Here is a 57,671-nt window from a genome sequence, read left to right as displayed (position 1 = left end):
CAGTTAACGTAAGGGGAATGCTCACGGTTTTTTTGGATATCCTTAAAAGCGAAGAAATCACGGCCTGTATGGTTGAATACACCATCAAAGATCACGCGGATGCCTTTTTCATGGCAGGCTTTTACAAAATTGGTGAGATCTTTATTGGTTCCAAGACGGGAATCCAGTTTTTTGTAATCGGTTGTCTCATAGCCATGTCCGACACTTTCAAAAAGCGGCCCTATATATAAGGCAGTACATCCGATCTCTTTGATGTGGTCGATCCACGGCAGCAGTGTGTTCAGTCGATGTACAGGAGTTCCGTAATCATTTTCTTTTGGAGCGCCTGTAAGTCCAAGTGGATAAATATGGTAGAAGATTGCTTCGTTGTACCAGCTCATAATATTACACCTCTGTTCTAAAAATTTGCAATTTCCTGATAATTAGAGAAATTACACAAATATCTTCTCTATAATACCAGATTCCTATAATATAATCCAGAATAAATCAGCCAGTTTTTCAGCGAAAAATCCGGCATATTGCTAATTGCCGGATCTTATCGGATGGACATATGTTTATTCGTCAAATTCTGCAGTAACTATAAAGCCGCGTGGCGTATGCTCAATGCTTTTGATGATGCCCTCTTTGGATCTGATGCGGTCTGCATTTCTGTAGCAGCCGGACATGGCTACTGCAGGCTCAATGATATAGCTGTAGTTCGTGGCAGAGAGAAATTCGGAGATCTTTACTTTATCTCCCACCTGTATCAGCCCCTGTCTTTCCATTTTAAATTTTTCTTCTCGCATAAACATGCCTTCTTTCTGTATAAATACGCAATGTGAATATATCTGTAAATACAATTAATTACATGTTTAAGATCTTTAAGAACCGGATGGGATCCGTACCAGAAGCTTCTGTCCGTCTTTTTCTACTGCTGTAAGAACGGGAATATGTTTTTTTCGCAGAGCATGAACGATGGGATACAGGGAAAACATGGCATTATCTGCAAAAACTGCTTCCGGTTTGTAGCGGAGGATTTCTTTAATTCTGTCTTTTATAAAGCTTTTCCATTCTGTCTTTTCCATGGAGAGTTCTCCGTAGATTCCGTTCAGAGTCAGCTCCGGTAATTGGGGAACCGGCAAATGTATGATCCTGGCAGAAGAAAGATCCGGAAGCTTTTGAAGTAGCATGTCTGTTTCTTTATTTCCGCCAAGGCTTACGATCACAGCTTCTTCATGGAAGGCGGCAAGACTGCTCCTGCAGGCAAGAACAGAATCCTCAAGGGTTCCGCAGGTCATGAGAAATCCTCCTTTATGACAAAAGGCTGCACTTTTAAGACCGGTTACCAAAGATAACTCCTCGCCTTCCAGGCCAAGCCAGGAAGAAGGAAAACTGCATTTGTAATTCATGGAATATTCTTTTTTCTGTGGCTGGATACAGTAACCGCCCCGGTTGGACGGAAAGATCACAAAAGCAATGTTGGTTTCCGAAAGGCGTTTTTGGCAGGGAATAAATTCCGGAAGTATAAGGATATTGGTATTTTCTGCCGGGGTATCACCCGAAGCGAGGGAAGCAGCATGTTCTGTAAGAACTTCTTCCACCCGTCTGTCTGCACGTTCATTTCCAAGGTAACGCTCGAATTTATTTTCCAGGATCATGCCTGCCACACTGACTGCCTGGAAAAAGGCTTCGTCATTACTGCTTTTGGAATCCCATCCCGGATTAAAATTGCCGATCAGTGTGGCAAGTTCATTTTTTTCACCGGTATTATCATTGATATCCAGAGGCTGGACAAAGGATTCATCGAATTTTAGTGCCAGTTCCTCACCTAGGATTTCCGGTCCAAGCTTCTCCCAGAGAAGGCCGAAGGCCGCATATGGGACGCCATTATCGCGGATACGGCTGTTTTTCTGATGATGATCATACTGTCCTCTGCCAATATCAAAAACAAGACCTTCATAGTTTTCAGGAACCTGGTTTCCACGTGTGATGGTAATCTCGGGATTCAGATATAAAAGCAGAGCGGCAGAAAAAACATCGTCTGCGTGAAATTTCCCGCTGTGGGTGAATGCGGATGCATTTTTTTGTTTGATTTTTTCCAGTAAATGATTCATATGAAACGCTCCTGTGTGTTTATTCTGCTCTTCAGTATACCACAGAAATGAAGAATAAACAAAGTTTCCTACAGTTAAAAAGGAATCCGTCCTGAAGACAGATCCCTTTAAAAATTTACGTTCTTTTATGTTTTATGTACAAAATAGGACGTTCATATTCAATTTTATTATAATGCGCAGATAATTTTATCCTGATATGCTTCCGGAACTTCTTCTTTATCCAGAGACATACTGATAATAAAGGAAACTTTGAAGGTTTCACCGATGGCACTTAACTGATCCAGTGTTCCGGTTGCGTCCTTTCCTTCAAGCTTGGCTGTTGTAAGGAAGCTGTCCAGATATACCTGCTCCAGATCATGATCCTGAGAGAGGATACCACAGATAAATCCTACAAATTCGTCCGCATTTTTAACCGGAAATCCGGAAACATCGATAAGGCGGACCTTGTTGTTCAGCTCATACATGTGCTTGGTGCTCTTGTCTAAGTAAACAATACTGCCGTTGGCGTCCTTAACAGCTCCGTTTACTTTGTCTAACAGTACTTTTGTTTTTCCTTTGCCTTTCTTTCCTACAATCAGTTCAACCATCCTGTTTTCCTCCTTAGACACATATAATAATTTTGAATAAAATTGCTATTGATATGCTTCAAATTATAGTGCATTGTGAATAAAATTGCAAGGGCTTTTTGAAAAAAACTGGTAATTTTAATCAAGCTTTACTGATCTCTTTCATTTTCCATTTGTGCTTTTGCTTTCCTTCCGATCCGGGCAGTGCTGTTCATGATACTGGCCCGGGTAACCTTGTCGTTTCCGTACTTCAGACGGATGGAATCCAGTGCTGCATCCAGTTTCTGCTGGCGTTCCTTCTTGTGAGTATCCTCAAAAAAGGACAGCTGTTCAAAGGAATCATCCGTAAGACCGGTCAGTGATACTCCCAGGAGCCGGAGTGGCTGTCTCATCCAGGACTCCTGAAAGAGGTTTTGGGCATTTCTGTAAATCTCTTCTGTGATATCGGTGGCATTTGGCAGTTTAGTCTGATGAGATTTGTTTCGAAAATCCAGGGTACGGAAGGTTACAGAAATGCAGGTGCATTTTTTCTTTTTGCGGCGCATGCGGGCGGCCAGAATATCGCATTGTTCCAGCAGGATTGGAAGTGCCTGCTCCAGTGAGACCAGATCATCGTTAAATGTAGTTTCCAGACTGAATCCTTTTGCTTCATCAGGTTTTGCTTTCACAGGGGAGTCATCAAGGCCACGGGCATACTGATATAACTGCTGTCCTGCTTTTTCACCGAGAAGTGCCTGTATCTTTGCTTTTTTTTCATGAGCCAGATCTCCGATGGTTCTGATCCCTGCGTCCTGCAGTTTTTTTTCAGAGGATCTGCCAAGAAAAAGAAGCTCTCTCACTGGAAGAGGCCACATTTTTACAGGGATTTCTTCCGGAAATAAAGTATGCACCTTATCTGGCTTTTCGAAATCAGAGGCCATTTTTGCAAGAAGTTTATTGGTGGAGATGCCGATATTTACGGTAAAGCCGAGTTCTGTACGGATCTTATCCTTCAGCTCATGGGCAGTTGCCACCGGATCCGGGTAAATATAGGAGGTTCCGGTCATATCCAGAAAAACCTCATCAATGGAAAAGGATTCCATTACCGGTGCATAGGACCCACAGATTTTTTTGAAGGCTCTGGAACATTTATCGTATAATTCAAAGTCAGATGGAACGGCCACAAGATTCGGACATTTGCGAAAAGCCATAGCCATAGGCTCTCCTGTCTGGATTCCGTATTTTTTTGCAGGAATGGACTTGGCGACAACGATGCCGGTACGTTTACTGGGGTCTCCGCCAATACAGGAAGGGATGTCTCTCAGATCCGGAAGTCCCATCTTTACTCTTTTTGCTGCTTCCCAGGAAAGAAAAGCACTGTTTACATCAACATGAAAAATCAATCGTTCCATATAGGGTTCTTCTTTCAATTGTATAAAGTGTGTCTGTTATATCTATTTACAGATTTTTGCAGACAGCTGATCAAAAAGGTTCCGATATTCCTCTTCTACCTGTGAAAAAGGGTATTGCCGGTATTGGATCGGAACATGGACAACCGGTTTTGGAGTGTCCGGTGTTTCATTCAGAAGATATTTCAGGTCATACCAGAGCAGGTCATTGTCGATCTCCTTCAGCTTCTGCTCTTCTATGTCAGAAAGTCCGGATCCCAGATATTTCTGATAGATAATGTTTAAAAGAGCTTCCTCCTGTTTCCGATACGCAGGAAGACTTTTCTTAAATGGTCTTGGAACATCGGACATATAACATTCGCTGGCATCGTGAAGAAGGGACGCCAGTATAAGACGGCCGGAATAGCCACGTGCTTCGGCTTCTTTGGCACAGAGGATGCAATGCTGCCCTACAGAGAAAAAAGTCCTTACATGACCATTTCCGCGGCATAGAAGAGAAAGTGCGTGTGCAATGTCCTCAATGCAGATCAGCTCTTCGTCCGGATGTGTCGGATCAAAATGTTTTCCAGTGTATGTGGTAATGCAGTCGCCCATAAAATGTTACGCCTTTCTTTAAGCTTATGAATAAATATGATTATTTATTATAAACACCCAGAGAAAGTGTGTCTATATGATCGCGAAATAAATTTCGGGAACTGTTACAGAAAAACAAAAGAAATACATGGCTGTTTTACAAATATGAGTGATTCTGTGCTATAATACAAAAAAACGACAGGGAGATCATCAGCGATGAAACATATGGAAGAAATGAAGATTGCCGGATTAGCCATGGCATTATGTATCGTGATGCTGGGAATCTATATCGTCGTCCCAAAGGATGGAACGGTTTCTCATCTTACTGCTATTCCGGATAATAATGCGGCGGAGCCTGTTACAGATTCTACATCAGAGGGAACCGCTGATGCGGATTTTCCAATCTATACAGAGGACAGCTACAGCAGTGAGCCCGAGAGTTCGTATTCTTATGACGATACTGGGGACGGAGATTCCTATACGGAAGAGCCGACTTATGATCCAGGTGATAATTCTTACGACGGCAATACGGATAGTGAAGCCAATGGAGCAGATACTTCAGATACATCTTCAGATGGAACCGGTGAAGACGCAGGCAATTATGAAGATCCGGACAGTGGCTCCGGTGAAGTGGTCGATGACAATGATTACAGTGGTACTTCGGATACGGATCTTGATAGCAGTGAGACCGAAGATACCGGCAGTGATGGCACCGATGATACAGTAGAAATTAACTGAATGTAAAAAAAAGAATAAAAAAGCAGATCTGCGAAATAAAATTTCAAACAGATCTGCTTTTTTGTATGGAATCCTGTCAGTTGATGTTCTGGAGCAAGGATGTCATTTCCTGATAAAGAACATCCTTTGAGGACGCACCCATGACGATGGAAATAAATGGCTTCCCATAAGCATTCTGGCTTAAAAGTGCCAGACAGTTACCGGCTTTATCGGTTGTTCCTGTTTTTCCTCCAAGAATAGTGACATCCTTAGGAGTTGCTGCCTCTCCGGTAAGATAATGATCTGTAGCGGGTAAGGTAGCACTTGCATCGGAGCCATCGGAATGCTTATAGCTAACTGTATAAGATGCCATTTGTGTGATGTCTGTAAACTCCGGATAATTCAAGGCTTCTTTCAGCATCAGATAAATGTCATAAGGCGTTGTATAATGATTTTCGTCCTGAAGACCATGGGGATTGGTAAAGTGAGTTCCTGTACAGCCAAGTTCTGCAGCAAAGCTGTTCATCATCTCTACAAATTTATCTGTTGATCCACCTATATGTTCCGCAATGGCAGATGCTGCATCATTGGCAGAATAAACAAGAAGACAATGAAGAAGCTGATCCATGGTAACCTGATCTCCCGCCTGGAAACCAGCTACCTGAGAACCGGATTCCAGGGTAACATTCTCCTGTGAGATCGTTACTGTATCGTCCATGTTTCCATATTTCAGTGCAAGCATAGCTGTCATGATCTTTGTGATGCTGGCAGGATAAACCTTGTTGTAGGCACCTTTTGCATAGAGTACCTTTTTATCACTGAGATTCAGAAGCACACCGGACTGGCTGTCATCCAGACTGACAGAATCCAGAGCAACATCTTTTGTAACAACACAGAGATCATGGGCGAAACCTGCCGCGCGCTGCTCTTCTTTGGAAGTCAGAGTATTATCAAACTCGGAGAATGCATTGAAAGAATTTGCAGGAGTGGAAAAATCTCCGCCCTTCAGCATGTAAACACCAAAACCGCCAGCTGTGCATAGTACGATCAGCAGAAGAAGGAGAAAAATGGTGTTGCGGATCCTTTTACGACGCATCCGTTTCATCCGGGTATTCTGAGCTTTACGTCTGGCAGAAACAGTTCTGTCAGACGGCATGGAAGTTGTTTTTGTCCCCTTGGAAGCTGTATGTGCAGCCCGGGAAGCCTGACCTCTGGAAGGATTGCCAGAACGTATATGATTTTTTACAGGTTCTTTACGTGTCATAAGTATTCCTCTTTCCGAAAGTAGGTATCCGATTTCTGACCTTTTTTCTGTAATTCTTTATTATATGCACTGCTCTGCAGTCCTACATTGAGAACAAGTCCCATACCCATAAACAGACTGATCAGAGAAGTAAGACCATAGCTTACAAAAGGAAGCGGAGTACCTGTGTTTGGTGCAAGGCCGGTAGCAACACAGATGTTGATGAAGCTCTGTATGGAAACAATGCTTCCAACACCGCAGCATATGATCTTACCGGCAAGATCCTTGGCCCGCAGGCTCATACGGATACATTCAAAGGTGATCAGAAACAGCAGCAGTACGATCAGAGTACAGCCGATAAATCCGTACTGCTCTCCAGCCACCGCAAAAATAAAGTCGGTCTGATTCTCAGAAACAAAGTTTCCATCATTTACGGATGTAACACTGGTGTCATTACTGAAAGCACGTCCCACAAGCTCTCCGGAGGCGATGGCTGTTTTTGAGTTGTTCTGCTGTTCAATATCATCTGCGTATTCTTCGTTCTCCGGATACAGGAATGACATGATACGGTTTCTCTGGTAATCCTGTATCAGTTTCTGATCCGGCTGCACGATAATGGACAGAAAGATGATGGCTAGAGGAATCGCGATCAAGGCTACACCTCCGATGATCTTATAACTAAGTCCTGCGATGTAGATCAGAATACAGAACAGGACTGTTACGGTGATGGTGTTTTTCATATCCGGCTGTACATAGATCAGCATCAGTGGGATGACCAGAAGGACAGCTGATTGTATCAGAGTCTTTAAGGTATTCAGATCTTCCTCATGATCCATAAAAAATTTGGCAAAAAACAGGATAATGATGATCTTTGAAAGCTCGGTAGGCTGGAAACGGATAAAACCTAAATCCACCCATCTGGCAGCACCATTGGCGCTGGATCCGAAGAACCGGACAGCCAGAAGCATAACGATATTAAATCCATACATGATCCATTGAAAATTCAGCAGCCAGGAATAATCCATCAGTGAAAGGATCAGCATAAAGACTACACCGATGATCACACCCAGAAGCTGACGTGTGCGAAGGTAGTCGGCAGCTGTTCCTACAAGCTGAATTCCAATAAAGCTGATCGCCAGGAGAAAGATCACCAGTCGAAAATTGTAAAACCGCAGCTTATACTGTTTAATCATAAATTATGCATCTCTTTTCTTAAGTACGGGTATGACTGCATGCAGAACAGGTGGTTCCTGTGTGATCTGTATGGTCACCCCTGGTTCATCAATTACAACGTATTTTTTTACGGCATGTATCAGATCGTTCCGTAAAAGCTTCATCATCTGTGGAGAACAGTCTATGCGTTCCGATACAAGAAGAAGCTTCATCCTGTCGCGTGCATAGCCTGCAGAGTGGTTTTTCCCGGAGAAAAATCCCATAATCATTCCTCCTGTGATGAAAAATGTCAGACAGCAAAGCGTCTGTTATTTTCGAAAAATGCTGCCAAGACGGTGAAATACACCATTTTTTCGACGCACAGTAACATAAGGGACCTCTTCGCCCATAAGCCTCCGGCAGATATTGCGATACTCTTCTTCTGCCTGGGAATTTTTTCCGGATAAAGGTTCTCCCTGATTTGTGGAAATCACGATCTGTTCATCATCCAGGATCGCACCGATCAGATCTACAGCCAGGATTTCCAACACATCTTCTACGGACATCATATCACCTCTGGCGATCATTTCCGGTCGAAGCCGGTTGATGATCAGCCGGATATCCCGGAGCCCTCCGGACTCCAGCAACCCGATGATACGGTCTGCATCCCGGATCGCGGAAACTTCCGGTGTGGTCACGACCAGTGCACGGTCCGCTCCGGCTACTGCATTTTTGAATCCCTGTTCAATTCCTGCCGGACAATCCAGAAGGACATAATCGAATTCTTCCCGGAGATCATCGGTAAGCTTGATCATCTGTTCCGGAGATACGGCAGTTTTGTCCTTGGTCTGGGCAGACGGAAGAAGATACAGTTCTGAATGCCGACGATCCCGGATCAGTGCCTGTTTCAGGCGGCAGCTCCCATTGATCACATCAACCAGATTATAAACAATACGGTTCTCCAGTCCCATGACAACATCCAGATTTCGGAGTCCGATATCGGTATCTACAACTGCAACCCTTTTTCCCATGGCAGCCAGTCCGGTCCCGATATTTGCCACGGTGGTGGTTTTTCCAACACCGCCTTTTCCAGATGTAATGACAATGACTTCACTCATGTTTTCTGATTCCTCCTATAAAATGTTCCACACTTCTGGTATCCTCATAAAGTTTGTTTAGTCATTCGATACATTACTGGTATCGCTTGCTGCATAGCCAGTGAGAATGGTGCTTTCATCTGCAAGTCCGAAAATGTATTTAAAGATATCATTAGCTGCAAGGCAGGCATTACCGGATGCATATCCGTTTGCGATTCGTACAGATATTGCGTACTTGGGATCAGAAACAGGCGCATATCCGATAAAAAGTGCATTGTTCGGATGAAAATAGTCAATCTCGGCAGTACCGGTTTTTCCTGCTACTTCAACTCCAAGTCCGTTAAACTGATCATGAGTCTGCACTACACGATACATACCGTCATGGATGGCATCCCAGATATTGCTGGAAAGATCCAACTGTCCAGCTGTTTCGGAAGGATATTCCTTTATAAGTTTTCCTTTGGAATCCGTCACACGGTCCAGAAGGGAAAGCTTGTAGATCGTACCGGAAGTGGCGATCGTTGACGCATAGCGTGCAAGCTGGCTGGTCGTAAACGTATTAGTACCCTGTCCAATATAGGAAGGAACCGCGTTTTTGTCAGAAACCTGCGGAGAAGCCTCGGAAATTTCAATGCCGGTTTTCTGATCCAATCCCATGAGGGAAGCATATTTCTGAAGCATTCCAAGACTTCTGGCTTCAGAAAAATTACCTTCGGAATCTTTACCAAGTTCGAAACCGATCGTAGTGAAAAATACGTTACAGGACTGCTCAATGGCCTCACGGATATCAAGAGAACCGTGGCCCTGTTTATTCCAGCAGTTGATCGGAGGTGTTACAAGGTCAAAGCTTCCTGTACATTCAATATATGTGCCATCATCTATTACGCCCTCGGACATGCCGGCAACAGTAGATAAGATCTTTAAGGTAGATCCTGGAGCCGTCTTCTGCTGTGTTGCCTTGTTGAAGAACGGGCTGGAAAGATCTGTGGAAAGCTTTGCATAATAATCGGTGTCCATATTGTTGGTCAGACGATTATTATCATATCCCGGATAGGAAACACATGCGAGAACATTTCCGGTTGTAGTATCTGTGATCACCGCAGATGCAGAGCACGGAGCCAACGCAAGCTGGGCCGGTGTGATCTCAAGATTTGCGATCTTGCGATACATGAAGGTGTAGGCATCAAGACCACCGGAGGCCATTGTCTGATACAGCTCGTCTTCTTTTGAAAGAACGCCCTGTTCATAGAGAACAAGACACAGATCTTCTCCACTGATGGTGTCTTCCTGAAGCATATATTTATACAGAAGCTTTGAAAAGCCTGTATCTGTCTTCAGGTAATCAATGATATAGGCGGTAAGAGCCTGATAGATCTCTTCAGAATCCAGATATTCTCCGGAGGTTGAGATCTGGGAAATATCGATCCAGTTCTGACTGGCAGCATAGTTCAGATAATCTTTCAGACTGATACTCTGGTCATTTTTCCAGGCTTTGTATGTTTCATCTGAGGTATCAATGGAATCACTTTTCAGTACCTTCAGGGTATTGGTAAGAAGATCATCACAGATATAGGTAAGATATTCCTGCATCTGCGTATCTTCATCCTTATAGGCGGGAGGATTGTCACCTGTCAGCCTGTTACTTATTGTATCAAAAACCTGTTGCTGTTTTTGCTGAAATTTGGCGTATAAATTTTTTTCTGTATCGGAAGCATCTGCATCGCTGAATTTATTGATATCGATCACACTGTTTGCGATCAGTGCATTGTATACATCATAGATTGGGATGGTGATCTTACTTGCATCTTTCTCTGCTTCATAATCAAAGCTTTTATTTGGTGTCAGTTTAGAGAGGACAATACCGGCAACACGCTGTTCCAGGATCTGGTAAATACTCTTCTGCCAGTCGGAATCAATGGTCAGATAAACATCGTTTCCGGCCACAGGATCAACAGTTTTGGAATTGTCGATATCAAGGACTTTACCAAGATTATCAACTGTGACCGTTTCTTCTCCATCTTTTCCCTGAAGTTCAAGCTCCATATACTGTTCGATCCCGGCTTTTCCAACAACCGCATCATTGGAATAATCAGGATTATCCTTACGAAGGGTTTCCAGTTCTTCAGAAGAGGCCTGGCCTGTGTAACCGAGGATCGGCGCCATACTCTCATCGTCCACATATTTTCTGGTGGAATCTTCTACAATGTCAATACCCTGGAGAGCGGCCTGATTTTCTTTTATGGCTGCCACAGATTTTTCACTGACATTTGTTGCAATGGTCACCGGCATATATTTCTTGAAACTGTTGGTGTTCAGCTGATAGCGCATGATCGCAATTTCGAGGATTTCCTGTTTGGTAAGCTCTTCCGGAAGAGAATGTGCGGCAAGTTCTTCCGGGGTGTAGGCATCTTTTCCGTAAAGAACGATAGAAAATCCGTTGCTTCCGGTAAGATGATCCATGATCTGGGCTGCGGTTGCGTTTTTCTGTTCATCACTGAGATCATCAATCTGTGCTTCTCCGTAAATATCCGCACGGAAACGGTTAAGAGTAAATCCTTCATCTACATCAAAAGCATAGTCGCCATGATCATTGACGGTAATATGAAAATTATCAGATAAGCTGTCCCCGTTTTTGGAAAGAATCTGTAATACCTGGTAGGCGATACCGTTCAGAGTCAGATTCTTTTCTCTGGTGCTGTTGTATGTACCGCTATCTTCGAATGTGACAGAATATGCAAGTACATTGGAGGCGACAACTGTGCCGTTACGGTCATAAATATTACCACGGGTGCTTTTGATCACGCGTGTTTTGGTGGTACGTGTCTGAAATTTACTGATGTAATCCTCTCCCTGTATGATCTGCAGACTGAAAAGCTGCCGGACCAGGACAGATGACAGAAAAATAAATACGATCACAAGAACTGTAGTACGTTTCAGACGGATTTTTTTGATGATTTTTTTTATTTTAATTCCCAAATAGACTCACTTTCTTTCCTTACAGTATCCATTAAGTGGTAGTTGATCCAGTAAAATACCCGGTATACGATGATGGTGAGAAAAACCGTATATACAATCTCGGGGATAATGATCCTGTATATGTAGGTCCAGAATCCAAGACGGCCTCTGAGCAGAAACTGGAGGCCATACACAGCCAGATTATAAAGAAGATCTGTTCCTGCTACAAGAAAAAGCGGAACTTTCAGATCATCATCATAAAAACTGCGGAATGCATAGCCGCTGATAAAACCTATATACATATAGATCAGTGCATAAAATCCAAACAATGATCCATAAAAGAGATCGACGAAAAGCCCGGAAAAAAATCCAGTCCACAGACCGACTTTTCTTCCACGCATAAGTCCCATGGATACACACAGGATCAAAAGCAGATTTGGAGTGATGGATCCAATGGAAATACGGTCCATTACTGTGCACTGAAGGAGAAAACAGACAATGATAGTGATAAATAATATGATCTTATTTTTCATTGGACGCATCCTCCGATTTGTCTATCGCGTCCTGTTTATTGGTGGTGATCACAAATACATCTTTCAGATGACCGAAATCAACCGGTGTAACGATCGTACCTGTTTTTGTCAGGTTATTGGGATCCTGCTGGATCTCACTGACATAACCAATAAACAGTCCTTCCACATATTTTTCACTGATGTTCGAGGTGACAATACGTTCTCCGACTGTTACCTTGTTATCCTGATCGTAAAGCTGCTCAAAGCTTAATTTGCCTTCATCGATCAATTTCAGATCTCCAGTGACAACGCAGTTGTCGGAAGTACTGACTGCCATGGCACTGACATTGCTGCTGTCATCGATGATGGAACGGACAGTAGCCCAGGAAGGTCCCACTTCTGTAACGATACCCACAAGACCCTTTCCGGCGATTACGTTGTTATCAACCCGGATCCCGTTATTACTGCCTTTGTTGATCATAAAGGTATCATACCAGTTTCCGGGATCTTTGGAGATTATCCTTGCGGCAACCTTGGGATAGTCGGTATATTCCTGATCAAGATCGTAAAGTTCCTTCAGGCGTGTGAGCTCTGTCTGGTCCTGGATCAGGATGTTATTCTGTTCCGTAAGACTGTTGATCTGACTTTTCAGCTCTTCGTTTTCCTGAAGCACGTCCTGTTTATCACGAAGATTGTTTTTTACATTTCCAAATATATCGCTGACACCGGCGATCCCCTTTTCAAAGGGAACGATAAGAAAACCGGCTGCCTCCTGAAGTGGTGCGGAAGAGGTTCCGGAGGCTGCTGTAGCTACAATGCAGCTTCCACAGAAAAGTGTCATGATTACCAGAAGATGTTTACTTTTTAAATTAAAATGAAAACGCACTTTTTTTCGGATGTTTTTCATTATATATGCCCCTTTACAGTTTTTTCTGCTTTACCGGCTGGGCCCATTTGCGCAGGTTTCTGTCGCGGATGATCTTTTCCAGGCCGTATGCTGCAGAAGTTTCATACAGATCAGAAAGATTAAAAGCAAATCCTGTATAGCTAGCCAGATAGTTATCTATATAAGGAAGCCGTGTACTGCCGCCGGTCAGATAAATGCCCTCTTTTGCGATATGATAAGCGATCTGTGGCGGGGTACGTTCCAGAAAAGATTTCATCTCTGCTGCGATCTGGTTCACACAGTTGGCGATCCCTTCATTAACAACGTAGGCAGAAATAACTTCTTCTCGTGGAAGTCCGGAAATACTGTCGATCCCGACTACTTTTCGGGCTTCTTTTTTCTGATCGTTCAGTCTTCCCATAACTACTTTCAGACGTTTTGCAGTTCGTGTTCCAATCTGAAGATTATAATGTTTTCGGATCTCGCTGCAGATAGATTCGTTCATCTGTCTGCCTCCGATGGGGATCTTACGGCTGATGATGATCTTGCCGTCGGTTATGATGGAAAACTCTGTACTCTGTGCACCGATGTTTACGATCATGCTGCCCTGATTCTTTTCAGGGTCGATTCCCATGGCAATGGCATCTGCAATAGGGGACTCCACCATAAAAACACGGTTTTTCCGCAGCCAGTGACCATTGACCAGATGATAGTATGCCCTCTTTTCGATAGCAGTCATATCAAGTGGTACGGAGAAATACATGTCTGCTCCGAGACCGGATGTATGATCGATTTTTTTTATCATGCTGTAAAGGACGATCTCCTGCAATTCCAGATTTGCCAGCATACCGAAAGCCATAGGAGAATTTACGGAAATATCTGCAGGTGATTTTTCAAACATTTCATAAGCTTCGTTCCCTATGGCAAGGATCCGACGTCCTCTGTAGGCTACCATGTTCTTTTCTATGTAACTTTTGTTTCTGAAAAATGAATAGACTTTTACAGAGCTGCTTCCAAGGTCTACTCCGTAATTATTTCTAAAAAGCATAAATCTGTCCCTTCACTTAAGTATATTCATCAAAAATCCCTTTTTCGCGGAAACTGACATACCTGTGATCACCGATGATGACATGATCCAGAAGATGGATGCCGAGGAGTTCACCGCAATGATAGATCCGTTCCGTAACATCCAGATCAGCCTGACTGGGGGAGGGATCACCACCCGGATGATTGTGGACCAGGATCAGGTTCACCGCACGATATTTTACAGCTTCTACAAAGACTTCTCTTGGTGTGATCAGTGTGGCATTGACAGTACCGCGGCTTAAAAGCTGTTCCCCCGACAAATGGTTATGTCCGTCCAGCATCATGCAGTAAAGCAATTCCTGCTCTTCATGCCGGAGCCGCTCCATATAATATTTCGCAATGGTTACCGGATGGTGAAAAGACAATTCCGGTTTTGCAGCTGCGGTTGCCATACGCTTGGAAAGTTCCCCGATACATTTCAGCTGTATGGCTTTTACCTTACCGATCCCATGGATCTTTATCAGTTCCTGCATGGAAATATGAAACAGTCCAAGCAGACCACTGTATCCGGTCTGTTTCGATAAATTCAGGATTTTATCTGCCAGAGTCAGGGAACTGGATCCCTGTACGCCACAGCGCAGGATCACGGCAAGAAGCTCTCGATCGCTTAAGGACTGTTCTCCCTCCCGCAGACATTTTTCATACGGACGCTGATAATCTGGCATTTCCATTATAGTATCTTTCATATGATTTCCCTTTTCGCTCTCGAAGAAGGGGATGCAAAATTGCAGAAGTTATTTTAGCATAAAAAAGCAGGGATGTACACTCTATCCCGGAAATTTCCACTTTTTTCACATTTTGTTTACAGGCAGGGCATAAACAGAAGCGACTGCTTCTGCCACCTTGATCCCGTCCATCGCTGCGGATGTAATGCCTCCGGCGTAACCGGCGCCCTCTCCGCAGGGGTAGATCCCTTCTATATTGGAAGTGAGCTTTTTCGGTTCCCGAACGATCCGTACAGGAGAAGAGGTACGGCTTTCTACTCCTTCCAGCAATGCATCTGGTCGGTCAAAACCGGAAAGCTTTTTTCCAAAAGCATGGATTCCTGCTTCAATGGAATCGCCGATCTCTTTCGGGAAAATACTGCGGACATCGGTAAGTGTATAAGCTCCTTTGATACAGGGGATCACATCTCCAAGCCTAGTACTTTTCTGATGGGTACAGTAATCTTTGAAAAGCTGTACCGGAATTTTTCCTTTTCCGGCTTCCCAGGCAGCGCGCTCCAGTTTTCGCTGCAGAGCGATTCCGCCGAGAACTCCCTCTTCAGGAAAATCAGAAGGGTTTACCGTAACGATGATAGCACTGTTGGCATTATGGCTGTCACGTGCCTGATAGCTCATACCATTCACTGCAAGCATACCTTCTTCAGAAGATGCATTTACAACATATCCGCCGGGACACATACAGAAAGAATAAACGCCACGTCCGTTTTCCAGTGTATGGGTAACCTTGTAGCTGGATGCACCCAGACGGTCGTTTTCCGGTTCCCCGTAAAGATCCTGGTTGATCATGGTCTGCGGATGTTCCACACGTACCCCCACTGCAAAAGATTTCGGCTCCATGTTAATATTGTGCTTTTCCAGCATGGCAAACGTATCTCTGGCACTGTGGCCGGGAGCAAGAATGCAGATTTCTGCCGGTATTTCCTCTTTTGCATTGACAATGACTGCATTAAGCTTCCGGTCACGGATCATCAGATCAGTTACTGTGGAACGAAAACGGAATTCCCCGCCCATTTCTTCAATCTGATGACGCATAAACTGAACGATACCTACAAGCTGATCTGTGCCAAGATGAGGCTTTTGCTGGTAAAGGATCTCAGAGGGAGCTCCTGCCTCCACAAATCGGGAAAGAACTTCCTTTCCTCTTCCAAAAGTATCTTTTACCAGAGTATTCAGCTTTCCATCGGAAAAAGTCCCTGCACCGCCCTCTCCGAACTGTACATTGGAATCCGGATCCAGGATGCCGTTTTTCCAGAAATTTTCCACGGTTTCTTGGCGTTTGTCTGCTTCTTCTCCCCGTTCCAGTACCAGTGGACAGTACCCGGCTTTGGCCAGGTACCAGGCACAGAATAATCCTGCAGGTCCGCTTCCGATCACTACAGGACGATGGGACAGAGTTTCAGAACCAGAGGAGGGGAAATGATATTTCTTCCCTGAGGTTAACATAATATTTTTATCGTGAACCTTTTTGAGAACACGGGATTCGTTATCCAGTTTAATATCTACAGTGTAGACAAATTTTTTATCCTCTTTGTGCCGGGCATCCAGAGATTGTTTTCGGATCTCATAGGTGAACGGCTGATTTCCAAGACGAAGCATTTTTGCTATTTTTCGGTGAAGCTGCTCTTCTGTATGAGTGATGGGAAGCTTCAGCTGTGTGATCCGGATCATTTTTCTTCCTCCTTTGCTGCCCAGATACCGGCGGCAGCTCCGCTTGACCATGCCCACTGCAGGTTATAACCTCCGCAGGTACCGTCAATGTCAAGGAGCTCTCCGGCAAAATAAAGACCTTTATGAAGTCTGGACTCCATGGTTTTGCTGTGAACTTCAGACGTATCCACTCCACCGGAACAAACCTGTGCCTGTTCGAAGGAAAGGCCGTTTTTTACCGTGAGACGAAAATCGGTGATCCCGCGGATAAGATCCTTCTGTGCACATAAAACACGGATCAGTTTTTCAGGAAAAAGTCCGATGAGAAGTTCTTTTTCTGTTTTGTAAGGACAGGCTGTTTTTCTCTGTTCCAGGTATTCTTCCAGCTCTTTCCGGTTCAGTTCCGGAAAAAAATTTATGGAAAGCTCCACATTTTTGTTTTCATGGACGGCACGGATAGCATAGCGGGAAATCTGGAATACCGGGATCCCGGATACACCGTAATCGGTAAGCTGCAGTTCTCCCTGCTGGGAAACTGTCGGTGTGCCGTCTATATAAAGTGTTATCTTACCTTCTGTCCGTACACCACTCCAGCCGGAAAAAGAATTTCCCTTACATTTCAGAGCTGTCAAAGCTGGAAGGGGTTCGATCAGATGATGTCCGAGACTTTTTGCAATTTCATATCCGCTTTCGCAGGAACCTGCAACGGAAGACGCACGGGAACCATTTGCAAGGATCACGGCATCACCACTGTAGGTCCATCCGTCCGTATGGATCTTCCACTGTCCGTCTGCAAAAGACACGCCGGTAACGGTCTGATTGGTTTTCAGCTTTACCTTCAGGCTGCGTGCCTTCATGACAAGAACATCTACCACACTCTGTGCCTGGTTGCTTCGGGGATAGATCCATCCGCTGCGGTCTGTGGTACAGATTCCCAGTTCCTGAAAGAATTTCAGAGTTTTTTCCACAGGAAACTGTGCCAGGGCATCTTTGGCAAATTCAGGATGAGATCCCCGGTAAGCGTTTTCATCCTGATTCAGGTTCGTCATATTACAACGGCCGTTTCCCGTAGCACAGATTTTTTTGCCGGGACGGTCATTTTGTTCCAGAACCGTAACTGCAGCTCCGTATACAGCAGCCTGAATAGCTGCCATAAGACCGGAAGCCCCGGCTCCTATGACAAAGATCTGTTTTTTTAAGTCCGGTCCTTCGGATTTTTTCATAATCTCACAAGTTCCTTATCAACCATATACTGAAGAGATTTCAGGATTCCCAGCTTTGCATGCTCCCAGGTGAGACCACCCTGGAAATAAACTGCATAAGGCGGTTTCATAGGACCATCGGCAGAAAGCTCGATGGAAGAACCCTGGATGAAAGCCCCTGCTGCCATGATCACCTGGCTGTCATATCCCGGCATATCCCACGGCTCCGGTGTTACAAAGCTGTCTACCGGTGCAGCAGCCTGGATACCCTGGCAGAATGCTACAAGACCCTCCGGTGTTCCGAGAGTGACCGCCTGGATGATATCCTGACGTGGTTCTGTGCTGTTCGGTACCACCGGGAAACCAAGTTTTTCGTAAATGTTTGCTGCAAAAACGGCGCCTTTTAAAGCTCCTTTGGTAACCATCGGTGCAAGGAAAAATCCCTGGTACAGAGAACGGTTTACACCAAGGGTTGCCCCCACTTCCATGCCCAGTCCCGGGCAGGTCATACGGTAGGAAGCGTTTTCCACACAGTCTTTTCTTCCGGCGATATATCCGCCGATAGGGGCAAGACCGCCGCCTGGATTTTTGATCAGGGAACCCACCATGATATCTGCACCTACATCACTTGGCTCTATGGTATCTACGAACTCACCGTAGCAGTTATCTACCATGCAGATCACATCCGGTTTGATCTTCTTTACAAAAGCGATCAGCTCACCGATCTGTTTTACAGAGAAGGAAGGACGAGTCTGATAGCCTTTGGAACGCTGGATGGTTACCAGCTTTGTTTTTTCATTGACTGCTTTTCTGATGTTTTCATAATCAAAGGTACCATCCTCGAGAAGATCCACCTGACGATATTTTACGCCATATTCCGCAAGGGAACCATTGGACGGGCGGATACCGATCACTTCTTCCAGGGTATCGTAAGGCTTTCCTACAGGGGAAAGAAGCTCGTCACCGGGGCGCAGGTTTCCGAAGAGAGCAATGGCAAGTGCATGAGTTCCACAGGTGATCTGCGGGCGTACCAGGCAGGCTTCTGTGTGGAAGGTATCGGCATAAACCTGCTCCAGAGTTTCGCGGCCAAGGTCGTTGTAGCCATAACCGGAGGAAGCTCCGAAACAGGCCTCACTGACACGGTTCTTCTGCATGGCGCGGATAACCTTCATCTGGTTGTATTCTGCAGTCTTATCAAATTTCTCAAAACGTTCTTTCAGGGAATCTTCCACAGATTTACCGAAATCGTAAACTTCAGAAGAGATTCCAAGCTGTGCATATAATTCTTTCATGATCATTTTTCCTTTTTTATTTTATTTGGCAGGGAGGATTCCCTTTTCCCTGCATACAGAAAGCATGTAGGAAAGGATCCTGCTGTCATCGTAATCAAAGTTATCTTTATCTACCCAGGTTACTTCGCCTTCTCTGCGGAACCAGGTAAGCTGACGTTTGGCAAAGTGTCTGGTGTCACGTTTCAGGACCCTTACGGCTTCCTCATAAGAATAGTTTCCGTCCATCCAGTCCAGGATTTCCTTATAGCCAAGCCCCTGCATGGAAACCATTCCCCTGTGGCAGCCCATCTCCCGAAGCTTTTTAACTTCTTCTGTCAGACCGTTTTTCAGCATTTCGTCCACTCTTGTGTCAATGCGTTCATAGAGAAGTGGGCGTGGTGCGTTCAGGACGAAATAAGCCAGTGCATAGGGACTGGTATGCTCCTTCTGTTCTTCATTATGTTCGGAGATCCTGGTACCGTTCTGTTTATAAAATTCCAGGGCACGTATCACCCGCTTGACATTGTTCTCATGGATATCTTCGGCTGACTTGGGATCGACCTTGGCAAGCATGTCATGGAGAAATGCAGGCCCCTTCTGCTCTGCCAGCTCTTCCAGCTCCCTGCGGTAATGTTCATCCTGGTCGGAGCTGGTAAAATCAATATCTCTGGTCACAGACTGAATATAAAATCCTGTGCCGCCTACCAGGATCGGAATCCGGCCTTTGTCATAAATTTTGTCCATGGCATCTTTTGCCATCTGCTGAAAAAGGACAATGTTGAAATCTTCTGTTGGCTCCAGTACATCCACCAGATGATGTGGGACGCCATCCATTTCTTCCGGCGTGATCTTGGCGGAACCGATATCCATATGGCGGTAAACCTGCATGGAATCCGCGGAAATGATCTCTCCGTTTACTGCTTTTGCAAGGGCAATGGAAAGCTTTGTTTTTCCCACGGCAGTAGGCCCGGTAAGCACGATAAGAGGTTTTTTCATATATTTCCTCCGTTTATGTTAAGTATCTTATACGATACGCTTGAATTTTTTTTCGATTTCTGTCTTACTCATGGCAATGATCGTTGGTCTTCCATGAGGACAGTTATAAGGATTTTCCAGTGTCAATAATTCATCGATCAGCTTATCAGCTTCCTGAGGTGACATGGAATGATTGCCTTTTACAGCAGCCTTACAGGCCATGGTCGCAAGCCTTGAGGCAAAAATTTCAAAGGCATCCTTGGAACCGTCTGCAGTGAGATGGTCCAGCATTTCCAGAAACAGCTCTTCTTCTGTCATTCCCAGAAGGCTGGAGGGAACCGCACTGATACTGTACTCCCTTCCGCCAAAGGGTTCGATCTCAAAGCCGAAATCCCGGAAATACTTTTTGTTTGCCTTCAGCAGATTCTCCTCCTCAAGGCTGAGTGAAACGATCAGTGGGGGACTTACATACTGGGACTGGATGTTCTGGGACTGAAACTGCTTTACGAATCGCTCATAATATACTTTTTCATGGGCAGCATGCTGGTCAATGATATAAAAATTATCCTCAAACTGTACCAGCCAGTAGGTATCAAACAGCTGTCCGATCAGTCTGTGGCGGCTTCTGGATTCAGGAGCAAGAAGCCGTTCTTCGAACAGTTCCAGCTGTTTTGGCGGTTCCTGTTCCTGCGATTTGATCGGCTCGTTGTCTACCTCAGGAGGTGCCGATTCAGCAGGCTTTTCAGAAATCACTTCATAATCTGCTGTTTCTGCAGCGGAATTTTCATTTCTTCCGTCTTTTAATGTTCCGGAAAACATTTCCTCTTCTTCTTTTGTGAAAGGCTGCGCTTCATATACGGGATTTTCCCGCAGAGAATCCACACGTTTGTATTTATCTGCAGAAGAAGCTGAAGAATTGTGAGCTGTTTCAGCTGAACCATAGGAGGCGGTACCATTTGTTGGCTTATTATAAGGTATCGATGGAACCGGCGCTGTACTACGTACTTCAGAAGCTGTCGGTGCAGCATGGGAAGCTATATTTGCCGTCCGATTCGGGTGACCGTACATCTCCTGCCGCCGTTTTACTTCAAAAGGCTCCGGAATACTTCCTGGCTTTATCTGTTCTGTGCGGGGTGTCGGTTCGTCTTTTCCAACAGATACCTGAGGGATCAGTTCTCTGTGGGTCAATACCTTGCGGACAGTTTCATAAATGGCCGCATAAACTTCGGTTTCTCTGGCAAAACGCACTTCTCTCTTTGCGGGATGCACATTAACATCCAGGTCATTGCCGTCCATTTCGATCCGAAGTGAGACAAACGGAAATTTATGCTGCATGACAAGTCCTTTATATCCGTCCTCAATGGCCTTGGTAATGATCTTGTTTTTTACATATCGGCCATTGATATAATAATTCTCAAAAGTACGGTTTCCTCTGGAAATCTCCGGTTTCCCCACAAAGCCCTCGATCTTCATGAAATCATTTTCGTAGGAAACATCCAGAAGCGCCTTGGCAATCTCCCGGCCGTAGACACTGTAGATCACATCTTTTACGCTGTAGTTTCCGGAACTGGAAAGCTTTACCTGACGGTTCTGGATATATTTAAAGGAGATTTCCGGATGGGAAAGCGCCAGCTGCTCCATCAGAGTATTGATGTAACCGGCTTCTGTCATATCGGATTTTAGGAATTTGCTCCTTGCAGGTGTATTGTAAAAGAGGTTTCGGATCAGAAATGTTGTTCCCTCCGGTGCCCCCATTTCCTCCAGAGACTGTTCTTTTCCACCTTCGATCACATAACGGGTACCACTGATCCCGGAAGGAGTCTTTGTGATCAGCTCCACCTGGGAGACGGCGGCAATACTGGAAAGTGCTTCACCACGGAAGCCAAGAGAGGCAATGTGGGTCAGGTCTTCTACTTTTTCAATTTTACTTGTGGCATGGCGGAGAAAAGCAAGCGGAACCTGCTCTGCATCCATTCCGGAGCCATTGTCCGTGATACGGATCAGCTTTTTTCCGCCGTCTGTGATCTCTACAGTAATAGCGGTAGCACCTGCGTCAATGGCATTTTCCACAAGCTCTTTTACAACAGAGGAGGGGCGCTCTACGACCTCTCCTGCTGCAATCTTATCAATGGTATTCTGGTCTAAAACTGCAATTTTTTTCAAGGGGATCACCACCGGTTCTTAATTTTGTTCTGCAGGTTATAGAGAATATTCAAAGCTTCCATTGGTGTCAGATTCCCGATCTCCAGGTTTTTGATCTCTTCAATGATATCATTGTCCTGTACCGTGTCAAACAGTGACATCTGTGCCATATCTAACTGATCATAGGTGATCTTCTGCTTTTTCTTTGGAGCAGTCAGATCTTTTACAGCTGCAGTGATATCTGCATCACTGAGCTCCTCTACCAGCTCCTTGGCACGCTGGATCACGGAATCCGGAACACCGGCAAGCTTGGCTACCTGGATACCATAGCTTTTATCTGCTCCGCCTTTTACGATCTTACGCAGGAATACGATATCGTCGCCTTTTTCCTTGACAGCGATACAGTAGTTGTTGACACCGGAAAGCTTGCCTTCCAGTTCGGTAAGCTCATGATAATGGGTCGCAAATAAGGTCTTGGCGCCGCAGAGTTTGGTGTTGCTGATGTGTTCGATCACTGCCCAGGCAATGGAAAGGCCGTCAAAGGTACTGGTTCCACGTCCGATCTCATCCAGGATCAGAAGACTTCGGGAAGTGGCATTACGAAGAATGTTGGCAACCTCTGTCATCTCCACCATAAAGGTACTCTGTCCGCTTGCAAGGTCATCGGATGCTCCCACACGGGTGAAGATCCGGTCAACCACACCGATATTCGCACTGTCCGCAGGAACAAAGCTTCCGATCTGTGCCATTAGTACGATCAATGCTGTCTGGCGCATGTATGTGGATTTTCCGGCCATATTCGGTCCTGTGATAATGGAGATACGTTTTTTGTGGTTGTCAAGATACGTATCATTTGGAATAAACATATCGTTTTCGATCATCTGTTCCACAACCGGGTGGCGGCCATTTCGGATATCAATGAGGCCGGTCTCATTGATCTTGGGCCGGACAAAGTTATTCCTCTGTGCAACCAGTGCAAGGGAAGCAAAAACATCCAGAGCAGCTACTGCCTTTGCAGTACGCTGGATACGGACAACCTCAGCTCCAACCTGATCACGGATATCTGAAAACAGTTCAAATTCCAATGCATAAAGCTTATCTTCCGCTCCAAGGATCAGATCCTCCAGATCCTTCAGCTCCTGGGTGATGTAACGCTCTGCGTTGGTAAGGGTCTGTTTGCGGATATAGTCCTCCGGCACGAGATCCTTGAAGGTGTTGGTAACTTCCAGGGAATAGCCGAATACACGGTTATATTTGATCTTCAGGCTCTTAATACCGGTGCGTTCCCGCTCTCTTGCTTCCAACTCAGATAACCACTTCTTTCCATCTGTCCGGGAGCGGCGGAATTTATCCACATCTTCATTATAACCTTCCCGAATGATACCACCGTCCTTCTGGGCAAGGGGCGGATCATCAGCAATGGAATTACGGATCAGAGTGGTAATGTCTGACAGTGGATCCATGTCTTCATTGATCTGCGTAAGCAGCGGAGAGTTAAATTCTGCAAGGATCTGCTTTATATAAGGCAGCATTTCCAGGGAAGAGGCAAAGGAAACCAGATCTCTTGGGTTGGCAGATTTGTAGCTGATACGGCTTATCAGACGTTCCAGATCGTAGATCGGATTTAAGTATTCCCGGATCTCATCACGATCCATAGGTTTTGCGTTCAGTTCTTCCAGGGCACCAAGTCTTTTTTCGATTTCCTCTGCATCGATCAGAGGCTGCTCCACATAAGAACGAAGGGTTCTTGCACCCATGGCAGTTTTGGTTTTATCCAGAACCCAGAGAAGAGAACCTCTTTTCTGCTTTTCGCGCATGGTTTCCACAAGCTCCAGGTTACGACGGCTGGAGCTGTCGATGAGCATATATTTTTCAGCAGAGTAAGGGCGGATGCTTGCCATATGGGAAAGTGCTGTTTTCTGTGTTTCCTTCAGATACAGGAACAGTGCACCGGAAGCAATGATCCCGCTGTCATAATCTCCGATCCCGAGACCTTCCAGATTTCCGACGTGAAAATGCTCTTTCAGGGTTTTCTGGCACAGCTGGTCGTCAAAGTACCAGGGATCCAGAGCAAATACACAGATCCCAAGACGCCCCTTCAGATCCGCTACATCCACACCGCTTAAAAGAAAGGCGTCGTTGCAGATGATCTCGGCAGGTGTGAATTTATTGATCTCATCCAGAAGCTTCTGTGGTTTATCCAGTTCTGTGAGAAAACAGTCACCGGTTGTGATATCTGCAATTGCACAGCCAAAATTCTCTCCAATGGAGACAATGGACATCAGATAATTGTTTTTGGACTCGTCAAGTGACATGGTATCCAGAGTAGTTCCCGGTGTGACAATGCGGACAACCTCTCGTTTAACAAGACCCTTGGCTTTTTTCGGATCTTCTACCTGTTCGCAGATGGCAACCTTATAGCCCTTTTCGATCAGCCGGTTGATATAAGTTTCCGCAGCATGAAAAGGAACGCCACACATGGGCGCTCTCTCTTCCAGTCCGCAGTCTTTTCCTGTAAGTGTAATTTCCAGTTCCCTGGATGCAGTCAGTGCATCCTCAAAGAACATTTCATAAAAATCGCCCAGACGGTAAAAAAGGATACAGTCGCTGTACTCTTCTTTGGTCTTTACGTATTCTTTCATCATCGGTGATAATTTCCCTGTGTTAACTGGAAACCCTGTATTTACGCGGCTTGTAGATGCTTTATGTTCCTCTTTGACCCACTTTTGACCCATTTTTTTTTCTTCTTCAGTGTTTCTTGTTTTTTCCAAATATTTAAACCTCTTCCTAAAATCTCATTTCATCAGCAAAATCAGCTTTCTTTTCCATACTTTTCATCATACCGTTTGTATTCATCTTTTACATACCCCTGTTCAAGATGCGTATAATACTCTGTCATTTTCTGAGTAGAATGACCGCTGATTTTACCTACCGTAGCCGGTTTCATTCCAGATTGTACACATCTTGTTACAAAAGTATGACGAAAGCTATGTGGAGTTACATCTAACATTTCTGCTTCTCGACCTTCTTTTTCAGCCTCTAATGCTTCTTGCTTATTTACAATATTTTTGATTCGCTCACATTCATCTTCAGCATTGCCAGGAAGATAACTCATTCCTGTTGATGTTGTAAATATCAGTCCAGGATATTTTTTTAGAAGATCATTTCCAGTTCCCCATTTCTTGCCTAACACTTTTTTGTCCTGATTCTGTTTTTCTTTCCAGCTCAAAAAGGCTTCAATTGCAATATCTGGCAGCGGAATTATTCTGACACTTTTCTTTTTTTTCGGTGATGTAATCTGTGTAACATAATACGGCTCAGCAAGTTTCTTTCCCTGCTTGTCATAATACAATTTGACTCTGTTTAGCGTTTTGTATACACGAAGATATTTTTCATCGAAATTGACATCTCTCCATTGTAAGGCAAGCACTTCGCCTATACGCATTCCCGTATGCATCAAAATCAAGAAAAGTTCCTCATAACGGTCTCCTTTAATGGTTTCCAAAAAGCGATGGCTTTCGTCTGTACTAAGACAATTCTCTTTTACATCCAAAGCTTCTTCTGTAGGTTCTGCCAACACTTCTCCCGGTGCCTCAACGGAAAGCTTAACTTCTGCTGTAGGATCCGATGGAATCATTTTACTGGCTGCTGCCCTCTCAAACATTTGATGCACGACACTTAATGATTGCTTGATTGATGTAGGAGCGTATCCTTCATCCTCCAATTTTTTAATCATGTCAAGAATATGTTCCGGTTTGATATCTACCAGTTTCATGTAACCGATGTATTCTTCCGTTCTTCTAAAACCATCTTCATAATTTCTTATCGTGGTTGCTTTAAGATTCCGAACCTTATAAAGTTCCATCCATTTCTCATACCATTTTGAAACGGACATACTCGAATCAAAGCCTGGAACACCTGGGAGAACCTCCGCTAAATACATGCTTCTTTGCTTTCTCACTTGCTGAAGATTTGTTCCATAGATAGAAAAAGGCGGTTTGCCAGAACCCTTAATTGTGATTCTGGCTTCATACCGCCCATCTTTTCTTTGTCGGATTCCCTTACCTATTTCTTTTCCTTTTAGATTTTTTCCCATAACATTACCATCCTTTTTCTAATAACAATAGATGATCATGCATGGCACTGGACTTAATTTTAACACAACCCCAAAAACCTTTCAAGACTGCCGATCTATCCATTTCTGAAATTTTTTCTTATCAATCAGGGTTCTTCGCCCAATTCGTACCATGAAGGTATTATTGTTCATAAGTGTTCGCATTGTTTTCTCAGAAAGCCCTGTCAGTTCACAGGCTTCCTTAACTGATATAAGAATCTTATCGTTATCTGCTGCCGGTTGTTTCTTTTTATGTATCATATATAATTACAGCCAATATCTGCAGGCAGATGATATTGGCTGTTCCTCCTCTCCTATGGATTCTACAAACGGACTTCCTGCGAGTCCCTGTGATTTTGTTTTATTTATTGTGCTGCTTTTTTACATAATATTCTACCGCTTCCTGTAAGCTGCATCCGCTCCGACGACTTTTGCTTACTACACTATTTTTACTTATCTTTAATTTTTCGCAGCATTCCTTAAGCGATGGATAAAGGGTTCCATGATAATCAAATTCAGGATTATCCAGCATCTTTTTTCTTTTTCTTGTCATAAAATGCTCAAATGATTCTTCTATGGAACAATTTTTATCTCTGGCTCTCTGCCTTACACACGCATCCTCAATGCCATATTTTTTGCAGCATGCTCGGAGGCTGGGGTATTCCATCCCCTTAAATGTAAACTTCTGTATCCTTTCTTCTATTATCTCTTTGTTTGCAATAAAATGTTCCAACGATTCATCTGTGCTGCACCCTAATCTATACTTTCTTGAAGATACGCTGTTTGCATTCACACCATAAACCTCACAGCATTCTTCCAACGTTTCATAGCTTTTATTTCGGAATACAAATTCATTTTTCTTTGTCACTATTTTTTTCTTTATGAAATGATCCAGGGCCTCTTCTATACTACATCCAGTCGAGGAAGCCCGGTTACGGACACTGGCGGCACGAACATCATACTTTCTGCAGCATTCAGCAACACTTTGATATTCTTTTCCCTTATATACAAATATCTTTTTTAGTTCATCCGCATTGCTTTTTTCTATAAAATGTTTTACAGCCTCTTCCCAGGTGCAATGAATCCGCCATGCTCTGGCCCGTACACTGGTTTCATTAATTCCGTATATCTCACAACACTGTCCAAGGGAAACATATTTTTCCCCTTCATAAAAGAATGGTTCTTTTGCGCGGTGCCTTTTTTTTGATATTACCTTGTTTCCAGAATTCTCATCATTTTCGGTGGATTCCTGTGGCACGCAACCTTCCATATGAGAAACATTTTTTTCCAACGTCTCTGGCAAGGAGCTTTTGGTTCTATAGGCAGCACTTCTTACAATTTTGGGGTTCAGGCCATACGCGAGACAACATTCCGTGAAACTATTGTATTCTTTTCCCCGGAATGCAAAGATTCTTTGTTTTTTAGATTTAATGTAATGTGTAATCGCACGTGTAGAAGAAACTCCATTCTTTTCCATATACAAACGTACGGATATAGGATTTATTCCCAATTCTTCACAGCATTGAGGAAGTGATGGATACTTCACTCCATGATATGTGATTTCATGTGCCTTTTTCCATTCTATTGCCCGTTCAATTGCTTCCTGTGGTGTGCACTTTCGATTCCAAATATCTGTTTTAACGGAAGCTTCGTTTATATCATAAAATTCACAACAAGTCTTAATGCTGGCCCATTTTCGATTTCGGAATATGATCTCTTTACTTTTTTTCAATTCAATAAAATGTGTAATCGCTTCTTCAGTTCTACATTTATATTGATTCTGATACGCCATTACACTACGGTAACATATTCCATAAAAGTTACAGCATTTATGCTTACTTTCAAAAGTTCTGCCATTGTACACAAATTTGAATTTCTCCATGTAATTTGATCTGATTTTACGTGGCATAAAAACTTCTTTCCTCCTTTTATCGTGATTGGATCTGATACATGTTAAAACATTTTGCTAAACAAAAAAAGACACTCCAAGAGTCCATTTTACTCTTTTTGTGTCTTTATCGGTTGATCCGCAGACGCGGTATAAAGTATAAAATTCTGACCCCGTATCAGAATAAAATTTTGTGCAATCTGTTTTGCAAAATGTTTAATTTTATCGTATCATTCCAGATTCTTAATGTCAATTTCATGAACGTCTTTAGATAGTTTCAACAGAGTAGTATTTTACTCGCATCTCTGGAAACATATACATTAGCTGTTGCATAATGTAAATGCCCCTCCGGTCTTTTCACCGGAAAACAGGACATTTACAATAAGCTTTTTATATTCAGCTCAGACAAAAATTACATACATCAGAATTGGAAATGAAATAAACATAAGCCCAAAATCAACAAAGATCAATACCAGCCAAAGCAACTTTAATTTTTCCTCCAAAGCTCATCCTCCGTTTCGAGTATATTTAAGAAATTACATAAAATCCCTTATACTTAAATAAAAGAGAATTTCAGAGCGGTTTCCGTAAATATCCCAGAATTTTCACAGGAATTTCATTTTTACTGTTAAAGTTACTTTTGTGATATATCAATCTGCTATTATGCGGCCTGTTCTTCCAGTTCCTGATTCCCTGCCTCCATTAAATCTTCCTCCAGAATTTCAGCAAGCAATTTGTTGCAATACCCAACACCGTTTACACGAACGCCTTTGCTGCGGAGCTCGTCAATCTCTTTTTTCCTAAGACTCTGACTTTTTACAGCCAGTTTATAATCTTCTTTTGCCAGTTTCTTTTTTAATTGTTTCTGCCATTTTACAAGAAAATCCCTTGCAAGCTCGATATCTTCATTCTGCTGGTTATAAAAAGTGCGTGTCTGCCTTATGGTTCCATCCGGTTCCACTTCAAGCGTATAGTATGCCTCCGTTGGTTGTTCTGCCGTTCTCAAAAACAGGATATAGGATTCCTGCTGGCTCATTCGTTCATAATAGGTTTCTGTATTATTTACGCAGTGATGCATCAGTTTTGCTTCATACAAAATATCATCCACTTTTTCCGGCACAACGATCCGATACTCTTTGTCCGCATATTCATATTTTTTCAAATCCCTGCATATACGATTCAGACCTGGATATTTCTTTTCCAGCTCTCCGGCTCTTAAAATCAAATCTTTTGCTTCTATCTCTTTTATCATTTCATTATGTCTCTGCATGAGCTTTCGTGCACGGTAGATAACAGAATCCTGCACATTCACTCCGACCCGAATTGCCATATTGAGATAATCCTTCCATGTTTTGATCAGGTTTTTCACGGATTCCCCACTTTCTGCTGCCTGCTTTTCCAGATAATTTTTAATCTGTAAAGGAGCCATACGATCCATAATGAACATAAGAGCCGCTGGTTTAAGTTTTTCCAGGCACATCCATGAAATCACATCGTCACAGATCAACTTGTTTTGGGTTTTTTCAAGCAACAGCCATTGAAGAAAAATCTCTCCCCCATTGTTTGTACGTAACCTTTTCAAGCGGAACCTGTCAATTCCCAGTGCTTTTCCAAGGTTTCCGGAATCTTTACAATAAATCTGTGCTTTATTATCCATAATGTCTTCTACGAGATGATAAAGTCCTGCTTTAATGAGCCGTTCCAGATAAGGTCTTTCTTTAACCATTTCAAAAAAACTTACCGGATCTAAATACTTTTTGGCTTTTGCATATTCGTAGAATCCTGTCCTACGGAATGTCCTGTTTTTAATGCCATACAGTGATTTTCCATAAATATTTCCCATATTATATTTTTCATATGTCATATAGCCACCGTAACCTGGATACAGTGGAACCTGTAATTTACCCTGGATCCATCGGCTTTCTTTTGTCCAATGATGACGGCCAAAATAATATTCTTTTGTATTTAATTTTTCATCATACAGGATTCTCCGGCGCTCAAAGAAAGAATATACTGGTTTTTTATATGAGCTGCTTACTATGAGCATCTGAAGCTGGAATTCTCTCAAAACAAACACATTATCTCCACAGGTCTGAAGCAGGTATGCAGTCTCTTTTGGGGTTTCTATATTTTTGGCCCGGCCTAATGCTTTATATTGAATCTGATGTCTGCATTTTGGGCAATGCCCCACTGCATTATGGTGAGGATGGCTGATTGGAACTTCGCTTTCACACCAGCTACAATATCCTGTCTGATCTTTCCTGCGGCTGTAATGATAAAAGATAAAATTCTGGGTAACTCCAACTTTTTTCTGCCATCTCAGCCAGTCTTTCGGAATTTTTGGAAGTCTATCCATACACTGATCCCAGCTTGTCAGAATTTTTTCATATTTCATTCCCAGCCTCCGGTGTCTCTGCTCACGTTGATATACATACAGTGCATAAAAAGCATCGTCATATTCACTTTCAAGATACTTTTGGATCAACGCTGTATCCGCCTCTTTCATATAAGAATTTTCCTGATATAACCATTTTGAGAAAATGGTCTTATCCAGCATACTATCTGACCATTTCTTTGTCCGGTAATCATACCCTTTAAAAACATCGTTCTTTTTATCAATATATAATGTATATACAGGTTTCCGACAGTCCATGGAAAGATATTCTGCCAGATAAAATGCTACCTTTAAAATATTGTTTTCTACTTCTGCACGTAAATATAGCCCCCTCTGATAAATCAGCTGCTCCGTATAGTATCCTTCATCTCTTACTGGCACATCTTCTTTTGCAAGTTTTATCAGTTCATCCGTAGCTTCCAGCAATTTCATGTTACGCAATTCTTTTTTATTCATATCCGTCCTCTCCTTCATTTTCTGCTGCATATAATGTCATTTTCTCTTTTCTGCTCAAATGCAGCAGGGGAACTCCCTGCCGCATCCACTTTATCCTTTTATTTACGCCGCTATTTCAGTAGGGCTTTCTTCGTTTTCTGCCGATTCCACTGGTAGGTCCATTAAGTCTTTCTCTAAAAGATCAGCCAGAAGTTCCCCAGCAAATGCTCCGCCATGGACAACTACATGCTTATCACGTATCTCCTGATAGTTCTGCTGCCTGAGCTTCCTGCTTTCTTCTGTGCTCTTACGATCTTTTTTGGTTAATCGCTTCTGAATTTCCTTCTGCCACAATGTTAAAAAAGAAGTCACCTTATCAATGTCCTTATTTTGACGGTTAAATTCCGCACGTTTTTGCCGGATGGTTCCATCTGGTTCAACTTCCAGTGTATAAAACGGTACTTTCGGATTCTCTTTTTCCCGCAAAAACAGGATATAGCTTTCCTTTGAAACGATCCGGTCAAAATAAGTATCCGTCTTATTTACACAGTGATGAAGAGTATCACCTTCATATAGGATGTCATCGATATTCTTTGGCGCAATGACCTGATATTCACCGTCACTGAACTCATATTTTTCTTTCAAATCAATGAGATGTTTCTGAAATCCGACATACTTTTCTTCCAGCTCCCTGCGTCGGATTCCGCGTTTCATTTCTTCTATCTTCAAAACCGCCTCTTTATGGCGCAGTTGAAGATCTCTGGTACGGTAAATAATGGAATCATGTATATCCATTCCCAGTCTTTTTGCCATAGAAAGATAATCGTTCCACACCTGCAGCACATGGCTGATATCATCCCCGGATTTTTCTGATTGTTTCACAAGATAATGTCGAATCTGGCAGATGCTCATCTGATCCAGAACAAACTTCAGGTCGTTTGGTTCAAATCCTTCTTTTACCATCCAGCATATTTCTTCATCCCCGATTGTTTTTCCTGTACTCTTTTCAAGTTGCAGCCATTTAAGTTCTTTTACCCCGCCATTCATATCTCGGAGTCTTCGAAACTCTTTCTTATCTACGGACAGGAATTCTGTTGGTTTTCTGCCTTTTCTTTTTATTGCATCTGCTGCCCTGTGGTCCAGTACATCATCAACTAACTGGAAAAGCCCCGCTTTTACAATCTGTTCCAGTACCGGATACGTTTTCCACAGGTAAAGATATTTTCCAGGATCTATCTTTTTCTGACCAAGGGCGTACTCACGCAGACCTGTTTCTTTTAATTCATGCCTGGACAGATCCGACAGGGTATATGGATAAACCATTCCTTTATATTGACTGTCACAGCAAGTATAATACCAAGAACTTCTACACGAAATCCAACGCATTTCCCGTTGTTTGAACAGATCATAAACGAAATTGGAAATTTCCTTTCCATTTGCAGAGAAGATTCTTCTCTGCTCTTCATGGCAGGTAGTTTCGCAATCTGTATAGCCGCCCTTTTTATACCACGTTCTGGCATGAAAGATCCGGAGCACAAAACCAGAAGTCTTGCGTCTCCTCTGGATAAGATAGACTCTGTACCACTTTGTACAAAATCTTCCAGACTTTCCCACGGAACGAAAAGTAATCGGTTGTCCACACACGTTACAATGTCCTTTCTGGTTATATTTGGGTGAACGGATTGGAACATGCTTTTTGCAATATGTACAGTATCCTTCTGTAGCACCATTTTTCTGATACTTGTAGAAGATATAGTGTTCCGTAATTCCATATTTTGAAACCCATCCGATCCAGTTCTTAGGCAGTCCAGATATAGTTTTCATCACTTGGTCCCATGAATCTGTAAGTTTTTTATCATGACGTATCCTTTGTTCTTTACGGATATTCGCCTGAAACTCTTCCAGTGCCCGGATTGCAGGTTGCATTGTCTTTAAATATTTTTGGATGACCTTTGTATCACAGTCATTTACATAGATGTTGCCAAGATTAATCCTTACATCCCATAAGATACTTTCAAGAAGTGCCTTTCTCCATTTTTTTAATTTTTCATCATAGGTTATAAACCGTCTCTCTTTTCTGCTGATAAACAGACGGTACCTTGGAAAGTTTATATTCTCCTCAATATCCGTTACGGCAAACAGATACACTTTTAAAATTCCTTTTTCTACTGCTGCCCGACAATACATCCGATATTTTCCGGGTTCACCCCTTTTTTTCTCCAATGGACTCAAAGATATTTCAGTTTTCTTTGCATCGGCGATATGTCTGTTCATCACTTTTAATGGTTTTAATTCCATCAACCTCTTTTTTCTCATAACTCCACCAGCTTTCCAGTCACATCAATCCATGCTTTCTCCGGATATTTCTGACCATCGATACAGATGACCCCAATTTCCAGTATCTGGCTGTTACCAGGCTGCTCCTTTAAAAGTAACAGTAAATCGCCCTTTTGTCCTTTGGCTTTGGGGTCTTTTCCACGTACAATGCAAAATCCGTTGCAGCTGGTCCCGTTTTCTTTTGCAACATGGGAGTTCCATTTCCGGTTTGGATATTTCGCCATGTAGGCAGCTCCATGTAATAACAGGCTTCTCAATTCAATTTTCTTTAACAGGCGCATCTTTGTGCAGGAGATTTTTGAATCTTCTCCATCTTCATCCAAATCCCCTGATGCATCTACTATGTAATACACGGAATTTTTCCAATTCGGATAATAGCAGAGACAATCCAGTGGGTTTTCTGCACAATGAAATCCATTTTGTCTACAGTTTGCTTTTTCCGTTTCATTTATGCCATACTCCTGAAACTGAAAGCCCCGACATTTCAAATCCTTTTGAAATCCTTTATATGCGATCATATCCTTCTCCTTTAACTCTCTTTCGGCTGCATCATGTCAAACAAGGACATCTGCCCGGAATCTTTTGATTTTTTCTTGCTGATATACTTTTCTTCCTGCTTCGCTGCTTCTTTGGGATGCACCTCGGAATCTTTCTTTGTCCCCGGGTTTTTCGGTATTGTTTTCGTTCTCTTATTTACCGAATCCCATTCCTTTTGAATCTTTTTCTTTTCTTCCTGCTCTTTTTCTGCTATTTCTTTTTCATCATCTTTCGCATAATATTCAAGTACCCAAGGAAAAACCTGGTCGCCGGAGAGTGCCAGGCCTGTATTGGCTCGAATGCCGTTCTCTCCCTTTTTTTTCGTTCCCTCCAGTGCAATGTTGTAGGCTTTTTGCGTCACGTAATCCAAACATCTCTGAAGCATCTTATGTTTTTTTAACACCTGTGCATCTAAAGCAGAATCCGTTTTGGCAAGATTTACGAGATACTGTCCTATGATGTCTGCAAAGCCTGCATCCTTTAAGGCAAACATTTCTGCACGCAGTTTTTCAGACGCATTCGCAAACTTTCTTTCCTCAATCGGTATATCAACCAGCCGGTAGCGGCTGCCCTGAATAAATTCCTCTGTCTGTTTTTTGGAAACTGCATGTGCTTTGGCAAGTTCCCGCACACCATCCATATTCCCGCTCTGGCGGTAATACAATGCTGCTGTATTTAATTCTTCTGCAGTTTTTATGATCTCATTTAACATAATCGGTCCCTTCTTTCCTGATAAAAACATGAGGCAGAAGAAAAAATCTCCTGCCTCTGCCTGCTTTTTATGCCGCATTCATTTTCTGTTCAGCCGCTTCCATTTCTTTTTCTACTTCCAATGCAATCCTGCGTCTCTCAGCATCATCAGAATCCAAAAGGCTGATCATTTCCAGTACAATACGGCGAACCCATTCATTTTCCTCCCATCCTGCACTGATCTGACGGGCTTTTTCCGTCAGTTCCTTCCAGTCAGCATCATCCAGATCCCTGCCACGATATTCTTTATAGAAAGAATAGATTTCTTTCATGGCTTTCGGTGTCTGAATCTTTGCCGCTTCATCCAAATTGGAGAGGAGCCCCATCAGCATGGGATGGTTTTTATATTTTTCAATCAAAGGACGGATACCGGTCTGTATTTTACCCGTATAAAGTCCTAAAAAATCATTAAATATTCCTGCAATCAATTTCTGATCTGTCATTCGTTTCCTTCCTTTCTGTTAATTTTCTTACTCTGCGCCTGACCGTAGATGGAAAACACTGAAATGCTTCCGATACTGCATCCTGGCTGTATCCCTGATCAAGAAGAGCCTTCATAGCCGCTGCCTGTTCCGTTTCCTTGAGCTTTCTTATGGACGGTTTTCGAACTTTCTTTTTCAGGATTTTCCGGCAAAGCGGATGATCTGGTCCGTATTCGTACATTGTGCTGGCTTCCGCTGCATTCAAATTGCACAAGATTGCAATCAGCAGACAGTAATATCCCTTATATTCGTCGTCTTTCATGCCGCACCACCTTTATTGCCTGGTTTTCAAATGTACCTCTTTACCCTAATCTGCTTTAAATTCTTTTTGATCAAGACCATTTTCGAGCAGATATCTTTCCGTACCTTCTGGATCGAGCTGTGCAAGTCGTGCAAGATTAAACTCTACGACATAATAGCTGCCATAATTGATTTTCCTCTTACCTATAACTTTTCCGAGTTTATACTTTTCAATAAACGCAACCTTTGCTTTTGCTCCGCAATCCGAGATTATTGCCTGCCCTGGCCTTAGAAATCCCATAACTCCAATTGTAAGATCTCCGAATAATTCCAGTTTTTCCTCACATTCCTCTTGCTTTTGCCATAATCCGACATACAAAGATCCGTTGTAGTACATATTCACTCTGACATATAATTCCTCATGTCCACATTCCCAGTCATATCCCAATGGTTTTTCATCTTTTCGAATACATATAGCCTGTCCCATATTCTGCCTCCTTTTTTGATTTTCCTGTTCATCTTTTGTGGATTATTTTACATTTCCTCCCTTCCTGTTTTTTTGCACACTTCACATTTCGTTTTTGGACAACAAAAAAAGACACCAAAAATCTTCTTTTGATTTTTGATGTCTTCCTATTGATAAAAGGCCTTCGCCTAAATGTTGCTCCCGGAACAGCATATCCGGAACAAAAAACTTTGCTGCGTGGCAAACCATACATAAAAAATAATCCATTTATATGGTAACACAATATATTGCATTCGTCAATAAAATACAGTAAATAAAACACCATATCTTGTTGTTACATCATTTTTTGAGTGCACTTACCATCTTTACTTTTCTTCTATTTTCATGTCCAGCATGCCGATAAATCCTTATAATATGCTGATCTCTCCTGTAATATATATTTGACAAATCATCAACGTAAAAAATCCATTGTCTGAATAGTGGACTTCTTTTTTGACTTTAAAAGAATTTTAAAGTTTTTGTTACCATCCGGAATTTTTTACGATATATAGTATGAGTAGAAAATTTCCTTTCGGAACACAAAATGAAGAGAACAAATAAAAATATAAAGCAAAACATTTTTATGATATCATTAATCATAATTGAAGTAACTCAGAAAATCAGAATTATGGAGACCATTATGAACAGAATATTTCAGAAATTTTTGCAAAGCGTAATTGACCTTTCCTCTGTGGGAGCAAAGTGCCGTGAAGATAATACACATGATATTGATATGAACCCGGATGCAGAAGTGCCCATCCCTGAATGGAAGGTTTATTTTGACGGAAACTTCTGGGAGCCTTCAGGAAAAGGCCATGCCGGAACAGAACTTCGATTAAATAAGCAATTCGAATGGGCTGGGCATCATTGGATTATTCCTGCGGTGTATTCTTGCAACAAAGGTCTTGTCTTGGATTTTTGTATGTGTACTCCGGCAGAAGATATTCGCGAATTTATGAAAAAGTGGGATTTAAGCCCCGAAAATGACTCTTGTTTAAATTTTACGCAAGAACAACAACTGCAAATAGATTTAGACAACCCTCTTTGCCTTGATATTATTCCTTGTTTAAAATTAAATGGAAAAACAATGCAGGCCTCTCACAGCTGTTCGGTGGTCTTTAATCCCTGCTTATCAGACGAAACAAACAATGAACTGGAAGCAAAATGGGCGGTGAAACACTACGAATTGGATATCTCCTATGGATGGATGATTTTTAGGGCGGCATTTCTGTGGCCAGGTAAACGCCGTCCTGAAATAAAATCTTTTTCGCTTACAATGGAGCAACAACCATTCCGTATACCTGGACCGCATTTTAAGATACACGCTCCCGGTGACCAGTTTGCTTTCTCCCATCCGATCAGTGAAATAGAATATATATTAACTGTGCAAAAATTGGAACAGCAGACACTTTCTCAAAACTGCGTGGGCTCTGACCTTTGGTTTTATCCCACACATTTTACCACTATGAGCTATACACTTTCTCCTGAACCGGACAATGATATTTCGATTCATGATTGTGCTGATAGCGATAAACCTGTAGAAATTGCTCCTACAACAGATTCCTTTTCTCCTGAAATACAAAATGATTTTGCTTGTATTGGCGTTATCGGTGGTGCAGACGAGCCAACCATAATTTTATGTGGCGACAGCAATCAGGCAAATCTCCATGTTGCTTGTTCCGCTTTACACTTCAAACCAGTATCAGACGACACTGAATGGCGAATTGAGTTTAACATTATTCGTTCTTCGAAAAAAACATTTTTGCTTATATAATGCATATTCAGTTAACTTTCCATTTGTTTAACTTACTTTTAGAAGTATTAACAACTTCCGTCCACATAAAGGGGGATGTCGTATCAATACGCCATCCCCGCTTTTTCTGTCTTACTGGTCTATTTCATATAATTCTTCGACATAAATATTTCCGTCAGGCAGCTCCTCCGTTTTCTGTGAGATCAGAGTGCCTTTTTGCGAGTAGGCATATACCACCGATGATCCCACAAGCAAAACTCCTAAAGCACTGAGTATTATAATCTTTACCTTATGTTTCATATGATTAGACTCCTTTCATTTTCTATATGGCTGATAAACAATCATGCATAACCTCCTTTGCCAAAATTTGCCATCTATATAATTAATCGTATTTTTTTGCATAAGGTAACACATTTTATAAAATTTTATCTCTTTTATATCAATCAGCCCTCTCCCCATCGGAAACCTCAATTATCATCGTCTCACCCTGTCGAAAAACAACTTTTCCAAGCGAAGTTAATAATTCGCTATTGATCTCTCCATACTTCTCAGCTTCACAACTGCCGATGAATAAATAGGAAATCTTATACTTTTCTATCAAGGCTTTTATTTGCTCAGCGCTGCTTGAAGTGTATATGGTCTGCACATCTTCTTTTCGTTGATTTTCCTCTTCCAGATTATTTCTCCACAGCCATTCATGCACATACCAGCCTAAAACCGTTGGCAGTCCTGTCATTGCTGAAACACGGTTATCATAATTCTTATAACTGTCACCACTGGTTTCAAGAACAACAGGTTGTCCATTAACATTAGCATTCAGCCAGCGGATTCCAGCGGCATCATCCGGAATAGCATTTTCCAAATAGTTCGTTGCGTTTAGTGTCTGGTATGCACTTCTTTTCGGGAATCCGCCAAACCAATGAATAATTGCATTTTCCAGGTATCCGCAAGTTGAAATCAGAAGCAGGATCGCAATGATCCCTGACAGGGTCTGACATCTTGGACACCTCAGTAATCCTTTACATATTATAGCATTGTCAGTACCATTACATCTTTTTATTCTGGTTGCTGTAAATGAAACCAATATATATGCCATCATAATTCCAAACATGATATATGCCTGATAAGTCAGCTTGAACATGGTATTGGCTCTTGGAGCTGTTTTTTCATAAATGTCCCGTACATAAACAATTTCAGGAATAAAGATCAGTCCCATAGCACAAAGTACAAGAACCAGCCCATACAAATCAGGATACTTTACATTGCTAAAAAAACTTCGTATCTTTTTATCTGGGAATGTTCGTATTTTTTTCAGAACTACAATAACAAATGGCGTGCAAACCAGAAGCGGAAATGCCCATAATACACAGAACTGGTAAAAAGCAGTATGTATTTTTACTACTCCGATTCCCTGAACCATCACATTTTGAAAAGTCAAATGAAACGGAAGTGATGCAAGAAAAGCAACCGCCAGCAGTTCCCCCCACTGTATCACACTCCATTTCAATGCTGAACTTATAAAAGAATCAGAGGAATAACGTTTCAGATTTCCGAAAAGCAATACTCCGCAACTCACAACGTAATAGATCATAAAATCCCAGGTATTAGAAAAAAGGAACATTCCCAGAAACAGTCCGAGAAATCCGATTTCTCTCTGTCTCCAGCTTTTTCCTGAATTTGTCTTCATCCATGAATATAGGATTCCCAGTACCGTCAGGACCAGAAAGACATTTATTACATGAGCATGAAGATCTCCCAGTACAAACGAATAAGACGGAAACTCATGGATCGTCTCATCCCCGGTTACAGCCGGATCGAAACCAATATAACGGGTAGAGCTTGGAAACCAGTAATCTGTTTTTATTTTCAGCAGTCTAAGGATGATTCCATAAATAATATAGTGGAGATTCCCACTCATAGACACCGCCATCCCTGCCAGGATACCACCAAGATCTAAAGACCATTTTCTCCCAGTCCTTAATTTGTCCTTCAGCATCTGGCGTACCAGACTAAAGGGAAGAACAAAGGCAAAAGCGGCGACCATAGTCCTCATCAGATTATAAGTGATCTCCACGCTTGTCCCGGTCAGCTTCGTAAGGAATACGGCAAGATACTGTCCACCGTAATAATAATTAAAAGACTTTCCGGCAAACCACATATCCTGGGCTGGTAAGGTTGTACTTCTCATCATGGACTGCATAAAACCAAAATCCATATATTTTTCCGTTCCATGAGCCGCCGGATGAAATCCCGCCAGATATGTCCAGAAAAGAAACACCAGAAAAAACAGAATTTCTTCCCGGCAAACCAGGGTTGTCTGTTCCCAGGGAAGAGAATTCGTGATTCTGTTCTTACATTTTATTCCATACAAAATACTGCCCAGACAACAAATAACCGTGATGATAACACAGGTCATTCCCGTAAACGGAGTGATTTTTAAACAGGCCAGCAGCCACTGCACATATCCGCATACAGCGACTGCCAGTACTTTAGAAAACATCCAGCCATTATCATCAAAGCCCCTGAATATACGGGATGTTACCGGCATAAATACCAGACCTAGCAGGCATATCATTTCCCACCAGGTCAGAAATGTAAAAAAATCAGAACCGAGGAGCCAGTAAGCACCAACTACTAATAAAACAGCCGGTGCAAGCTTTATCAAATAATTTCGTTTTATCTTCACATCTGTAACCTTCTCTTTCCTGTTTTTGTTATTCCTGGTTTAAAATACCATTTTCTTCAAGAGTTCCTGTAAATATGGAATACGCTCCCTTTACTTCATAGTTACTGGAAATTTCACCTTCATATTCAACAACTACAAGATCCCCTTCTTTAAGTTCTCCGCTTTCAATCCATCTTCTTATTTTTATATCATCTGTATATACCTTATATTTCTTTCCTGCTTTTGATTTCTTACATAAAACGGTGTCATCAACCATAATATATCCATTTCCAATTTCTGTAACAGTTCCGGATATGGTTGGCAGACTGGTACTGGACTTTGTTTCCGTGGAATGTTTTTGTACATAACTGATGATCTGTCCTGCTGCCTCTTTTCCAATAAAATAACTATATTCATAATCAAAAATATTGGTAGCAAAGTAACCATCCTCAGAAATGTAGATCCCCCGGTTATAGACACCCAATGCTTCAGAAGTTGCCGTAAAAGCCAGACATCTTCGATTCTCTCTTTCAAAGAAGTCAATTGTATCATCAAGCTTTGCATCGCCACAGCCATAAAGGATCCACCAGATCTTTTCATCATTATCCAGCAAAAGCTCCCCTTTTTCCTCATAACCTTCACATTTTGTTACATAGTTTAATTCTATGTTTTGCGAAAGCTCATAAAGTTCCAGTAACTTACCTAACGTATCTGGAGCCGACTTCTCATCAACTGCATAAACATAAAATCCATCCTCATTGCCTACGGCAATCATCAGTTCCTCTGATATGCCCTTAATCTTCTGCACCTCAAATGTTTCCGTGTATGCCTTTCCTGTATCAGGATCAAGCCCTTCTGCCACACAGGAGCCAATTACCTCCCCCATTACCTCTGTATGAATAGAATTCTGACTTTTCGCAGTAAACTGTTTTCCATTAAATTTAACAACAGGATACTTTTCAGCAGGAGTCTTGTATTTCCATGGCCATTCTATGGCTCGTTCTGTTTCAGCAATATGATATTTATATTTATCTTCAATGACTGCATCTTTCCTAAAAAAATGTGGAACAAGAATGCTTGCAATCATAACCAGCACCAAACAGGAAGCAACCGGCATCCATTTGATCATAGGATTATGCCTTTTCCTCGGCGGATCTTCCAGTGCTGCCGTGATAAGGTCATCATCAATATAACCGATAGCATTTACAATTCTTGGTATATTCATATGTAGATTCCCTCCTCAATCAGATATTTTTTTAATTTATTTCTGGTACGGGCCAACATATTCGTTACTTTGCGTTCAGTAAAACCATATTTTTCCGCAATAGCCCTGTTAGATTCGAAATAAAAATACTTTAGAACAAACACCCTCTGAACCTCTTCTTTTTGTTTACGAAGAAAAATACGGATCAATTTTCCAATCTCTTCATCGTTCCTTCCAGGAGCATGCCTTTCATCCGGTAGTACCTCTGTAAGTTCATCCAATGCCATAACCATATCAGCCGACCTCTTTTTAGCTGTCAGATGTCTTAATTTATCTATGGAAATATCTCTGACAATTATAGAAATATAGGCTTTAAATTTTGCAGGCCTTGTCGGTGGGATTCTATTCCACACTTCTAAATAAGTGGTATTTACACACTCTTCCGAATCCTGGCGATTATTCAGGACATTATAGGCAATTTTATGACAAAGTTTTCCATATTTTATATCTGTTTCCTTAATCGCCCGCTCATTTCTTTCAAAATAAAGCTCTATGATTTTTATATCGTCTATGATGTTCACCTCCTCAAAAGTGTTCTCAATAGCCATGAGCAAAACTCCACACATTCAGTATTTATGCGGGTTTGCGAGGCATGGCAACCTCATTAATCACTTCAAATTTATAGCAACAATCAGCTCCAAATGATATAATTAAGTTGTCAAAATCAATTCACCGAAAGGAGCTGATTGTTATCTATCGTCAAGAAATTTTGAAAGACATTCGTCTTTTCACTTCACAACCAGTTGCAAAGTTTTATGATTCTCTTTTTTTGAATCTTGATTTATCCTTTGTTCCGGAATTCCCCAAGACAGGAAGGAAAGGCTTTTCAAATCACGCTATGATTTGTTCCTTTATTGTCATGAAATGCGAAGGCTTCTCCATGATTTCCGATCTTGTCGATTATCTTCACAATAATCTTCTGATTGCGTATTTTTGTGGCTTTGATATTTCTCGTCCACTTCCTTCTTATTGGACTTTTGATCGCTTCCTGAAAAATTTCGATAACAAAGTTCTCTCTGAAATCATGAAAACTCAGGTGTTATTCCTTTCTAAAGAAGGTATTGTAGACACTTCTTTTATTGGCTTAGATTCAACCCCTGTCTCTGCAAATACTTCACAGAATAATCCGAAATCTTTTCTCTCAAATAAGTTTAAACCCAGAAATCAACCAAGGGCGGATTCGGATTGTAAACTCGGCGTCCACACTGCATCCAATCAAACGAACGAGAAAAAATATGAATTCTATTGGGGCTATAAAAATCATGTCCTTGTAGACTGTATTTCAGGTCTTCCTATTTATGAAATGACCACAACCGCGGAAGTTCATGATGCTACCGTCGCTTTAGATATCCTTGCTGCTACCCATTCCTTTCAACCAATAACGGACTGCACATTCCTTGCCGACAAAGGTTACGATGTCAAAAATATCTACAATCAGGTTAAGGATCTTTACAATGGAGAATGTATCATTCCATTAAACAAACGTAATTCCAAAAATCCGAAACTTCTTCCTCAAGGGAATCCCATTTGCGAAGCAGGGCTTGCCATGTGGAAGGATGGTAAGTTTTCCGATTGTGGTCGTACCCGTCAAAAGTTTTGTTGTCCTCTAAAATCAAGTAAAGATACCGTTTGCCCATGCCACCACAAAAATTTCTATAATGGTAAAAAGCATCGTGGCTGTACGAAATATCTCACCATTCCTGATGATTTAAGACTTTCCATTGATAGGGACAGCAAATATTTTGAAAGTAATTATTCACTCCGCACAGAATGTGAACGCTATAATTCGCGTTTTAAAAATACTGGTCAGGAGCGGATGTGGGTGAGAAATAAAGCGTCTGTTACAAACTTAAACACACTTGCCCATATCAGTTTACTGGCAGTTGCCGTTGCCGCAATCACTAGCCATTCCGGTCAGTCTTATCGCAAACTAAAAACAATAAAACGAATTGCTTGATTAAAAATTTCTCATAGTCTTATGATTTCGTAAGTTTTGGACTTACGTTAGCTTTGCTATGCCATAAAATCGTAACCTCAAACTTTATGGAAACTAACTGCCACGTCCTACTTTTGAATTAATGTGTTTTGCTCATCTCTAGTGTTCTCAATTATAAAGTCGTGTTTTTTTGAGGATCGTCTCAAAAAATTTATATTTTTTTTAAATTATAGCATGAAAAAGGAGCATATCATCACGATAGCCCATTATATTCTCCATAAATTATTTAATTTGCGTTGTCTTTCCATCTGCATCTACTATATAGATAGTTGTTTGCGGTACGGACAGTTCAGAACCACATAGGTACAAATGTGAGCCATCTGCCATGTCATATTCATACACATACTGTCCACTTCCTATATCTGTATACGAAGAATCATCATCGTACATTGTCTCCTCATCAAAAAAGTCCGAATCCGTCTCTTCATCCACATACAGATTTGTTGTCATTTCCGTTTCCGTATAGAAGCTTTCATCAAAGTTTACTTCCGTTACTGTTTCCCTACACTAATATCTTTTATTCTCGATTATTCGTCAAATAAATATATGCATCTTCCAAAGTGATATCATTATCCGGGACACAATTCTCATTTGGCTTTTCTTTGCTTAATACTTTCATATGAATTCCATTTTCTACATACTGCTTAGATGATATAGAATAATTGGCTTCTAACAAACGGGCTTCTTCTGCATTTTGTACCGTACAATTCCAAACACAGCCCTTTGCATTTTCCAGCAACCCACTCACGCTTCCAGAATATAAAAAACTTCCCTTTTTCATAATGGCAAGCTGTGTACAGGTTGCTGCTAAATCTTCTACTACATGAGTGGAAAACAGCACAGTTCTATTCTTTGAAAAATCAACCAAAAGATTGCGGATCCTGATTCTTTCTTCCGGATCTAACCCGGTGGTAGGTTCATCAATAATCAAAAAATCCGGATTATTAAGAAGTGCCTGTATGAGTCCGACACGTCTCTTCATACCGCCAGATAATTGCCGCATTTTTTTATTCTGATGCTCTGTAAGAGAAGTCTTTTCCAGATAATAGGTAATTCTTTGTTTGAGGTCATTTGTGGATACTCCTGATAGTCCTCCCATATATACAAGGCATTCTTTCACCGTAAGATTCGGATATAAGTCGATTTCCTGTGGAAGATAACCAATCTTTTTCTGTATTTTTTCATAATTTCCCTCGTTATACAGAATTCCATCAAGCGAAACCATTCCTTCCGTTTGTTTTAAAACGGTTGTAAGAACCCTCATCAGCGTGGTTTTTCCCGCACCATTCTCTCCCAAAAGTCCGTAAATTCCATTAGGTATTTCAAGAGATGCCTTATTTACTGCAACTACACCATTTTTAAATCTAACTGTTAAATCATTTATTCTAATACTCATAATCTATCCCCTTTTCTTTAAAGCCATTGGTAATACTGCAAATAAAAGCATACCCACTATAAAAGACATAAGCGTTCCATAAATCCAACTCTCGGACATTAATTGATTAAGTTCACAAGAGCTGAAAGAAAACAATCCCAGATTCCCGAAAAATGAACTGCCCGCTTTCGATATAAGACCAATGACAATTCCAAATAAACATCCTATACCTGCCCACATATTTCCAAGCAATGTACACAAAATCACAGAGCATATACTCCAAAGCCAGATGGTTCCGAACATTGCAATGAAAAATAAAAGGAATATCAAAGTGCCCGAAACGCCTTCGTTTACACTGCCCGGTTTTTGCCAGAAAAACAAAACATATCCAACACAGGAAAGTATTAATAAATATAATATTTGAACGCACACTCTCTGTGATATTACTTTTAACTGCTTTTTTTGATCATACAAATGAAATACATCGGCACGCTTACTTTTTACTTCCATCAAATATGTGTCACTACAAAAAATAATTGTTAAAAATGCTATTGGCGACTGAATTGCTGAACCGATTTCTTCATAGTATATAATCGGATGAATAGCACACAATATCAGTATAAATGCACATGAATAAAAAATCTTATATAACGGCAGGCAGTTTTTTAGTTCCGTTTTCAATGAACCCTCCTCCTTTTCCAGATTGTAACAGAAATACATACTAATATAACTGATGAAATTACAAGAATAATCTGATTTATGTTTGACATTTGGGCTGCGTGTGTTTCAAAAAATCTGCCAGGGAATCGCACCATAATAGAGAACGGTCTCATATAATAAATATCATTTTTCATGGTCAGCATATTTGAATATATAATGTGTAAAAACAAGATTGGTGCTGCCGGAAGCGGATTTTTAAATATTACTGCTGTAATTGTATAGACACAACATATCATCAAAAAATTTGGAACAATATAGATCAGAGAATTCACGCAAAAATCAATTAGTGTTACTGGAAAGCCCGATTCTAAAGACGTTTTCAAACACAGCATAAAGAATATAACATTCAAAATCACTAATACTCCCAGCATACTAGTGAATCCGCTTATTACTTTCCCACATATATATTGGATTGCCGTAACAGGCTTTGTATGTAATAATTCATAGGTACTTTTTCGTGTATCTTGAATAAATAAAAATGATAGCAAGACTGTTGCAAAAAAGGCCATATGCAATCCTGCAAAATCCGTAAATTTTTTTGCAAAGTACCAGGAAAAAGAATGTTCGGATAATTTCTGTTCGATATAATGATTGATTTCCTCTGTTGTCCCCTTATGAATTTCAAGGTCTTCATAAGCATATATTGCGTTATAATAGCCATATTGGGATTCCAGGAACTCAGAAGCAGTCTTTACATCCATATTCTGAATTTTTTTCACTACATCATCCGCTTCTTGCCTGCTAAATCCAAAACCATTTTTGGAGGTGTCCATTAGAGTCTCTCTGATCGTATCTTCCCACTCCCTTCTTCTTTCCTTATCATCAGATGTAGGAATGTAGCCATCCATGACATCGGCCTCTCCCAATGCTACATCATTTTGTGTAACCTGTTCATTCGGTTTGATATAATGAATTTGCAAATACGATGACAGACATTGATATATACTGGCGACTATAATAATCAAGCCAATCCACAAAACAGGGTTCTTTAAATAATCAAGTATACTTCTTTTTATGATTGTTTTCATTGTATCTCTTCCTTTCTTTATTTCTTTAACAACATCATACAAATCAATTCTCAATAAATTCACAACAAAAAAGACTAAAACCACTTTATTTGTGATTTCAGCCTTCTAACGTATTTTTATTCAGCTTTGAAAAGAGCTTCTACATGAGCACCGCCCTGTCTGACATTATATATTTTCAAATTTCCTCCATGCTTTTCACAGAAAATACGAGAAATATACATGCCAAGACCAAAATGCTTTAAATCATCTTGTGGATTCTTATGATAAAACGGCTCTGTTACTTTTTCCTCAGTATCCACAAAACCTATTCCATCATCTTCAACAGAAATTATAAGAAAACCATTTTTTTTCCTTATCTGCAGAGCAATACTTTTTTGCGCATATCGAACCGCATTTTCCAGTAAGTTGTCTGTCACTTCCATGACAAGTTCCTCATCCACTTTCACAACGTTTTGTTCCTGTACGCTTTCTACCTTACATAGTTTACTTTCTTTCTTGGACAGCATGACAGCTTCTGTCTCAATCTTTTTTGCCAGCTCCGATAATACTATCTCTGAACATTGCAGTTCCCTCTGTTCTAAATGGGACATTTTTCTCATGTTTTCCGTGAAATGTTCTATTCGGTCAATCTGATACATGCCTGTTTGCAAGATATCCATAATATCCTCTGTTTTTATACTCTCAGCAGAAACAAACTCTAAGAGCATTTCCTGATACCCTCGCAATATGGAAAGTGGAGAACGTATGTCATGTGCAATTGCATTCCGCAAGACCTTCTCGTCATCAATCATTCGCCACATCTTTCTGTTGTTATCTGCTAAAGCACTTCGCATCATTTCAAATTCTTTACACAACGTTCCCATCTCATCTTTATTTTCATAGGACACATGAAAATCCAGTTCATTATCTGCAATCATTTGTGAGGCATCTTTTAATTCCTGTAGAGGCGTCTTTAACTTGTTTTTATAAAAAAAGAAAACCGCAGCAACACTCCCAACAATCGAAAAAATCAGTACCGAATATGTTTCTATAAAGTCACACATTTCCGAAAGATGATAGTCCAAACGATTCATCTGCGATTGATTAGGTCTTGATATCTCAATCTCGTATTTCTTTCCATGTTGCTGAAACACGTCCGTATAATCTGCATAATCAATATATTTTTCCCATATTTCATTCTGCATATTTCTTGCAAAATGAACTGTAAATGCAGATAACAGAAATGCTGCCGTCAAGCTGATCACAAAATAAAACAGAATTGTTTTTTTCAGTGACAAGTTTCTTATTTTTTCCATCGGTATCCAATCCCCCATACAGTTTCTATGTATTCTTTTTCTGAACAATCCGCTATTTTTTTCCTTATACGCCGTACTAACTCCGTTATCGTTCTACTGTCCCCTTCCGCATCATATCCACAGACTTGTTCATATATACGTTCTTTATCAAACACCTGCCCCGGATGCATGGATAAGAATTCTATAATCTGATATTCAATTTTTGTGAACTCCATCTTGTGTCCAGCTATAGCTACTATTTTTTCAGAATAATCAATCAGCATTTCATCCATGAAGCGGTATTCTGTTTTTTGTTGATGCCTTTCTTCTCTCTTTATGTTTGTGACAATCCTCGCTTCCAACTCCCGAAGACTAAATGGTTTCGTAATATAATCATCCCCACCTGAAAGCAACCCATTAATTTTATCATCTTCATCAACTCTTGCTGTCAGAAATAAAATTGGACATAACACTTTACTGCGTATCAGACGACATACTTCAATCCCATCCATGCGTGGCATATTGATATCCAACAAAATAATATCCGGTTTCATTTTTATTTTATTTAATGCTTCCATTCCGTCTGTAGCCGTAATGGTTTCATATTGTTTCATATTAAAATAACTACAAAGCATTTTCACCAATTCTTTATCATCATCGACAACTAAAATCTTGTATTTCATCCAAACCACCTCCAGTATCCATATTATACGATAAAAAACAATGAAATCACAACAAGAGTACATGAAGAACGTAAGCACAATATATCTTTTCTCTCAATTCCAGCTTAATTTCCCCTCAATGTCTTTTTCCTCCGATTTTCGTATGCTTATCCCACAGCAGAACAGTACCACACCGGTGCGACCTGCTGAATCAATCAATACGAAAACAGAAATGTTTTTATGCGAGAACTCAGTTTTCGTAAAAACAATCACATACAAAAAGAATAATAAAAATGAAATAGGATTAATCAGCTGTTAGAAAACTGATTAATCCTATTTTGTTCTACATCGACACCAAATCTCAAGTTTGCCTCTAAAGCCAGAATTCCCCCTGTGTGTTAGGATAATTGTCAGTGAAAATCAATTACTTTCGTGGCAGTATGTATCCATTACAACCGGGAATCCTTCGCCCCTCCTTTTTTTATCAGGACTCCATTTTCCATCACAAATACCTTATCACATAATATATCTATTTCGTTCTTATTATGACTTGGCAACTATATGATTTTTTCCGTTTTCTTTTCTTCTGTATCAAGATATTTGTTGATTCATCTAATACAATATATTTATGGCTGATGTCTCTACAACTCTGATACAGAATAACTGCTCTATTATAACTGGATATTTACTCTTAAGCACGATATTATATAAATCAGGGCAAGCCCAACAGACCTGCCCATTTATAAATGCGTTCCTTATTTTATTGCACATAGATTTTCATCAATCCATTTTTGGACTTCATTCACATCATGATTTACAGCTTTTGCAATTTTTTCAACAGGCAGACCCATTTCTGCAAGAGAAAGAGCTGTTTCTTTTTTGGCCTTTAATTCCCCACTTTCCATTCCTTCGCTATAAATTTTTTCCATTTCATGGCACATAAGCGGTGGCCCCTTTCTGTGTCTCTTTCAATTCATGTACCCTTTTCCCGACAATTCATTTACATATTTACAGTTCAGGAAGTAACCAACAATTTTTTACTTCAGCAAATTCATTTTCTGCTTTCTCACCAGTGCATATATTTTTCCATTCTTCTACTTCGGGGCAATGTTGGCCTTCATAAAATGTATTTTCAAAACGATATACCAAGAATGCAAGAGTAGCACATTGCTTTCTAACTTTAATATTTTCTTTAAACTCTTCTTGCGTCGAAATTTGAAAATTGATTCGCGTATATTTTTCTACTAACCTAAGTACTTGTGAAACTCCTTTCATGATTTTGGATGGAAAACGCGAATTTGTTCGGTAAAAAATATTATGTATAATCATCAAGAAATACTCCAATCCGGGTTCTTTTCGTGCTTTAATTAAATTAAACAATTCCAGCAGGGTATTTTCTTTTAATTGCTGATCCATAATTGTTTCCAGACACTTTTCAACTGCCATTGTAGCTGAAAATACCATATCTGATTCAGTTTCATACATTAGTTCCAACATTTCGTTCATAAAGGCTGGAACTTTTTCATCTGCAAGAAACATTGCTTCCACTTCCCATGAATAAATTCCTTCGTCATAGAATTCTTTTAGCAGAGTACATAGTTTTTTTGACTGAACCGGATTAACTCCCTTCCATCCATTTCTGCCAAAAGATGCAATCGCACGAATCATCATTTTCATATGCCATTTTGAAAAAGTAAATTGAAAATCGAATTTGCTTTCTTTCCAATATTTTACCATATCTGAACAACAGCCGATGAACAGTTCCAAAAACCATTCTTTTTCTTTCGCAGACCATTCATCTACATAGTACCTATTCCAAACCGCCAGTTGTTCCCAATATGATATTTCAGTAAAATTCCTGCCTCTTATATCCTCTTTCCATTTTGAAGATACTTTTTCACTGATAAAACTCTTTTTTATTCTTTCTAAGGGATCTATTTCTTTTGGATGTGGCCATTTCATAAATACAAAAAAATAATATTGCTCTAGATCTGGCAACTGCGTATCTTCATTAAGTTTACTCCATAATAATTCTCCAAAGGCAACTTCTTGTTCTTTGGTTAATTTTCCCCATGTATATAACTGCCCCATTCTGGCCAATACGGAGGTTCGATTTATTTTCTGTTGTTTTCCTATATTAAATATTGCTTTAATAATTTTGGGTTCAAGATGAGCTTTTCTATATAATGGATTTGATAATTCATACTCTGTAAACACATCAAAAGGATCAAGCTGTACTACTCCAAGTATATTTTCTCTCTCTTTCATTGAGCAGGTTAATAATGCATTTATTTTAGTTCTTTTAATATAATCTGCGGTTTGATTCATAACAGAGGAAATGAATTTATTTAATAATCTTTGATCTTTCACCGCATTTTCTTCGATCAATCGGATCATCAAGTCTATCATTTTTCCCTGCTGCACAGAATCCAATACGGCACACATTCTTTCTAATATCGGAATTCCGGATGCTACAATAGAGGTATAAACATTTTGATCATACCATGGATCATATTTCTGAAATTTTCCTATATTATTCATTATCGCATTATATACATATTCAAAAAGTTCATCGATTTCTTTTCTATTCTCGGATCGTAAATATCCTCTTGTAATACATTTTTTTACCACATCTGTTTTTCCAAGACGAAGTAAAAGCTGCCATGTATATTGAGGATAGTAAGATAGCAAGCTTTTTACTAAAATATCCTGCTGATTATTCAGTAAACTTTTACTTCGAAGATATAATGGAAATCCACTATATTCAATGCTTTTAAAAACAGAATATGCCTCCCAACAATTGTTCTCAGATCTAACCAAAGTAATGGATTCCCGATTTAACTCAAATTCCGGTTCTGGAGATTCCTTTTTTAACCAGGTTAATGCACCGTCTGTAAACAGAATTTTTTCTTTATCCCAGTTATAATACTTTTTATATTTAGAAATCTCATTATTAATTTCATTGCATTTTTTTCTGGTTTCTTCCTTATATGGATTCATACAAAATAGTAAATGTTCTTTTAAATACAATGCACATACCAGCAGAGACTTCAAATATACGTTTTGGGGGCTGCTCTCTGCTATTTCATTATTATTCTTTTGTATATCGTTGGTAAGTTCTTCTACTGCTTTCAGTGCTTCCTCATTAAGACCACATTCAGTCATTACGCCAATGAATCTTAAGCGTACCTCATAAGGCATTTCTTCTAAAGAGCATGATACCAGTTCTAGCTGAACTTTTTCCAGATCCATTTTGAATAAATTCATAAGAATTTCTTCAAGTTTCAAATAATATTTGCCATCAACTATAAAATTTGTGCAAGGTTTAAGCTGGTCACAAATGCTGTTCCACTTTTCTTCATCCATATTTTGTCTATAGTTTTCAAGTAAATATAACCCTACTGTAAACCATTTATTCTTGTTTTTCTCTTTCCAATCCGAGTGAGAATTTAAAGTATCCCATATTTTATATAAGTTATTCTCAATATTTTTATCTAAAGGCAAACAAGATTTTTTATATCTCCTTGTATATTCATAAGCAAAATCCAGTAATTCATTACAGTAGTCAAAATTAGATTCTAATTCTTTTTCGCTACATTGTAAAAGTTCTTTTCCATTGGTATAACTTTTTACCTGTTGCCTGAAATCTGCTGGAACTATAAGCCATCCGGGATACTGCTCAAATTCTTTGGCCCATTGCTTGGTTAACTCTTTTCTTTCTTTTCTACGTTTATTAGTATTTCCCAATAACCCTTCTATCCTTGTATATTTAATATTCCAATTATAATCTTCAGAATATACATTACTCATATTTAGTAAAGGATTTGTATTCTCTTCAATGTTTCTTGAATTAGTATCGTTTTCTAGTTGTTTATTTTTTAAATATACATTTTGATCAATACCATTTTGAAAAGCTTTTGCTTTTGTAGCCTTACAATGTGCATTTAATAATGCTGCCCGATCATATACTGGAATATTATTATTTTCAAAAAACTTTTTTCGATTTTTTACGCTAATTCTCAGTAAAGAATTAGCTTTTCCTTTTTCCGTATTTTGCATGTTTGCAATTCCCACAATACAATTATTATAATCAGCTATGAGACTTCCAGAAAAACCTTCATAATCCATGGCAGCAGAATCTATTGTATCTAAGATCATATTTTTATTAGTTTTTTTTAAAAGATTAGTATTTTTTAATTGTATCCACCTTTTTTCAAAGCCAAAACTTTTACCATATCCAACCATTTGTAATTCGTCAAAAACATCTGGTTCTGCACTAAACAAATAAAGAGGCTGAACATCAATACTCTCTTCGCATCGTAATACAACCAAATCCTCTGAGCTGTCATTGTCCTCAGAAATTACGGTTGCTTTGACTGTTTTTTCCTCATCTTTTACAGAGAAGTGTAAAACAGCATTTTTTGCATAAGTTTCAGGTTTTTCAATTAATAGACAATGTTTTACTGTTATTGCGGTTTCTTTATCTATTAAGAACACGGTTCCAATTTCTTCTCCACATTCTATTTGACCTGTATTTTCATCTAATCTATCTCTATCAATCTTCTGCATCTAATTTTCCCAATCCTTTAAGAAATTTAATTTCGTAGTTTTTAATAAGTTCTGTATTATTGCCTGTATTTTTTATTATATTTGCGATTACTGCTTTTCCGGGATGATCAATATATCGCTTTCCATCAGTTGACAGCAAATAATATTTTACCTTTGTATTTTTTATAAATTCCAGGGAAATGTTCTTAGCTGAACCATGATGGGGAAGTTTTATGACATCAAGTATCTTAGGCAATTCATTTTCAAAAAGCTGAATTGGACTATCTCCCGGAAAAAGCATTTTTATATCTTTATAGTCAATCAAAATTGCAATGGAGGAACAGTTTGTTATTTTAGAATCCATTTCTATGTCTTTATATTCCGCATATTTATCCAACCAATCCAAATCCTCGCTGGAATACGAAATATTGTAAGCGTCAAATAAAACAGTGTATAGAAAAATAACCGTCAGCCTTTTATACTAAAAGGTCAACGGTTATCGACAGAATTCTTTTACAAGAGGATTCCAAGGCAAATAATCATCCAGATATTCAGGATGTTCAAGAAAAGCACTCCCCGGCATGTCGGACAGGATATATTTTATATATTTCATCGGGGCAAGCCCATTCGCTTTCGCTGTCTCTACCAGTGTATAGATTCCTGCACTGGCTTCCGCCCCTTTCGGACTGCCGGAGAACAGCCAGTTCTTTCTGCCGATCACAAAGGGACGGATACAGTTTTCCGCAAGCGAATTACTGATGGAACAATTCCCGTCTTCCAGATAATTCCAAAAACCTTCGCGGTTATTTAAGGCGTAATGAAAAGCTTTTGAAAGTTTGGATTTCGGCAGCTCTCCGATGGCACTTTTTTCTGCCCATGACCAAAAAGCCTCGAGAAGCGGTTTCTCGCGGATAAGACGTTCTTTTTTCTTCTGATCAGGAGGGAGCGCCTCCAACTCTGACTCTATGTTAAAGAGTTGATTCAGACGGAGGATTGCTTCCGCTGCTTTTGATGCTTCCGAATTATGGATGTCTTTTGGGAGCGCATCCACGAAAGCCCGGCGCAGATGCGTATAGCAAAGACATCTTTTTACTCCTGAAACTGCATTGTATCCGGAGTAAGCGTCTGTATGGATATAACCTTCATATTCCCTCAGAAACGCTTCCGGATATTTCCCGCTTCGTCCCGGCTGGTACTCGAAGTAGCGGATGGGATTTACGGCATCTCTGATGCTGCAGTAAACCCACATATAGGAATCGGACGTATTTTTCCGTCCCGGTTCTTTCAGCACCTGTACATGTGTTTCATCGATATGAAGGTATCTCTGTTTCAGAAGTTCCAGCTTCAGACGGTGGACGATGTGTATAAGCCAGTCCCGATAGACAACCAGAAGCCAGTTTGACATAGTCGCTCTGCTTAAACGTAATCCCAAAGCCTCCCATTCTTTTTCCTGTCTGTACAGCGGGATGCTTAATTCAAACTTCTGGTGGATGAGCCAGGTGATGGTAGATGCAGATGCCAGAGAATGCAGGACGGGAGGATATGGCACCGGAGCCTTCTCCATATAAAGAGTTCCGTTTTTCCGGCATGACCTGCATTCATACGTTTCCCGGTAATGGTCAATCACCTTGAGTTTTGCAGGGATAAACTGTACTTCTGTGCGGACGAATTCTTCCCCTACTTTCACCATCGTACTCCCGCAGTTATCGCATATCTGTTCCCTTTCATCTATGGTATGGAGTACTTTGCTGTGAGGGAGATTTTTTACCAGTTCTTCCCGCTGACCGGTGTACTTCCTTTTACGTAGGTGCTTCTCTATCTCAACAAGCTCCAGTTCGTGTGCATCAGGATCCGCACAGGTTTCGATTTCATTAAAAAGAGACATCTGCCCCTCGATTTCGAGAGTAGATGTCTTCTCGGATTTTGTTCCATAAAGTTTACGGGTCAGGAAATCAACCTGCTCTTTCAGGAGCCGGACCTGCTGTTCCAGTTCTTTGATATGATTTTTATACTCCTGTTCCGTAGCTGACATAACCTGAAAACCCTTTCGTTTCGATAGGATTATTATAACATAGAATCGTCAGATTTCCCAGCATTTCTAAGGATTTTCAGTATTTTCAGACTTATGCGGGAGCCATTTCTGAACCGCCTTTGGCTGCTCCGGGTTCAAACCTTCCAGAAGCCAGCGCAGCTGCTGATCAGAAATCTGTTTTGCTTCTTCGCCGGTCCGCGGCCATTGGAGACGTCCGTTTTCGTACCGTTTGTATAAAAGGCAGAAACCGTCTTCCTCGTAATGGACTGCTTTGATCCGGTCAGCCCTCTTTCCACAGAACAGGAATAAGGAATTGCTGTAAGGATCCAGTTTGAAGTTGTACTGGATGATATCCAGCAAGCCATTGAGCTGCTTCCTCATATCGGTGTAGCCGCATCGGATATAGATTTTCTCCACATGGGAAAGATCTCCTAACATGACTGCACGGCTTTCAGAATGTTTTCCAGCATCTGGGCAGATGTGCCTTCATAAAGTTCCACTGTTATGGATCCGATATGAAGTATGGCTGCAGGAGTGGAACGGGAAATGTTTCTGTCCGGAAGTGAAAGCTCCGCAAACTCAGCCGGGGATTCCGTTAAAGCAGTTGACTGTTGGTCTGTACACATGTGGATGCCGTTTTTCTTACGGGGCACTTCTTCCAGGGCAAGCTTTCGAATTTTGGAAAGCCAGTAATAATAACTTTTCAAAGAGATATCGTGTTGTTCACACCAGATCTGATTTGTCAGTCCTGAGGCCCTGCATTGCCGTATTACATCCAGCCAGTATTGAAGTTTCACCTGTTTGTCTGGAGTCAAAGAAGAAAGATTCATAAGCCTGCTCCTTAGATTAGATTTAGAGTTTTTAGAGTCAACTCCCAAAACTCTAATCAATAGTTTACATGCAACAGCCAGAAATTTCGATACACCCTCTTATTGGACGCTTACGAAATATTTTCCTGTTTAAACTCTATATTTTTTTCATTATTTAATAAAAACCCCTCAAAGGCAGCATCAAACAATGGGTCTCTAGTGATTTCTATATTATTTGAGTTTATTTGTTTTAAATGATAAAGCCATTTTTTACCCATCTTAGTTAATGTTTCGATACCTGGATTTAATATTGTGATTTTTAGATCTCCAAATTGGACAATTTGTCCCTTACTCACTAAATTATTTACAACTGATGCATTCCAACGGTATCCTCCGGCTTGAATGAGCTCTGCGAGATTTTTTCCGTTGGTATAACTTATATTTTGCTTTTTATATTCACATTCAAAATCAATGTCTGTTGAACACATACTTTTTAAAATGATTTTGACTGCAAAGGACATCCCTTGTTCTGCGTTTCGAGACGTAATACATTGATTCAAACTGTTAAACCAGATTTCATCAATCTCTATGATTTTAGGGTTTCTCGAATCCCCGTTCTCTTTCAATAATGCCCTAATTCCACTGATATGATCATCATCTATATGAGTGACTACGATTAAATTTAATCGTTTTCCTTCGGCAGCCAGTTTGAGCAAAAATTTTTTCAAGTACTTTTGATAGGTTTTGGCATAACCTCCATCAATCAACATTCTAAAATCGGAATCTGGAAATTCCAAATATATACAGTCTCCTGAAGCAGCAGGGAGCATCTGTATGGTAACTCCGTTTATTTCCATTGTTCCCCTCCCATTTTTGAAAGGTAGTGTCAAATACTACCTGTTTTTGTTTCAAAATCCTATAAAAACCTTGATTTTTAGGGAAATATATCAATTCATTAAATGAATGCAGTTTATTTTGCAGGTATTCAGTTAAAAATAATTGATCTTTTGTAAAATTTTTCATTGTAAAAGCAGCTATATTACCATTCTTATGGCAACGAATACGATATTGTTGCAATTTTTTTCAACGGAATGGACTGTGAGTTCATTGGCTGAAACAACTATTTTTTCCAATTCTTCTTCATGTAACGCTTCATTATCTATACTTTTGATTGAATATGGGGCAATGTAAGGACTTTGCAATAAAGATAGACATTTTTCTTTTTTTGATGATCATATGCATATGTTCTCCTTCTAATTTTGGGCTAGAACTATTTTGTTACAATTAGAGTTTGAATTTTAAATACGCAATTTTAACTCTTAAAAATAATACGAAATAAAACAACAAAAATCACAAATTATAGACAAAGAAAGTATTTATTCGAACAAATCTTTTTCCCATATTTGCTCCTTCATCTTTTTTGAAAAAACTAAATATACTGTATTGCAAAAAGGCAAGTCTAATCAGACCTGCCCTTTTATAATGATTTTTCAATTATTTTGTTACACACAAAGTTTCGTCAATCCACTTCTGGACGTCTTTCACATTATGGTTTACAGCTTTTGCGATTTTTTCAACAGGTAATCCCATTTCAGCAAGTGAAAGGGCTGTTTCCTTTTTAGCCTTTAATTC

52 protein-coding genes (2 of these 52 only partly in view) are annotated in these 57,671 nt (G+C 40.6%); 3 read left to right on the top strand and 49 right to left on the bottom strand.

What is annotated here, in order from left to right; all coding sequences use genetic code 11:
• From BN3261_RS07055 to BN3261_RS07030, 6 genes are all read right to left on the bottom strand, one after another.
• Positions 1–380 carry the 5' end (the start) of an alpha-amylase family glycosyl hydrolase gene (locus tag BN3261_RS07055; protein WP_059085854.1) on the bottom strand. It extends 1,375 nt beyond the left edge of the window, so only the first 380 of its 1,755 coding nucleotides appear in the window; its start codon is at positions 378–380; its stop codon lies off the left edge, out of view.
• Positions 381–554: 174 nt separating this feature from the next.
• Positions 555–785, bottom strand: a complete 231-nt coding sequence (locus BN3261_RS07050) for a hypothetical protein (RefSeq protein WP_015525138.1) — start codon at positions 783–785, stop codon at positions 555–557.
• 75 nt (positions 786–860) lie between these two features.
• Positions 861–2,093: an MYG1 family protein gene (locus BN3261_RS07045; protein ID WP_059085853.1), complete on the bottom strand. Its 1,233-nt coding sequence runs from the start codon at positions 2,091–2,093 to the stop codon at positions 861–863.
• 167 nt (positions 2,094–2,260) lie between these two features.
• Positions 2,261–2,680 (bottom strand): hypothetical protein, encoded by a 420-nt coding sequence (locus tag BN3261_RS07040; RefSeq protein ID WP_022427284.1) that lies wholly within the window; start codon positions 2,678–2,680, stop codon positions 2,261–2,263.
• 128 nt (positions 2,681–2,808) lie between these two features.
• Positions 2,809–4,050, bottom strand: coding sequence for a DNA polymerase Y family protein (locus BN3261_RS07035; RefSeq protein ID WP_059085852.1), 1,242 nt, complete (start codon positions 4,048–4,050; stop codon positions 2,809–2,811).
• 42 nt (positions 4,051–4,092) lie between these two features.
• Positions 4,093–4,641 (bottom strand): hypothetical protein, encoded by a 549-nt coding sequence (locus BN3261_RS07030; protein WP_059085851.1) that lies wholly within the window; start codon positions 4,639–4,641, stop codon positions 4,093–4,095.
• Between the two features lie 195 nt (positions 4,642–4,836).
• Here BN3261_RS07030 and BN3261_RS07025 point away from each other — a divergent pair, with 195 nt between their 5' ends.
• On the top strand, positions 4,837–5,358 hold the full coding sequence (locus tag BN3261_RS07025) for a hypothetical protein (protein ID WP_059085850.1): 522 nt from the start codon (positions 4,837–4,839) through the stop codon (positions 5,356–5,358).
• A gap of 76 nt (positions 5,359–5,434) precedes the next feature.
• On the opposite strand, the gene BN3261_RS07020 is transcribed toward BN3261_RS07025, so the two are convergent.
• From BN3261_RS07020 to BN3261_RS06900, 25 genes are all read right to left on the bottom strand, one after another.
• Positions 5,435–6,601, bottom strand: a complete 1,167-nt coding sequence (locus tag BN3261_RS07020; RefSeq protein ID WP_015525129.1) for a D-alanyl-D-alanine carboxypeptidase family protein — start codon at positions 6,599–6,601, stop codon at positions 5,435–5,437.
• Entirely contained in the window at positions 6,598–7,773 is a 1,176-nt protein-coding gene (locus BN3261_RS07015; protein WP_015525128.1) for an FtsW/RodA/SpoVE family cell cycle protein, read from the bottom strand. Before BN3261_RS07015 ends, BN3261_RS07020 begins: the two co-directional genes overlap by 4 nt.
• 3 nt (positions 7,774–7,776) lie before the next feature.
• Positions 7,777–8,016, bottom strand: coding sequence for a cell division topological specificity factor MinE (gene minE / locus BN3261_RS07010; protein ID WP_015525127.1), 240 nt, complete (start codon positions 8,014–8,016; stop codon positions 7,777–7,779).
• A 45-nt stretch (positions 8,017–8,061) separates the two neighbouring features.
• Positions 8,062–8,850: a septum site-determining protein MinD gene (minD, locus tag BN3261_RS07005; protein ID WP_015525126.1), complete on the bottom strand. Its 789-nt coding sequence runs from the start codon at positions 8,848–8,850 to the stop codon at positions 8,062–8,064.
• Between the two features lie 57 nt (positions 8,851–8,907).
• Positions 8,908–11,805, bottom strand: a complete 2,898-nt coding sequence (locus tag BN3261_RS07000) for a penicillin-binding transpeptidase domain-containing protein (RefSeq protein WP_059085849.1) — start codon at positions 11,803–11,805, stop codon at positions 8,908–8,910.
• Positions 11,790–12,317 (bottom strand): rod shape-determining protein MreD, encoded by a 528-nt coding sequence (gene mreD / locus BN3261_RS06995; protein ID WP_059085848.1) that lies wholly within the window; start codon positions 12,315–12,317, stop codon positions 11,790–11,792. The genes BN3261_RS07000 and mreD overlap by 16 nt, the downstream gene beginning before the upstream one ends.
• Positions 12,307–13,203: a rod shape-determining protein MreC gene (gene mreC / locus BN3261_RS06990; protein WP_015525123.1), complete on the bottom strand. Its 897-nt coding sequence runs from the start codon at positions 13,201–13,203 to the stop codon at positions 12,307–12,309. Before mreC ends, mreD begins: the two co-directional genes overlap by 11 nt.
• 13 nt (positions 13,204–13,216) lie before the next feature.
• Positions 13,217–14,230, bottom strand: a complete 1,014-nt coding sequence (locus BN3261_RS06985; protein ID WP_021652032.1) for a rod shape-determining protein — start codon at positions 14,228–14,230, stop codon at positions 13,217–13,219.
• A 16-nt stretch (positions 14,231–14,246) separates the two neighbouring features.
• Positions 14,247–14,954 carry a RadC family protein gene (gene radC, locus BN3261_RS06980; RefSeq protein WP_059085847.1) on the bottom strand — a complete coding sequence of 236 codons (708 nt, stop codon included), beginning with the start codon at positions 14,952–14,954 and terminating at the stop codon, positions 14,247–14,249.
• Positions 14,955–15,059: 105 nt separating this feature from the next.
• Positions 15,060–16,661: an NAD(P)/FAD-dependent oxidoreductase gene (locus BN3261_RS06975; RefSeq protein ID WP_059085846.1), complete on the bottom strand. Its 1,602-nt coding sequence runs from the start codon at positions 16,659–16,661 to the stop codon at positions 15,060–15,062.
• Positions 16,658–17,863, bottom strand: coding sequence for a BaiN/RdsA family NAD(P)/FAD-dependent oxidoreductase (locus BN3261_RS06970; protein ID WP_110925773.1), 1,206 nt, complete (start codon positions 17,861–17,863; stop codon positions 16,658–16,660). Before BN3261_RS06970 ends, BN3261_RS06975 begins: the two co-directional genes overlap by 4 nt.
• Positions 17,860–19,134: a methionine gamma-lyase family protein gene (locus BN3261_RS06965; protein ID WP_059085845.1), complete on the bottom strand. Its 1,275-nt coding sequence runs from the start codon at positions 19,132–19,134 to the stop codon at positions 17,860–17,862. Before BN3261_RS06965 ends, BN3261_RS06970 begins: the two co-directional genes overlap by 4 nt.
• A gap of 21 nt (positions 19,135–19,155) precedes the next feature.
• Complete coding sequence (gene miaA / locus BN3261_RS06960; protein WP_059085844.1) at positions 19,156–20,109, bottom strand: tRNA (adenosine(37)-N6)-dimethylallyltransferase MiaA; 954 nt, start codon at positions 20,107–20,109, stop codon at positions 19,156–19,158.
• A gap of 27 nt (positions 20,110–20,136) precedes the next feature.
• On the bottom strand, positions 20,137–22,251 hold the full coding sequence (gene mutL / locus BN3261_RS06955; RefSeq protein ID WP_059085843.1) for a DNA mismatch repair endonuclease MutL: 2,115 nt from the start codon (positions 22,249–22,251) through the stop codon (positions 20,137–20,139).
• A 5-nt stretch (positions 22,252–22,256) separates the two neighbouring features.
• Positions 22,257–24,875 (bottom strand): DNA mismatch repair protein MutS, encoded by a 2,619-nt coding sequence (gene mutS / locus BN3261_RS06950; RefSeq protein ID WP_110925872.1) that lies wholly within the window; start codon positions 24,873–24,875, stop codon positions 22,257–22,259.
• 167 nt (positions 24,876–25,042) lie between these two features.
• Positions 25,043–26,326, bottom strand: coding sequence for a tyrosine-type recombinase/integrase (locus BN3261_RS06945; RefSeq protein WP_021925869.1), 1,284 nt, complete (start codon positions 26,324–26,326; stop codon positions 25,043–25,045).
• An 81-nt stretch (positions 26,327–26,407) separates the two neighbouring features.
• Entirely contained in the window at positions 26,408–26,605 is a 198-nt protein-coding gene (locus BN3261_RS18385; protein ID WP_055066219.1) for a helix-turn-helix domain-containing protein, read from the bottom strand.
• A 100-nt stretch (positions 26,606–26,705) separates the two neighbouring features.
• Entirely contained in the window at positions 26,706–28,253 is a 1,548-nt protein-coding gene (locus tag BN3261_RS06935; protein ID WP_059085842.1) for a hypothetical protein, read from the bottom strand.
• A 640-nt stretch (positions 28,254–28,893) separates the two neighbouring features.
• The gene (locus BN3261_RS06930) at positions 28,894–31,083 is read right to left on the bottom strand and encodes a PcfJ domain-containing protein (protein ID WP_235812355.1); all 2,190 of its coding nucleotides are present in this window, start codon (positions 31,081–31,083) and stop codon (positions 28,894–28,896) included.
• Between the two features lie 102 nt (positions 31,084–31,185).
• Entirely contained in the window at positions 31,186–33,378 is a 2,193-nt protein-coding gene (locus tag BN3261_RS06925; RefSeq protein ID WP_059085840.1) for a PcfJ domain-containing protein, read from the bottom strand.
• Entirely contained in the window at positions 33,375–33,917 is a 543-nt protein-coding gene (locus BN3261_RS06920; protein ID WP_059085839.1) for a DUF7666 domain-containing protein, read from the bottom strand. The genes BN3261_RS06925 and BN3261_RS06920 overlap by 4 nt, the downstream gene beginning before the upstream one ends.
• Before the next feature lie 11 nt (positions 33,918–33,928).
• The gene (locus BN3261_RS06915) at positions 33,929–34,648 is read right to left on the bottom strand and encodes a Cas9 inhibitor AcrIIA9 family protein (RefSeq protein WP_199874104.1); all 720 of its coding nucleotides are present in this window, start codon (positions 34,646–34,648) and stop codon (positions 33,929–33,931) included.
• A 67-nt stretch (positions 34,649–34,715) separates the two neighbouring features.
• Positions 34,716–35,129 carry a hypothetical protein gene (locus BN3261_RS06910; RefSeq protein WP_059085837.1) on the bottom strand — a complete coding sequence of 138 codons (414 nt, stop codon included), beginning with the start codon at positions 35,127–35,129 and terminating at the stop codon, positions 34,716–34,718.
• Positions 35,095–35,430 carry a hypothetical protein gene (locus tag BN3261_RS06905; protein WP_059085836.1) on the bottom strand — a complete coding sequence of 112 codons (336 nt, stop codon included), beginning with the start codon at positions 35,428–35,430 and terminating at the stop codon, positions 35,095–35,097. The genes BN3261_RS06910 and BN3261_RS06905 overlap by 35 nt, the downstream gene beginning before the upstream one ends.
• A 45-nt stretch (positions 35,431–35,475) precedes the next feature.
• Positions 35,476–35,895: a DUF4313 domain-containing protein gene (locus BN3261_RS06900; protein WP_059085835.1), complete on the bottom strand. Its 420-nt coding sequence runs from the start codon at positions 35,893–35,895 to the stop codon at positions 35,476–35,478.
• Between the two features lie 658 nt (positions 35,896–36,553).
• Between BN3261_RS06900 and BN3261_RS06895 the strand changes: the two genes are divergently transcribed.
• The gene (locus tag BN3261_RS06895) at positions 36,554–37,687 is read left to right on the top strand and encodes a hypothetical protein (RefSeq protein WP_199874103.1); all 1,134 of its coding nucleotides are present in this window, start codon (positions 36,554–36,556) and stop codon (positions 37,685–37,687) included.
• 111 nt (positions 37,688–37,798) lie between these two features.
• On the opposite strand, the gene BN3261_RS17675 is transcribed toward BN3261_RS06895, so the two are convergent.
• From BN3261_RS17675 to BN3261_RS06880, 4 genes are all read right to left on the bottom strand, one after another.
• Entirely contained in the window at positions 37,799–37,966 is a 168-nt protein-coding gene (locus BN3261_RS17675; RefSeq protein ID WP_173902135.1) for a hypothetical protein, read from the bottom strand.
• A gap of 139 nt (positions 37,967–38,105) precedes the next feature.
• The gene (locus tag BN3261_RS06890) at positions 38,106–40,352 is read right to left on the bottom strand and encodes a DUF2298 domain-containing protein (RefSeq protein ID WP_059085833.1); all 2,247 of its coding nucleotides are present in this window, start codon (positions 40,350–40,352) and stop codon (positions 38,106–38,108) included.
• A gap of 28 nt (positions 40,353–40,380) precedes the next feature.
• Positions 40,381–41,556 (bottom strand): hypothetical protein, encoded by a 1,176-nt coding sequence (locus BN3261_RS06885; protein WP_055066280.1) that lies wholly within the window; start codon positions 41,554–41,556, stop codon positions 40,381–40,383.
• Positions 41,553–42,143 (bottom strand): RNA polymerase sigma factor, encoded by a 591-nt coding sequence (locus BN3261_RS06880; protein ID WP_059085832.1) that lies wholly within the window; start codon positions 42,141–42,143, stop codon positions 41,553–41,555. Before BN3261_RS06880 ends, BN3261_RS06885 begins: the two co-directional genes overlap by 4 nt.
• Positions 42,144–42,250: 107 nt before the next feature.
• Between BN3261_RS06880 and BN3261_RS06875 the strand changes: the two genes are divergently transcribed.
• On the top strand, positions 42,251–43,552 hold the full coding sequence (locus BN3261_RS06875; protein ID WP_055181967.1) for a transposase: 1,302 nt from the start codon (positions 42,251–42,253) through the stop codon (positions 43,550–43,552).
• A gap of 261 nt (positions 43,553–43,813) precedes the next feature.
• Here BN3261_RS06875 and BN3261_RS06870 read toward each other — a convergent pair whose 3' ends face one another.
• The 14 genes from BN3261_RS06870 to BN3261_RS06805 all read right to left on the bottom strand — a co-directional run.
• Positions 43,814–44,041, bottom strand: a complete 228-nt coding sequence (locus BN3261_RS06870) for a hypothetical protein (RefSeq protein WP_055066281.1) — start codon at positions 44,039–44,041, stop codon at positions 43,814–43,816.
• A gap of 67 nt (positions 44,042–44,108) precedes the next feature.
• On the bottom strand, positions 44,109–44,987 hold the full coding sequence (locus tag BN3261_RS06865) for an ATP-binding cassette domain-containing protein (protein ID WP_055066282.1): 879 nt from the start codon (positions 44,985–44,987) through the stop codon (positions 44,109–44,111).
• 3 nt (positions 44,988–44,990) lie between these two features.
• Complete coding sequence (locus BN3261_RS06860; protein ID WP_235812354.1) at positions 44,991–45,647, bottom strand: transporter; 657 nt, start codon at positions 45,645–45,647, stop codon at positions 44,991–44,993.
• A complete protein-coding gene (locus BN3261_RS06855; RefSeq protein ID WP_059085831.1) occupies positions 45,644–46,714 on the bottom strand; it encodes an ABC transporter permease subunit in 1,071 nt (356 codons plus the stop codon). Before BN3261_RS06855 ends, BN3261_RS06860 begins: the two co-directional genes overlap by 4 nt.
• A gap of 116 nt (positions 46,715–46,830) precedes the next feature.
• Entirely contained in the window at positions 46,831–48,009 is a 1,179-nt protein-coding gene (locus BN3261_RS06850; protein WP_059085830.1) for a sensor histidine kinase, read from the bottom strand.
• Positions 47,997–48,671: a response regulator transcription factor gene (locus BN3261_RS06845; protein WP_024853919.1), complete on the bottom strand. Its 675-nt coding sequence runs from the start codon at positions 48,669–48,671 to the stop codon at positions 47,997–47,999. The genes BN3261_RS06850 and BN3261_RS06845 overlap by 13 nt, the downstream gene beginning before the upstream one ends.
• Before the next feature lie 734 nt (positions 48,672–49,405).
• Positions 49,406–49,591, bottom strand: a complete 186-nt coding sequence (locus BN3261_RS06840) for a hypothetical protein (RefSeq protein WP_055066285.1) — start codon at positions 49,589–49,591, stop codon at positions 49,406–49,408.
• 67 nt (positions 49,592–49,658) lie between these two features.
• A complete protein-coding gene (locus tag BN3261_RS06835) occupies positions 49,659–53,219 on the bottom strand; it encodes a trypsin-like peptidase domain-containing protein (protein WP_059085829.1) in 3,561 nt (1,186 codons plus the stop codon).
• Positions 53,206–53,595, bottom strand: a complete 390-nt coding sequence (locus BN3261_RS06830; protein WP_059085828.1) for a ComEC/Rec2 family competence protein — start codon at positions 53,593–53,595, stop codon at positions 53,206–53,208. Before BN3261_RS06830 ends, BN3261_RS06835 begins: the two co-directional genes overlap by 14 nt.
• 99 nt (positions 53,596–53,694) lie before the next feature.
• The gene (locus BN3261_RS06825) at positions 53,695–55,230 is read right to left on the bottom strand and encodes an IS66-like element ISRob1 family transposase (RefSeq protein ID WP_059085161.1); all 1,536 of its coding nucleotides are present in this window, start codon (positions 55,228–55,230) and stop codon (positions 53,695–53,697) included.
• Positions 55,231–55,296: 66 nt separating this feature from the next.
• Entirely contained in the window at positions 55,297–55,647 is a 351-nt protein-coding gene (gene tnpB / locus BN3261_RS06820) for an IS66 family insertion sequence element accessory protein TnpB (protein ID WP_199874089.1), read from the bottom strand.
• Positions 55,648–55,661: 14 nt separating this feature from the next.
• On the bottom strand, positions 55,662–56,060 hold the full coding sequence (tnpA, locus tag BN3261_RS06815) for an IS66 family insertion sequence element accessory protein TnpA (RefSeq protein ID WP_059085159.1): 399 nt from the start codon (positions 56,058–56,060) through the stop codon (positions 55,662–55,664).
• A gap of 110 nt (positions 56,061–56,170) precedes the next feature.
• Entirely contained in the window at positions 56,171–56,896 is a 726-nt protein-coding gene (locus BN3261_RS06810) for an MBL fold metallo-hydrolase (RefSeq protein WP_059085827.1), read from the bottom strand.
• 637 nt (positions 56,897–57,533) lie between these two features.
• A protein-coding gene (locus BN3261_RS06805; protein WP_334292509.1) for an Rpn family recombination-promoting nuclease/putative transposase crosses the window boundary here: on the bottom strand, positions 57,534–57,671 show its end. Its footprint extends 624 nt past the window's final position; 138 of the gene's 762 nt are visible here — the last part of the coding sequence; its start codon lies off the right edge, out of view; the stop codon is at positions 57,534–57,536.

Source organism: Blautia massiliensis (ex Durand et al. 2017) (assembly GCF_001487165.1).
Lineage (GTDB): Bacteria > Bacillota > Clostridia > Lachnospirales > Lachnospiraceae > Blautia_A > Blautia_A fusiformis.
This window is presented reverse-complemented; position numbering and strand designations above follow the sequence as displayed.

Coding starts and splice junctions, on each gene's coding strand:
- BN3261_RS07050 (WP_015525138.1), bottom strand. CDS start 785: ATGCGAGAAGAAAAATTTAAAATGGAAAGACAGGGGCTGATACAGGTG.
- BN3261_RS07045 (WP_059085853.1), bottom strand. CDS start 2,093: ATGAATCATTTACTGGAAAAAATCAAACAAAAAAATGCATCCGCATTC.
- BN3261_RS07040 (WP_022427284.1), bottom strand. CDS start 2,680: ATGGTTGAACTGATTGTAGGAAAGAAAGGCAAAGGAAAAACAAAAGTA.
- BN3261_RS07035 (WP_059085852.1), bottom strand. CDS start 4,050: ATGGAACGATTGATTTTTCATGTTGATGTAAACAGTGCTTTTCTTTCC.
- BN3261_RS07030 (WP_059085851.1), bottom strand. CDS start 4,641: ATGGGCGACTGCATTACCACATACACTGGAAAACATTTTGATCCGACA.
- BN3261_RS07025 (WP_059085850.1), top strand. CDS start 4,837: ATGAAACATATGGAAGAAATGAAGATTGCCGGATTAGCCATGGCATTA.
- BN3261_RS07020 (WP_015525129.1), bottom strand. CDS start 6,601: ATGACACGTAAAGAACCTGTAAAAAATCATATACGTTCTGGCAATCCT.
- BN3261_RS07015 (WP_015525128.1), bottom strand. CDS start 7,773: ATGATTAAACAGTATAAGCTGCGGTTTTACAATTTTCGACTGGTGATC.
- minE (WP_015525127.1), bottom strand. CDS start 8,016: ATGGGATTTTTCTCCGGGAAAAACCACTCTGCAGGCTATGCACGCGAC.
- minD (WP_015525126.1), bottom strand. CDS start 8,850: ATGAGTGAAGTCATTGTCATTACATCTGGAAAAGGCGGTGTTGGAAAA.
- mreD (WP_059085848.1), bottom strand. CDS start 12,317: ATGAAAAATAAGATCATATTATTTATCACTATCATTGTCTGTTTTCTC.
- mreC (WP_015525123.1), bottom strand. CDS start 13,203: ATGAAAAACATCCGAAAAAAAGTGCGTTTTCATTTTAATTTAAAAAGT.
- BN3261_RS06985 (WP_021652032.1), bottom strand. CDS start 14,230: ATGCTTTTTAGAAATAATTACGGAGTAGACCTTGGAAGCAGCTCTGTA.
- radC (WP_059085847.1), bottom strand. CDS start 14,954: ATGAAAGATACTATAATGGAAATGCCAGATTATCAGCGTCCGTATGAA.
- BN3261_RS06975 (WP_059085846.1), bottom strand. CDS start 16,661: ATGATCCGGATCACACAGCTGAAGCTTCCCATCACTCATACAGAAGAG.
- BN3261_RS06970 (WP_110925773.1), bottom strand. CDS start 17,863: ATGAAAAAATCCGAAGGACCGGACTTAAAAAAACAGATCTTTGTCATA.
- BN3261_RS06965 (WP_059085845.1), bottom strand. CDS start 19,134: ATGAAAGAATTATATGCACAGCTTGGAATCTCTTCTGAAGTTTACGAT.
- miaA (WP_059085844.1), bottom strand. CDS start 20,109: ATGAAAAAACCTCTTATCGTGCTTACCGGGCCTACTGCCGTGGGAAAA.
- mutS (WP_110925872.1), bottom strand. CDS start 24,875: ATGATGAAAGAATACGTAAAGACCAAAGAAGAGTACAGCGACTGTATC.
- BN3261_RS06945 (WP_021925869.1), bottom strand. CDS start 26,326: ATGGGAAAAAATCTAAAAGGAAAAGAAATAGGTAAGGGAATCCGACAA.
- BN3261_RS18385 (WP_055066219.1), bottom strand. CDS start 26,605: ATGATACATAAAAAGAAACAACCGGCAGCAGATAACGATAAGATTCTT.
- BN3261_RS06935 (WP_059085842.1), bottom strand. CDS start 28,253: ATGCCACGTAAAATCAGATCAAATTACATGGAGAAATTCAAATTTGTG.
- BN3261_RS06930 (WP_235812355.1), bottom strand. CDS start 31,083: ATGAATAAAAAAGAATTGCGTAACATGAAATTGCTGGAAGCTACGGAT.
- BN3261_RS06925 (WP_059085840.1), bottom strand. CDS start 33,378: ATGAGAAAAAAGAGGTTGATGGAATTAAAACCATTAAAAGTGATGAAC.
- BN3261_RS06920 (WP_059085839.1), bottom strand. CDS start 33,917: ATGATCGCATATAAAGGATTTCAAAAGGATTTGAAATGTCGGGGCTTT.
- BN3261_RS06915 (WP_199874104.1), bottom strand. CDS start 34,648: ATGTTAAATGAGATCATAAAAACTGCAGAAGAATTAAATACAGCAGCA.
- BN3261_RS06910 (WP_059085837.1), bottom strand. CDS start 35,129: ATGACAGATCAGAAATTGATTGCAGGAATATTTAATGATTTTTTAGGA.
- BN3261_RS06905 (WP_059085836.1), bottom strand. CDS start 35,430: ATGAAAGACGACGAATATAAGGGATATTACTGTCTGCTGATTGCAATC.
- BN3261_RS06900 (WP_059085835.1), bottom strand. CDS start 35,895: ATGGGACAGGCTATATGTATTCGAAAAGATGAAAAACCATTGGGATAT.
- BN3261_RS06895 (WP_199874103.1), top strand. CDS start 36,554: ATGAACAGAATATTTCAGAAATTTTTGCAAAGCGTAATTGACCTTTCC.
- BN3261_RS17675 (WP_173902135.1), bottom strand. CDS start 37,966: ATGAAACATAAGGTAAAGATTATAATACTCAGTGCTTTAGGAGTTTTG.
- BN3261_RS06885 (WP_055066280.1), bottom strand. CDS start 41,556: ATGAATATACCAAGAATTGTAAATGCTATCGGTTATATTGATGATGAC.
- BN3261_RS06880 (WP_059085832.1), bottom strand. CDS start 42,143: ATGGCTATTGAGAACACTTTTGAGGAGGTGAACATCATAGACGATATA.
- BN3261_RS06870 (WP_055066281.1), bottom strand. CDS start 44,041: ATGACAACAAATCTGTATGTGGATGAAGAGACGGATTCGGACTTTTTT.
- BN3261_RS06865 (WP_055066282.1), bottom strand. CDS start 44,987: ATGAGTATTAGAATAAATGATTTAACAGTTAGATTTAAAAATGGTGTA.
- BN3261_RS06855 (WP_059085831.1), bottom strand. CDS start 46,714: ATGAAAACAATCATAAAAAGAAGTATACTTGATTATTTAAAGAACCCT.
- BN3261_RS06850 (WP_059085830.1), bottom strand. CDS start 48,009: ATGGAAAAAATAAGAAACTTGTCACTGAAAAAAACAATTCTGTTTTAT.
- BN3261_RS06845 (WP_024853919.1), bottom strand. CDS start 48,671: ATGAAATACAAGATTTTAGTTGTCGATGATGATAAAGAATTGGTGAAA.
- BN3261_RS06840 (WP_055066285.1), bottom strand. CDS start 49,591: ATGTGCCATGAAATGGAAAAAATTTATAGCGAAGGAATGGAAAGTGGG.
- BN3261_RS06835 (WP_059085829.1), bottom strand. CDS start 53,219: ATGCAGAAGATTGATAGAGATAGATTAGATGAAAATACAGGTCAAATA.
- BN3261_RS06825 (WP_059085161.1), bottom strand. CDS start 55,230: ATGTCAGCTACGGAACAGGAGTATAAAAATCATATCAAAGAACTGGAA.
- tnpA (WP_059085159.1), bottom strand. CDS start 56,060: ATGAATCTTTCTTCTTTGACTCCAGACAAACAGGTGAAACTTCAATAC.
- BN3261_RS06810 (WP_059085827.1), bottom strand. CDS start 56,896: ATGGAAATAAACGGAGTTACCATACAGATGCTCCCTGCTGCTTCAGGA.